Origin of the sequence: Paenibacillus sp. GM1FR (genome assembly GCF_002803315.1) — a bacterium.
Lineage (GTDB): Bacteria > Bacillota > Bacilli > Paenibacillales > Paenibacillaceae > Paenibacillus > Paenibacillus amylolyticus.
The window spans coordinates 1-57,671 of the sequence record NZ_MKZL01000005.1; the positions used below are offsets into that span (position 1 = coordinate 1).

Consider the following 57,671-nt stretch of genomic DNA (forward strand, 5'->3'; position numbering starts at 1 on the left):
GTTCCACCTCAGGTTCAGATACCTGCTCTGGTTCTTGTTCCACCTCAGGTTCGGATAGCTGCTCCTGCTCGGGTTCCACCTCAGGTTCAGATACCTGTTCTGCTTCTTGTTCCACCTCAAGTTCAGATACCTGTTCTGCTTCTTGTTCCACCTCAAGTTCAGATACCTGTTCTGCTTCTTGTTCGACCTCAGGTTCAGATACCTGCTCTGGTTCTTGTTCCACCTCAGGTTCGGATACCTGTTCTGCTTCTTGTTCCACCTCAGGTTCGGATACCTGTTCTGCTTCTTGTTCCACCTCAGGTTCGGATACCTGTTCTGCTTCTTCTTCCACCTCAGGTTCAGATACCTGCTCTGATTCCTGCTCTACCTCAGGCTCGGATACCTGCTCTGCTTCTTGTTCGACCTCAAGTTCAGACAATTGTTCCTGCTGCTGAACATCTTCTTCTTCCGCTCCAGGTTCTTCATGTTGCTGAGCATCTTCTTGCTCTGCTTCAGTTTTATGTTGTTGTTGAAATTCTTCTTGCTCAGCTTCTAGTTCCTGCAGTTGTAATTCTTCCTGCTGAACTTCAGGCCCCTGTTGTTCGGCCACATTAATCTCTTCTTGCTTTTGAAGTTCAGCTGCCATATTTTCTAAATCTTCAAATCCGCTACCAAATAGACTCTCTGAAACTAAAGATTCATCTAAAGAGTCTTCTTTTAATTCAGTCTCCGAGATAGAATTTTGTCCGACCTGGTCTGTTTCAATGTTCCTAGAGATTTCTATTTCCTGTTGTTGTGCTGCTAAATGTTCTAAATCCTTATTTTCATTCTCTTCATCTTTTGCCGCATTTAAGGTTTCCTGATAATTTTCTAATCCTTGCTCCTTGTCAATTTGTTCAGAATGCAACTTATTATAAAGACTCTCAAGATTTTCTCTCTCTTGAATTTTATCTCGCAACTTATTTAATTGAACTTGCTTTTCTTCGGGAGTTTTGTTATCCCAACTTTTCTGGTACTTCTCCAATTGGCTTTGTTTTAATTTTGTAGCGTGTGATGAGTATTCAAGACCAGATCTTATTTGACCTAATGTATCTTTAACACTTTGTTTCAAGGTTGTACCTGTTGAAGCATCGAAAACCTTTGTATAATGGTTTAATCCGGATAATCCTAATTCTGTTCCTACATCTAATCCTATATGGATTTTACTTATCAGGTCTTCTAAACTGTATCTCGGCATTTTACTTGGATCAGAAAGAGCTTCCTTCATTCTTTCTGTTGATTTTATATGTGCTTCAGGAGATTTGCCAACAAGTAAGTTCGCCTTTTGATTCCTATATAAGTTGACCGTGCTACTTCTTACTTTTTGTGTCGCTTCGCTTGTCTTTTTGGATGCACCTGCTATTATGTCCTTTATATTCATTGATTTTTACGCTTCGGGTAAACGGTCAATGGCCATAAATCCATTACTGACCAGAAATATAATAGCTTCGGATAACATGACTACAATATCAACTTTAGGCATATCGATGACTTGGACAAGATTTTCAACAAGCGATTCTAATGAGAAAAGAGGATTTGCCAAACGCCAAACAGTAGCTGTGATTAATGGTAGTGATACAGGAGGAGCGCCAAGGAACTCTGTCAATTCATACTCTCCATCATTTTTTAATTCTATGTACCCTTTAGTAATAGCAATATGTTTTGTTCTAAAAGAATTTGAAAGTATGTCCCTCGATTCAAAGACAAGTCCTTGCTCCTTAAGAGCATCGATATGACCTTGAATAACGTGCAATTCCAGGTCCAGTAATACTGTGAATTTTTCAACGCTGTAAGATGCCATTTGTGCAACTTGCCACACTTTATAACGATGCTCTTCGAGCAGCAATCGTTGTTTCTCAAATTGCACCCCATAATGAACAAGGCCATCTTTATGCTGAAACTTTCCTAGCTCTTGACCAGCACCAATCATAATTGAACTCATGCTTGCACCTCCAGTTGGTCTGCATTTACATACTCTAGTCCCCATAGGGTAAGCTTGTATAATTTAAGACCATGTATATTAAACAGTGAGATCGCAGTTTCAAAATTAATTCCGCGTTGATCCATTAGGGTATCAATCACTTCAAGCAACATAACCTTCCCAGCAGCTGCATTCCACACATCGTATTGATCTTTGGTGAATACAAAGGTCTTATTTGCATTAGAATCCCCAATGAGATATTCCTCATTGATCAGACCATGTGCATATCCGTATCGTGTTACTTGTAGGTTTATCAAATTCTTATCTTTCATGTCGGAAAAAGACCATGGCATAATGAGATTTCTCTCGATGAGTCTACGAACAATTTTTGAAAAATCAAAATTCGGAATGTTTTTAACCTTTTGTAGAATGGCAGATTCCCAAGATGCTAGTGTTTCAAAGCGATGGATTTGCTCCCAAACGGTGTATTCAAATTGACTTAGTTCAAACTCCTGAAAACCATTTGCTACCACAAACATTTTAGATTCATTGTCCGCCGGAAACTCTCCGAGACCTCTGCCTACACGCACATAACTCAGGTCTTTATTAATCAAAATAAAATCACTCCTACTCTATTAATGTTGACATCCTTAAGATTTAGGTTTGGCTGGGTAGAAACGGAAAGGCTCTCCATTAAATGGTGATATAATACATTGTCCAATCTTTAAATCTGTAAGATCCCAGTCTTCAATAACATTTCCATCTACGAGATGTTCTTGTATACCTTTGTTTGCATTAGATGAGGAATAAGCAATCATCCGTTGGTTTTTCCCGTGACGATTTGTGATATAGGAGCGGCTTGGTTCATCGAAGAGTCGGAATGCAAATACCGTACCAAATCCACTCAAAATACTATCTGCCAATGACTCTGAATATACATGTTTCACTTGTCCGATGTTTTGAATACCTGCGATGATTCGAACACCCAGGGAACGTCCGAAATTCAGTGCGTTATCCATATAGTTTAGCTTTGGAATAAGTGGAAATTCATCAAGAATGAAATATACATTTCCACGACACTGTTCCTCTTTAGTACCGAGTATATTTTTCATAGCAATATCTAAGATCATCGTATAGATTGGTTTTAATACATTTGAACTTGCAATATCGTACTCAAGGAAGATGGCTCTACCATCACGTTCTTGTATTGATTTAGTGAGAGAAAAGTCTCCTGCTTCTCTAAAAGCACCATTAAACACACCAAAAAGGTTCTGATACAAATGCATCAAGAAAGATTGGTTGGTGTTTGGATTATTCTCTTTACTTATGTAACTACGAACCCATGATAAATCTTGATGATTTAACAGCAAATTTCGAATAGAAACATCGCTTGCCTTCTTTACCCATTGAATCAGGGTTTCATGATCCTCGGTTCCCCCTTCTTTTTCCATTCCCCTTACTTTTGCGCTTAAAATAGCAGCCAATAAGTCTCGAGCTCCTGTCGCAAAGATGGGTGCTGACGATCGCTCAATATCGTCTTTAAATAAAGAAGAAGCGATCTCCCAGATGACTTCATCTCGTTTCTCTACCGGTGTCGCGATAATATCTTGAAAGATGTTCCATCGTACCCTACCTTCTACATTATCACTTTCGTTAGTGAGAACGTAATCTCCTGTTCGATAGAACTTTTTCAAATAATCCCCTTTGGCATCAAAGAAGATAAACACATCGTCACTTGTTGCCCCGCTACGTAGTGCACGAACAACATGATCCATGGAAACTGTCTTTCCGCTTCCGATCGAACCTACAAAGAGAAGATGACGTTGAAGAAGTAAAGGATGCAGCATAACTCCTGTTCGGTCTACTCCTGGTATTCCATAATTGGCCTGAGGCTCATCTATCCATTTTACTTCATTAGGTGTTAGTGTATGAAGTTGCTGACCATTAACAATATTATTTTTCAGAAGACTCAAGGTTTTCCTCCTCAGAAAAAAAGAGTCCATTAGAAAACATTGGCTCTTTTTTCCTCAATCTATGTATTTGTTAACTCGTTTTTGCACCACATTCTGGACAAAAAACAGCGTTTATTCCATAAGCAGTGCCACATTTGCACTGGTTTGTTAGTGAATCTGAAGGATCCTTATCTTCCGTTTTATTCATTTGTTGTTGTAGATTACGAGATGCTGTAACAGTCGTTTCTTTAACTTTGTTTGCAGTTTGTATCACTGTATTGAGAGAAGACGACAGTTGCTCACTTACTGGAATGGTCAGTATGCTTCCTTCTGTCATGGGTATATCTTTCCATTTTTCAATCGCCATATCTCCCATTACTTGTACATCCTGAATCAGAGCTCCTAATTCACGCAGCATTTGTTCAGTATGACGGCCTGGTGCAGCAGCGGTGATTGTCATGAGTGCCTGGTTATTTGTTACGCGCGAGAATAACGTGCTTGCTTCAACTGCTACGCTGAGTGCGGAAGAAGATTGTGCTCCAAAAATATTGATGTGCATCAACACGCCTTTAGATTTCAAGCCAAAGTACACCATTATGGAACCAATAATGAGTAAAATCCACGAGATTAATGTAGAATTATTCATTGTCATAATCAAGCCAAGAAGTCCAATAATAGCTCCAAAGATAAGCATTTTGAAACTACGATGACGAACTAGGCCTGCCATGACACCGGTAATTGTATCGATTTTAGCATCTCGGATGATGAGTCCAGTACCCGCAACAGATTCTGAGTTACCAGTAAAGATAACTCTCCGATTCGTTACAATTACATACCCTTCTCCTTTAGGAACATATAAAGCTGAGGCTTCATATTCCCGGATGACAATCTCGTTCTCAGCCAACGTAATACCGCGAACCATATTCATTTCTATTCCTCCATTATTAGGTCTACTAACTAGTATTCTTCTTTTTTGTTTTCACTCTAAAGTGGCTCTCGTAATATGCCGCACTCGTTACATGTGTAGATATATGTAATTGGTATTGAAGTGTGATGCTCCATATAGCATATCGGACTTACTGTTATTAACAGTGTTATTTCAACCGTAAATGGTAACTTGATTCTATCTTTGGCCTATCGTTACATTATCAAATTAAAACAATCCTTCTGTATCAACATAAAACGAAAATGATGTTGGTATGCTATGTGATTCAAAGAAAAAATATATGTTTTTAGTTCCTTTCGAAACACTTGATATTTGCATATTGCCCGTCACTTCACTTTTACTATCTACTGGATCATCTAAGAATTTTTTAGAGGCTAGACTCCAGTTATCATTGATTGGTGTGAAAAAACTTGATGCACTAGTCGTGTACATCTTTCTACCTTTAACATTATCATCTGCTCTAACTTGCGAGAGATCAACATCAACTCTCTTATTGCTATTATTTTTCACTGTAATATTTAATTGTACTTTACCATCAATTTTACTTAGAGAATTTAAAGTGATAGTTACGCCCTCACGTGTAACAGTAAGCGGCAGCTTTTCAAACTTATTGATTTGAATAACACTTCCAGAAGAAACAGAAAACCCAACCTCTTGACCTAATTCCTTTAATGGCATGTATACGCGATTATTAATCGTAACTGCTTGACCTTCGAATAACGCCTCTGAACCATTAACTAGTATTTTGCTATTTTTCACAGGTACAGCTTTTAAATAATTATCCGCTGCATAAGAAACTCCTGAGAAAAATATCGCACCACACAGGAACGCAGATATTATTTTTACTCTTTGTTTCATTATTCAATCCTCCAACCTAACATTTTCCATTATTATATCAGCACAATAAAAATAGGTCTATATATTTATAAAATAACAAATATAACTAGTCTTAAAGAACCATATAATTAATTGGTTTAATATAATATTTCTCTATTTTATGTGAAATTGTAACATTCATTTGTAAACCTGCATTAGGTTATGGTTATTAATTACTTTCATTTGATATACAACTGTACCAAACATAGAACACCGTAGGTATAAGCAAATTCACTTATGAAGGATTGTAAAGCTAAGCACGACAGCTCCTCTAAAAAGGATTCGTGAGCGGTTCTCCAACCCAAGGCATTTTCGTGGTCTGTGGTTGATTAAGCGCAATGTAGTCTCCAAGGCTTCATCCGTCATTTATGCGCAATCTGTCACCTTGGGGAAAACTCTCGCAAGAGGCCATTGGCATTCTCATTCGAGCCGCGTTGCCAGGGAAAATACGGATCTGCGAAATACACCTGTAGCCCATGAGCGACTTCCAGGCTGGCGTAGCAGGCAAATCCTTGCCACGATCTGCAGGAGCGGTTTGAAATGCACCGTCAGGGTACAGCGAAGCTGCTACCAAAAGCAATCTCTATGGACAAACCTATATGGTTAGGCATGGGAATGGCGGTATATAGGCGGGTCCTACGTTCGATGAACGTAGCTAACTAAACTGCCCTTGCTTTTCCCACAGCAGGAGACAATCGTATCGGTCTCCCAATGCCAAAGGTTTCGCGGGATCGAACTTCTTTCGGACGCTGAGAGATGGTCATACCCAAAGCGAACTTGACACGTGTCTCGGCAGTCTTCTGCCGTTTACCTGTATGACTAGCACAGTAAGGTATGCCTTTCACCAAAGGTCTGTATACTGCCTACGAACGATCGTTTTAAGCAGACTACAGACTGTCCTTCTTGACGAAGACATTCTACAATTTGCTCAGGAGGCCATGTAACCCGGAGTTTTTCTTTGATGAGGATAAACTGCTGTAGTGACCATTTTCTGGAGGGGATGGAGGTCATACGTCGCTGAACATAGCTTCTCCTGAGATCGCTGCGCACGTTAGGAATTCCGCGTTTCGTTTCCAACGGAGTTCTCGACAAATGGTGGCATGATAATACCAGTAACATGGGCGATGGCCTGGCACTTTTCTCCTGTTGGTGGAGGATTTTCAGCTTTCTGCGTTCCATTATACTAATATGTGTGTAGTCCTGGTGGTTTCACCTTGTATGAATGTGGTGTAGGAAGCTTCATTCTACACGTTATTTCAGAAACTAAGTTCATTACTAAATTCCAAATAAAGTATTGAATCTTCATAGAATATAAAAAGCCGTTGATTGTTGTTATCAACGGCACTCCAACTATTATTTAGTTACCTTGTATTTAATCAGTTTATATTGGTGGTCGCTAATCACAGTGCGATAGACCACATTTTCGGACGAGTCATATGCAAAGTTACTCTTATGCACATCATCTAAAACAAAGTATTTACTAAGTATAATGTCTCCATTATCTTTCATTAAGGTATACCTCTCTCCCCATTTGTCATCAATGGTCCCAAAGCTAGTATACTCAATATAGCTATCGTTTCGATAGGATCTCATTAAACCATTAAAATTAAGCTCTCCTTCATACGTACGAGAAAACAGCTTTTTGAAGTTATGATCATATAAAGTGATAATGTGTTCAGATTTGTTATCAATTAATAGTTTACTTCCGGTTGAATGCATAGAAATATTCGTGTTTCTATCAAGCACGGTGTCCCATTTGAGTTTACCATTAACTCCATAGGCCATTAATTTCTGTCCACCATATGAATTGGATCTTGCATATTCTACAATTAGTGTACCGCCATTTAGTTGATGATAACCCGCAACGTAGAAACCACCAAACTTTTTGGAGTTAATCGTAAATAACGGCTTTTTCAAAGAGGTTACATCTTTAAAAACCTCGATTTTATTCTCACCTACAAAATGGAGTACATAACCAGAAGTCAGTACTTCAGTTTTATAACCTAACACAGTCTCGCTTGTCGTTATTCCTTTGGAATTTAGTGTGATAAAACGGGACTGATTTTTAAGACTATCCGTTTGTTGTAGAACAATACCGTTTTTATACGGATAGATATTTGAGAAACTTAAATCCTTCTTCTCATATATACGTTTTCCTTTCGCATCCAAACTAAGAATATTAAACGTTTTCCCGTGATTCGTAGAATATTGATAGAATATACTTCCGCTCTCGTTATAGAACCAAGCGTGATTCAAAGGGTAAAAATTCTTCACTTTATTTTTAATGTCGTACGCCCAGGCAATTTTCCCTGTCTTATTATTTATCGTGTATAGGCCAAAGTTATTACCAGACAAAGTGCCCGGGTTTAGCATGACAAGCTCAGCAGCACGGTTAATATTGTCTTGAGGATTGTAACCTAGATCAAAGCTCAGATAATTAAATTCTTTAGGAAGAGTATGTACCCATTCCTGCTGTAGCCCTCCGTGCTCCTCTAAGCTTAATTCGGTGAATTCTGCGTACATCTGATTTGTACTGGCTAAATACAATGTAAAAACTACGAAAATTGCTATCAACCTTTTAGATATCTTTCCTTTCAATACTGGCACAGCCCTTCTCTTATTTATGTTTGCTTCTATGTACACGACGAAATATTAATATGATTAACAGTAAAGTTCCTGAATCGATTTTGTTTCTCTTAAAGTATCTACCTATGCAATTTAAATTGGATGCAAACGATCCCTCTATTATAGGTGTCTTTTGCTCTAGGTTTAGTTGGATTTTCTCCCATTTTGATTAATCTATACCGTAGACAAATCACTGTGACCAAGGATATAAATGCAACAAGCGTTAATTTTGTTTTGCAAGCGAGCTAAAGTAAATTTTGCGCAAAAGAGTATGAAGACAAACAAGCAAATAACATCCGTACACTGTATCTAGTCAGACAGCTGGTGTTATACATCAATATCAAATGTCATTCCATCTTCATCAATCTGTTTGCTTCCTCCACCAAACCCCCATCCATTTGACTCAATAAATGCTATAAATTTATCAAGAAATTCATCATTATCAACATCGCCCTGATTGGCAAAAACTGTACCGTTAACTTCTATTCCTTTTTTCATACTCTATCCTCCTTCCCAACGGTTATATTGTCACAACTTTTAAAGTAATATCCACTCGTTCAAAGTTAAGATATTTAAAGGTTCTATCAGTTTTACTCCCTAAAGATAATTCTCAGTAGGTCGTTTCGAATGATCCTGATATCGACAAGGTTGTAAGACTGTGAGCGCATCATAAGTTAAAGATGAGGTTACGGAAACCTCCTTTAAATTTGAAGTAATCGTATGTAAGGTGACCTGCGATCAATAACTATGTTATTTTAAATGTCGATCATAGGCACCTGCAAAAGTAATTCCTACAATTTTAACTAGATCGTAATGCTTGAACTCCTCCTTTGAATCAATCAATCCATTAACCACATTTGTTGCTCTTTGTATAAGTTCTTCCTCACTGAGTTTCTCATTGGAACCAATACGAACATTTTTATTAATATAATCATCTTTCTCATCTTTACAAGTGTAGAGGTTCACCACGACATTATATGCAAATCTCTGATTATTACTAAACTTTTTCACGTCATCTGTCATTGGATAATACTTCATTTTTTCCTCCTTGGAATACATTGTAATGTAGGCTTATTTTTTAATTTTTATAATATAGTTTTTCTAATTCAAGTCTTTTCTTCTAGTTAATCCGTATCATATCCGTATACAATAGCCTCAGATTATTGGGCAACTCAAAATCATGATGGAAATGACCAAAGTACCAATGCTTATAATTGGCTTTTTGCTCTATTCCCTGAAAGTATGGATGCATCTCGTCCAAATCCATGTGAAGGTCACAACAGTTTGCAATGTACTTTAAGGCAGTTGTTGAGCATGTGTGAGTTATAATGTAGTCTACTTTCCAGTCAACTTTATCTAAGTTTCTTAATCCTTCTTCGTATTCCGCTTGCGAAGGCATTTCACGGCTCCACCACGATTTACCCTCTTTTCGATACTCTTTATCATGAGAAGCAGCTCCCCCAAACGTAAAAAACGTTTGACCTTCAATATTAAAAACTTGTCCTCGCATCAAGTGGATCACGCTTTTGTTTATCCTATGTACTTCACCCCCATTCCAGCTTTCAACAGGGTACTGCTCTAGCAAATCAAAATTTTCATGATTTCCATCTACAAAAAGAGTGGTGAACGGCTTGGTTTTGTCTAGCCACTTAAGCCAGTACCGATCCTCATTACTATCATCCCATAACAATCCAAAGTCTCCAGCAATGATGACATAGTCATCTTTTGTCATGTGTTTCTGTTGTGGGAAGTTCCGGCTATTTAGTCGCTTATTGATGCTAATGGTTCCATGGATGTCTCCCGTAATATAGATCATAAACTCACTCCGATTAATTCAGGTTATTGAGTAGTTCCACCATCTCATTACATTATAAAGTTAAAATCCCAGAACGTCATTATTTTACAGATTAAAAGGAAATAATTTTGTATTTACTCCAAGCATCATAAATAAAATACAAATGCCTATACTAATACACTGTCAACTTGTGTACCCACTATATTTCTTTTGAGACCATGACCTGGCATTAATTCGCCCCAAGAAAAATGATTAATTCCAACTTTCCTGAGGGTGAAGTTGAACTAGTAACTTTAATTCTTTAAATGCAAAAAAAGCCACTATACTAGCGGCTTTATATGTTAATTATTTTTTTGTACTTCTAAAAACTCTTTCAGACAGCAGGACAAGAAATAGATCTGATTATTATCATTTTTCAAGTTTTTCAACTTCTTGTTCTGTTAATCACGTGGCTTTTGCAATGGTTGTGATATCCAAATCCATTTCAAGCATATTTTTGGCCACTTTCTTTACTCCAGCCATTTTTGCACTTTCCAGCATAGAAGCCTCATCATGCAGATATTTCTGTCTAGCCTCATACAATCGTCTAGCTTCCGAAGCATGACTTAAATATTGCAAAGTGTCCCTCACCCTTCAGAAACAAAATCCAATTAAGTCAGAACACCTTCAGATCTGAGTACATTTGGGTCTTCGATTAGTTAAATCGCGTATCATCAAGATCAAAAACATTCACCCTGTGGAATACGCTCACTTTCCTGTTTACATATGATTAGTTGTTTTCTACCTACATGCTGTATTCAGATACCAATACTGTTTACATCTAATTTTTTGCTCCATTTTTTGATTTCAGAATCTCGCTGTAAATAATAACTAATTCCCTTCGTTCTCGCATGAGTTGAGCACTTTTTTTGAAATATCCATCATTTTGAATACTTATGCTTAATCATTCTTATTCACGGTTTCCCAAGTTCTTGTCAAACCTTGAACTATACGATCAATTACGTTTTGGCTAGAGAAATATCCATTATGGCTAAGCGGATTCCAGTAACTTTTCCAATTGCCTACGTTCATCTGTATGTCTTCACTAACCACTTTTTCATAGGCTGGATGGACGGGTTTCAGCGGATAACCAAGGATGTCATCATTGTCAAAAAAATTCACCCATTCTCCCGTAAAATCAGGTTGAGAACTTGCAAATGTAGGACTAGGAACTTGAATAGGTTTATCAAAATCTTTATAACGTAAACTCCATAAAGGCAGTGTTGTTCCACAGGAATAAAATAAGCTTAAAGTGTCTCCACGTTCAAGCGCTGAATCAGCATTGATTATTTTTGGCTTCCACTGTGCTGAATTCTGTCTATCGTAAAAATAATTACTTGCGATCACGGTACCTAGGCTGTGAGATATTACACAAAGAGGAGCATCATAACCTGCCTCCTCAGATAACTCATGAAGAGCCGTACTGATCGTATTATGTACTGCCATGTAATTATGATCATTAACTTCCAGGGGTTGGTATGCCACAGCATCGGCCAAATAGTGAAACATAATATGTCTTAGCTTTTCAAAATGTAAGTCATGACCATGGAATAACTTACACTTTAATTCTTCTTCTCTCCCCTCAAATATCTGTGCCCAATAAACGGGTTTTATGATGAGTGGCTCTTGAGTGATCTCCAAAGTATTATATTGTTTAAACGAATCTTTTAAGGAATGTATAAAAGGCTCTGCAAAGTTTTCCTTTTGCATGCCCAGTCCATGGATAATTAATACAGCTATAGGCTTAGTCATTGTACCCCTCCAAATCAGAATATTTTTCGATATTAATATCCAATTAATTTTCTGATTTTATACACTGCTTTACAAACAATGGTTTATAAGTAGACGGTTCAGATGGGACCTCGCCAAATGAATGAGCATTAGACACACTTTTTATAAAGCTGTAGTTGTTAAATATAGGTAAGTGATGGATGTGTATTAGAAGCATTTATTAAATTATCAAGTACTGAATTAAAAAGAAAAAATGATTGCATATCCATGCTTTGGATTGAGTTCTATTACTACGAATTGAAGAATGTGTCTCAGTAGGGCTGATCCAGTTTCTACATAATGAATTAATAAAATCACTTCAATGGATACAATGATTACTGTTGAATAAAAATATGATGAGTAGTGAAACAATATTGTGGTAGAACTTGATTTCTGCAAAGCTTGGTTGTGTAGTATTCAGCCTTTAGATATTTTTATATAAGCAATGCAAACAGTATTTTATCTTAAGAAGGAGGGTTACAATGGAGAAAGTAATCGAGTGCGGTGTTATCATCAAAGGTGAGTTCCACAGGATTTCAATCCACCAGCTTCCTACCGATATTATTGAGCAAGATTATCCATGGGTCGGGCATGAAAGAAGATCTACTAAAGTGTCTTTCAGTGAATATGGAGATGGACAACTAATATCCTTTACAAAAGAATGGAAAATTGGTGAAATCAATAAAATTGGAGTCTTGCCCAATGAATGTATAGTCAGTTCTATAAATGGTGAACATCAACCTACAATAGAACAGACTTAAAGTCTTCATAATGGATACTGGTTAAAAAAATGACACGCCTTTTTGTTAAGGCGTGTCATTTTTCAATTTTGAGATGACAGTTATACTTTTAGAGAATCCTAAATTAAACAACTTCATACTCGTTGTACAAATTAGTTTTACCTTTAGCAAAGAAATCTCTATTGTTTAATATGTTTTCTTCTTATAAATTTCTCACAATTATGATCGATGCAGTGTAATATTTCACTCCATATCGCTACGCTTCACAGTAACTCCGTCATCAAAGATGATTTGGTCCATCTGAAAATCAACTGTGATCTTCTCGAGTGGTGTATCCCGTAGCTCGCTATCCTCATCCATAAATTGATTCACTTCAAAGCTACCATCATAAGAAGCGGATGAACCAGCTTTGATTGCTTTATCGTATTTTACGTTAAGTGATTTGATCTCATTTCCAAACATGTCTTTGAAACTGATGACGCCTTGAAATCCTTTGGCTGTTTTGTCAGAAATATTATTCAAATCAAGTGTCATGTTAATGATGTCTCTGAAAATCCATTTATCCGAGTCTGCGTAGGTCACACTTTTCTTAATTAAGCCAACTTTTATGGACTCATTCAAAAGTTTAAGCTGAACTTGTTTTTCCTTTTCCGCTTCTTCTTGTTTACGTTTAATCTCTTCTTGTCTCTTTTTTTCTTCTTCCGCTATTCTTAGCTGTCTCTCTTTTTCACCAGTTATGATTTGACTAACGGTTTTAGCAGAAAGATCTGCACTTTCACTATTTGCGTTCTCAATTGCTTTGCTGTAATAATCTTTTTCCTCTTGTGTAAGTTGAGTGCTATTCTTCACATCTTGTGAGACGGTTTCTGAATAAAGTTCTTCCGTTATTGGCTTACCACAGGCAGATAAAACAACGACCATCAAACTAATTATAATAGATAATGCTATATTTCTTCTTTTTAATTCCTTCACTTCTACACAACCCTTCAAAAGTTTCAAAAACTGATAAAGATACTTAAGCCAGATAAAATTATCTGCATAAATGTATCTGAACCATTGTTGAGATAGTTGACTTACTTATCTTTCACAACCAATACCGTCTCCATCACGATCAAGTTTACGACTGTATCCAGGCTCCCCTTCATAGATCGGGTCAGCTCCTGCGGCTCTGACAGCATCACAGTTTTTATAGTACACATTCGTTACAATTGATTCGTTTTTAACTTCGTTGTTCTTTTCAACACTTGGTGCTTGCGTGACAACAACCGGCTCTTCAATCGCAGGCTTAGGTTCAACAAAGCCGCTGTCTTGGACATAGTTTTCTATACTCCAGATCCCCTTTGCTTTTACACGTGCTTGTTTCTGGATTTCTTCAAATTGATCTACATATTTCGTATTCGGTGGATATATGTAAGCAACACGAGCTAACCCATATTCGAGTAGTTGCTCATTTAACATTTTATTGTCTATCCATACATATGCTAACAATCTCCCGTATTTATCGCGTTCCGAAACATCTAATTCAAGTTCCATATTCCCTTTGGCAACCTGCTTCTTTACAAAGTTGGATGCGTCTTTAGCAAAAGGCTGCTCTTCCTTCTCTGGATGAACGGATTCCGGTGTATCAATAAGTAGTAAACGAACTTTTTCTTCTTTGCCTTCTACCGTAACTTTTAACGTGTCGCCGTCCGTTACTTCAACTAAAGTAGCAGGAAACCTATTATGATTATTTTGGGTTCCTTGAGTTTGTTTTCCTTTGGAATCTGAGCTCTGGGATGTCTCTATAACATCTGCTGTATTGCTTTTTGTCTCAGAATTAGATGAGCTGTCCTCTTTAGTATCAACCACAGCGATCGGCTCTGTTTTGTTTGCTGTATCAGAAGAAAGTGATCCTACAAACAAAATTAGAAATACTCCTGCAAACGCTCCTAAGACATAAGTCAGTGTTTGCTTACTTCCCTTGGTTTGACTCTTTTTAAATTGCTTATATGCCCAGTATCCTAGAGCACCAGCGACAAGAAGATAGAAAAACTTAGTGATTACAGCAATTATGAATGCTATAACAATAATGTATAAAATTATTCTTCCCATTTCATCCTCCTTAGTAAATTTGTACCGAAATGGATTATAACATAATTAGGTAATTGGGAATATGTTTATCTAGGTCTGAAGATACAAAAATCCGAAAAGATTAGTGGTATATATAAAATCAATATCTTTTTGGGATTGCATTAATACAAAAGTAACTACGCTATCTCCTCAATCGAAACTCCTCAAAAGAAAAATAACGAAACTGTCTTATACTAATTTGTAAATGCAAAGATAAAAATGCATTTCATAGGATTATGTTGGTGGTATGATTCCAACATTTTACCTGTTGCATTTTTTACTTTGGATAAACATCAGCTCTAAATTGTTTTCACTTCAATTGCGACCAGATCTACATGGACTGAAAATCACCATGAACAGCTTGTTCCAGTGCTGTATTATAATCCTCAACATTTTAATTCAGAATGATCGGAGTTAGCCGCTGCAATCATAAGAGTGAAGTAAAACGTATGGAGTTTCATTATGTGCCGATTGTATGTCTGTTATGGGAATGGTAAATAGCTATAAATAAATGATTTCCTTTTTATAGTCTCTCATTGCTAATATTTTGTTTTACTTTTACAACCTACAATTTATCATCTTAACGATTTTGCATCTTTACCATGTGTTGAAAGTTGATGGTTTAAACATTTTTAAGAGATAATTATAATTAAATTGCAAATATGACGACTTACAAATGGTATATTCAATAATTTTTATTGATAATAATGTATTTGATTCTCATAAAGTGATATAATAAGTGTATGAAGTTAAGGAAGCGTGGTGTATTGAATTTGAATTGTGAAGTAAAAATTTTATCTGTAGAGATGCAGAATATAAAAAATGTTCGTTACGGTAAAGTTGATTTAGATCTAAACAACGACAATATTTTGGATGCACAAGTAGTGGGCTTTTATGGTCAAAATGGTTCAGGGAAAACTGCTGTAGTTGAGGCATTGTCACTTCTGAAGAGTTTACTTAATGGTCAGAAACTTCCAGGTAAGAATCAAAGGTTAATTTATGAGGGTGAAAAAACACTCTCTTTGGAGTTTGAATTCATACTACAACAAGATACGAATTGCTACAAAGCTAAATACAAAGTTAGTTTGGAGTATAGAGAAGATACAATGGTTGTTCAGATGGAAAGTGTGAGCACAAAGGAAAAATCGTACCGTAAAATGTTCCATTACGAAAATGATGAAAGAAAGCCTATTGAATTAAGACGTAAACCAAAACAAGAATTTGAGATCCTTTTAAATGGTATCAAGTTACTATCTGATCAAGTAGAAGGTTCATTATTTTTTGGGAAGATGGTTAGAAGTCAAGCCGATAAACTTTTTGATGGTCCCGAGTTAGTAATTTATCGAGCCTTAAGGAATCAGCTTTCTAAAAATCTATTAGTAATAAAGAACTTGCAAGAAGGCGTGTTCCCATCTTATTTATTTAATGACTTAAGTTCACAATCAATGGAAAACAGCACCTATGATATTAATGATCCGGTATCCTTATCCAAAGAGCATTACAAATATCTCGCAGATGTCATTGAAAGAAACAATGTTGTTGTGAGTGCAATTATTCCAGGATTGAAAGTACAGCTTAAAAATATGGGAGCCACAACCCTAACTAATGGAGAAGAAGGAGTACGAGCAGAATTTATTTCAATTAAAGGGAATAAAATTTTACCATTAAAGGTTGAATCGGCCGGAACTCTTAAGTTATTTGCTGTGACAACTTCTCTAATATCTGCTTTTCACAATCCTTCAGCAATAGTTGTCGTAGATGAGTTTGATGCAGGAGTTTTTGAATACCTGCTTGGTGAACTTATCGAAATATTCCAAAATCATAGTAAAGGTCAACTTATATTTACTTCTCATAACTTGAGAGTTCTAGAAAAGCTCTCCCCACAGAATGTTTGGTTCACTACAGTTAATGAGAACAGAAGATATATTAAATTAAGTGGTATTCAGAAAAACAATAATATGCGGAACGTTTATTTACGCGCTATTTTAGTAGGCGGTCAATCTGAATTCTTGTATGAAGAAACCAATCCAATAAATATTGTGCGTTCTTTTATAGAGGCAGGGTTACAGGATGGCGAATAAAAGGAAGAAGGCTTTATTTGTTATAGTGGAAGGCGAATCTGACAGTCTTTTCTTCTTTGAAGAGTTACAAAGGATCTGTAGAGATGAACACATCCATATCAAAGCTTATCATGGTGACATTTTTACAGACCTTAACCAACAGAATATCCCCATTAGGGACCGAGTACGGACGTTCTTCAAAGATCGATTAGATAATTTAAGAATTTCTGATTTTCTAGGCATCATACATTTTACTGACACAGATGGTGCTTATGCTAATGATGAGTATGTCATTGTGGATCAGCAGCAACAAGACAAGATAAGGTATCATAATCGAGGGATCTATGTAAACTCGGATGATCAACAGCTGAAAATGCAATTGCGTAATAAACTAAAATTAGAACATACGTCTAATGCCCGGAAATTAATGAACATTACTTACAAAAGTACAGAAATTCCATATCGATTGTTTTACCTTTCTCAAAATTTAGAGCATCTGGTTTTTGATGCGTTGAATGTTCCAGATAATGAAAAAGTAAAAAAGATAGTCGGAGCTATGAGCAAACAATCAGGGCAAGTGAACGTAGAAAGTTTGCTGAAGCAACACCATCCAGCACTTTCAAATATCACTGATAAGTACCGTGATTCTTGGGATTTTATTTTTCAAGGGGATAATTCTTTACAAAGATATACTAATGCGGCGTTAATGTATGATTATCTTGAGGAATTATTAGCAGCAAAGAAATAGCAGTTACCACATCTTGGGCAAGAGTTGAAACAACCATTACCTTACTTTTGAAAGGCAATGGTTGTTTTTGTTTTTTAATATCCTTGCAAGATGGCCACTCTACTTTCTTTCAATTTTAAATGGGAATCAAAATAAGAAATATAATGATTTTTCTTCATTCGTTGTTTGAAGAAGTTTAAACTATAAATGCGTTTTATTGTACAGTCTTCGACACAATACGACACAAATGATCTTGAGTAAAAGGTATTATTCTCTTGTGGTTAAGAACGGTATTACCTTCAATTTTAATGGTGACCGTGTGGTTCCGAGACATTTTTAAATCTCTAGTCAAATGTAGAATATCGTTCAACAAAACAACTTGATCCTTAGATATCTAAACAATTTTTCAAATATCTTCTTACTAAAATCAGATTTGATTCTTAAGAAGTACAGATGCTATTCGTTGAAGGTAATCATGAGTAGAGTTATGCAGTGATCTAAAGCTAGTCAGGTAATTCAGTATAGGAGGTAAGTCTGTGGAACAACAAAGATATAAGGTTATAATTGCAGAAGACGACATACATCAAGTGTCTTTGTTGAGAAAGTACTTAGAGGAAATGGATTTATTCGTCGTCTCCTGTGTATCATCCGGGATACGTTTAATAGAGGAAACCAAATTACATAAACCGGATATTATCTTGTTAGATATAGGACTAAAAAAAATGGACGGTATAACTGCCTTTAAAGAAGTACTGCAATCGGGTGTTCATCCACAAATCATTTTCGTTACAGGCTCTATCAGTCCTAAACATCTATTAGCAGGATTTGAGTTTGAATCCGTTGATTATATAACAAAGCCCGTGAACGAAAATCGATTTAAGAGAGCGATTAACAAAGCTAAAGAACTGATATATGCAAAAAAGCTAATTGATGCTGAAGTAGCAGAAGCTATAAACTGGGTTGTATTAAAGCAGAATTACCGTGATGTAACTGTCGCAGAGAATCAGATCATCTTTGTTGAGAAGGATAAACAGTATCGTAATAGATACATTGTTCACCTCAAAGATGGAACAACTGTTGAGACGAGTACACACCTTAAAGAGATTAAGGAAATGTGTTCGCCAAACTTAGTATATTCGCACAGAAGCTATCTCATTAACATACTGTATATCACGGCTATACAACCTGATGGTATGTTTACAAAAAATTATAACGTTTCATTAGACTATACTTCTGAAAAAGTCCCTTTAACTAAAAAAAACTATATGGATGCTAGTGATCTATTCTTGAAATTTCGTACACAAAGTACTTAGCGTCGCCGGTGGTTTACTTGTGTTTTGAACTCGATTTCTCCATCTACTTCACCATTTTCAAGGAGCTCGTATGTAATTGTGATGCTTCCATAATCAATTGCTGGATGTCCAGTGATCTGATCCTCTAAAAGTAATAACAGTGTTAGCAGTTTGCTACGGTTCATCCCCTCGCCTGCTAAACCCTGCTTGGGACCCCTGAGTCCAATTTTTGTAGTGTGATAGTTAATTGCTAGTTCTCCATCTCTCACAAAGAATTCCATCGTGCCACTGGGGAGCTTGGAAAGTGTTCTTGGGAAATAGTCGGAAATAATGCAGAGCTTAATTTGATCATAGAGATTTTCGTTATTTTTTCGCACTAGTGGGTTTTCTCTTTCTAAATATGAATCGTTGGACATATACATCTTGCATGCACCTCTCATTGACGTAATCCTAAAGAACTATTAGGGACATGACTAATATACCAATCCATGTAGGACTATTAAAGTATATTTGTTCGAAATGTTCAAAGTTATGTCTCAAATGTTCTCTTTAGGTTAATAAGGAATAAATTGAATACCGCCCCTATAGGTGGTTCTTATGGAGTACTCGTTGTACATTATTCATCTACAATCAAACAAGTTTGGATCGTCATTATTGTTTGGTTATTTGACTACCACAACAACAAATCCAAGGTGTGAACGTATAGAGTACCCCATAAAAACAACAAAAAACACCAAAGGTACGTCAATCGAGAATTCTCGATCGGCTAAACCTCTGGTGCTTCCAGAACCGTGTATTCAATTAACCATAGTATACTTGAATCGTACTAGAATGAATAGAGTTATTTTTTCAACGAATAGGTAGGTCCTTTTCCTCATACAAAGAAAGCCTCCACTATCTCGAGAGTTGTCAGCTTAATTCAGGGTGCTTTTGGGGAAATCTTTTATTTTGATTACGAACTATATTCTGGTATAATATAGATAATAAAATATCAAACGTGGAAGCACCACGGTAATCCAAAGGGATTGCTGTGGGCTTTTTTTGTTTTGGGAGGGAAATTCAGATGGCTGTGAGGATCAAAATGGCTACTCTTTTTAGCATTATGGCAACGACACTTCTAATATCAGTGAACCTTTTCAGCGGGTATATTGTAGGTAATGATCGGTTTACAGTTGAGATTTTATCTTATGAGATCCTAAAGTATACTGCATGCTTTATTTTAAACTCCAGCGTAAATTATATGGTTGCAGGACCTATTATGAAGCCGCTATTACAGGTCATTAAAAAATTTGATACAGCTTCAGTCAGAAATTCTGTAGATAGAGCTCATCCTAAAGGGGATGAATTTAGTATTTTGGAAAATGGATTTAACCAATTGACAGCAACATTAAAACTTCAAAATCATCAAATTAATGCGATGAATCATGAACTGATCCGAAAAAATGAGAATATGAGCACACTCTTTAAAGATACAATTAGCGCTCTTTCTAAACTGGTTTATGCTCGAGATCCTTATACAGCTTCTCATTCAACAAATGTCAGCCGATACGCAAAGGCACTTTCTGAAAAATTACGGCTTAATGAAAGTGAAAGTTATTATTTAGAGATTGGTGCGCTTCTTCATGATATCGGAAAAGTAGGAGTGCCTGAGAACATCCTCTCTAAAACAGAAAAGCTTACGGAATCTGAATTTGCTGTTATTCGTAAGCATCCCGAATATGGATTTCATATTATTAATGAGATTGAAGAGCTCCGAACTATAGGTGTTAGTGAGATCGTTCTCTATCATCATGAACGAATGGACGGAAGGGGCTATCCGAGAGGATTATCCGGATATGAGATTCCTCTGCCGGCACGAATTGTTTCCATATGCGATGCTTTCGATGCAATGACAACCAGTCGGTCCTATAGGCCTGCCTTAGATGTAAACTACGCTATAGAGCAACTTCGAAATAACGCTGGTCATCAATTTGATCCCTATATCGTTGAGATTTTCATTCAATGTCTTGAAGAAGATCCAAGCCTTTTCAGAGTTATGGAACAACACGAAAAAATGCTCGCAAGTGTATAACTTGTGAGCATTTTAATATAAAATCGTAAAACCTCCAAACGGGATATGTATGCTTGAGAGAATACCATACCCTTGTGGTTATCATGAGGAAGAACGTAGGATTACAGAATGAAAATATACATATACGAGTTGAGACAGCATATTGAATTTACTTCATTCAATGACATTACCTCCGCTCACGTCAACCACGGATATGCTCGTACTAAACGACTCCCAATCTCTTATAACACATTTTCCGAAAAATTTTCGTAGCTTTGTTAATGCCGACCGATTAGAGTCTAGGGTATTTTTAAGAATCCCCCTATATATGGGTAGGACACTTTTTCTGATTTGGGGACATGACTATATAATTTTCTGCAAAAAAATAAACAGGAACTAACGTTGTTATTTATAGGAATATTAAACGTACAAACGGTGCCTGTTCCGGATTAACAGGCTGCCTCTCAATCGCGTTATAAGCACCGGACCAACCGTTGGCGCGGTAAAGTCCGGATAAACTACGAACTGCATAGGGATCCATGTCAGCGTTCAGCCCCACTAACTCAGTACATTACGTTTCCATGGCGTACGTCATCGTTCTCGGGCTGTTAGGTTCATCGAAGGTGTTCGAGCTTGAGGTTCAGGTCGCTACGATCCTTCGTCCATAGCATGATATCGAGAAGGAACTGGAGACCGTTTATCTGCATCAATTCCGTGATAATCGTTTCTATAAGTAAGCGGACGTCCATGCCTTCTACTTCATTGGCAATAATTAGCCCGCTGGAGTCTCCGTCGATATAAAGGTGATCCATGTTCGGAGCCTTGTGTACCTGGCGCAACCAAAGGTCGCCAGAATCCATAATGAAAATGTGGCGGCCATTCAATACATAGCCTTCATACAATACGTACTGGAGATCCTCATCAAATGGGCCAAGTACCATCGAAGCTAGTTCGAGTTCAACTTTCGCTGTCATTAGGCGATCAATTCCTTCACGATAAGTACAAGACAGTAAACGAATATGAGCATATGGTTAAAGTTTCGCTTATATGAATTGTTATATTCCCAGTTGTTACGCGTAGTTGGCATATTTGTAGTTGCAATCATTTATACTTTCCTCCTCCGATAATAAATCAGACTCCTTCGGTTGTACGCGGATTCAATCCGAGAATCCCCCGAAATGCTCCCGATAGAATAACTCGCTGCTTTCCGGACGACAAGTGCGTTACGATGAAGTTGCCTCCTGGGGAATAAGCTTTTGGAGTAATTCAACCGCGATCATTTCGCGGATGTTATGGGTGAAACTAATGTCACCGACCTTTTGATCGAAGATTTCTCCGTAAGTCGTGAGGTACTTTACTCCAACAAAGCTAACGCGCTCCATAACAGCGATATTATAGTCAGGGTGAATGTTAATAGCGTAATGCTCATCTAAAAGTGTGACACCGTACTCAATACGGATGAATCCATCAAAGTCGTCTACCTTCTCGATTACAGTAATGTTCGAAATAATTTCTTTCCTCCATGCGGATAAATCGTGGACCAATACGATGTTACTGTGAATAGTTTCGAAAAAAATATTATCAGGAGTTTAACACTTTATGTTTAACGCCTAACGATAAAGGTTGTTTAATTATATATCGGCAGGCGTTAATCGTCAAGTGATTATTTTAAATTGTTTATCGATAGGGTATGATGGGAGGTGAAAGGTGGAATTGGCAATGTCGATTCAAATTAAATTAGGGGAAACAATAGACGCGGCAAATGTAAGCAGAAATGCCCTCGCGCGGGAGGCTAAAGTTAGACCTAACCTCATCTATGACTTGTGTGACGGCAAAACAAAACGGGTTGACTTGAATACTCTCAGTATTATAATAGATACTCTACGTGCGATGACGGGAAAAGACTACAGTCTTATGGACGTAATGGAATACATACCGGAAGACAACAAAGAGAGCCGTTAAACATTACGGCTCTTTTTACGTAGTTTAAACTTTGGAATCAGTGCGTTAGAGATTCGGTAAGAAGAATGTACACGGACGAGTTTGCCGCGCTATATGTACCAGGATCTCACGGTATGCAGAAAACCGCGAACCATACAGGCCGTGATACACAACCCTGGAATGCCGTTTCATGGGTTGATAACGTTCATCGTTTTGGGGTGTTAACCTACCGAAATACTTGCGCAATTCACAATCTGCTCCGTTAAGGCTAACGTTACAGGCTTGCGTGCGTCATCTGTTACCGAATGCGCTCCCCTCACCAACTTAACAATCCTTATCAGGCACAGCTGCATCTTTAAGAGTGCATAAATATGTCTCTCTAATATGCGTAATTTCTATTCTCTCATTCAGGGGCTTTCTGCAAACTGCATGGAAAGCTTGGTTGTTCCTCGGTGCCGCGCTCTTCTTTCGCTTCATATTACAGTCATGAAATTGAGATCGATCACAGTTAACTTCGATACATCCTCTCCATTCGTGTAAAAACCACCTTCCAATATGTAGCTACTCATAGACGTCATATCCATCTTCGTGGCTCAAGTGCAAAAAAAGTGTACAAAATGGAGATAGTGATGATACATTAATTTCGTTTTGCAAAAGTTCGTGATGGACCCTCTCCACTTGAACTGAGGTGAGATACTATATTCTCAATTTCAACATCAGACACATAAGCAGAAACCAATCTTCTTTTAGCCCCATCCTTAGGAAGATAGAGCATGTCTCCTCTCCCAAGCAAATCTTCGGCTCCCGACTCATCCAGAATAACCTTAGAATCATAATGATTGGCAACAGCGAATGCAACTCTTACGGGTAAATTTGCTTTAATCACAGGCGATAAAACTTGTTTGGAGGGGCGCTGTGTGGCTATGATCATATGAATACCAGCTGCACGGGCAAGTTGGGCAATTCGCTGAATACATTCCTCTACATCCGCTCCTGTTGTCATCATCAAATCCGCAAGCTCATCTATGACTAAAACGATATAGGGTAGGCGAGGAGCGCTAGGATCTACAGATTGTACCCTATCGTAATACGATTCAATATTACGCACACCGTAGTGGCTTAAAATTTCATATCGCTTTTCCATCTCTACAACAAGTTTTTTCAATGCGATTCCTGCTCTTTTCACATCCGTTACGATCGGGCCAAACAAATGCGGGATGTTTGCGTAGACCGAGAGTTCGACCATTTTGGGATCAATGAACAAAAATTTAAGCTTATCCGGACCCAGACTGTATAAAAGACTTATGATCATAGCGTTGATAAATACGGATTTGCCTGCTCCTGTAGCTCCTGCGATCAGTAGATGCGGCATGCTGGCTAAATCTGCATAAACCGGTTCCCCCGACATGTCCATACCAATAGGGAAGTTTAGAGCAGTTCGCGTAGCTAAAAATTCTTTATTCTCAAGAAGTGGTCTTAAATGAACGGTATACGGTAGTTTACTGGGTACTTCAATACCAATTACGTTTGTGCCCGGGATAGGGAGATAAAGCGTAATCTCTTCAGCCTTCAGAGCCATTTTCAAATTCATCTTGAGTCGCTTAAAATGGGATATATTCAGCCCTTCTGCTGGTACCAATTCATATCTCGTTACACGAGGTCCATAGGTGACACGAATAACTTTGGCAGGTAACTTCAAATTAGCTGTTTCTCTTTCAAGCTCAGCGAAGGCACTTTTTGAATCCTGGTTTGAAGGTGGTATGACTGTTGAAGATTTAAGTAAGGTGACAGGTAACTTCAACACATCGGTGCTTGGGTAATTCCAACACAGTTTACCTGCCTGGTCAAACTGTAATATAGCATCAAAGACGGTATCGCTTTTATTCGATTCTTTGGACTTATGAACAAATCCCCGTATTAAACCACTCGATCCCTTTTCCAGAATACGTAGGATAGTTTCCTTTTCAATGACTTTACCTTTGATTGTTTTGCTAATTTTGAAATCACATCCCGTGTTCTCCCATGCGCTACAGCCATATAAAACTCCTTTATCGATGACAGGCTGGCCACATTTTTTGCAAGATCCCAAGTTTTGATCAGCGGTCACATTTCGTTTCGGCCGCCGATGTGCTTCAGTTATAGGTGGTGCCTTAGCTGGGCTACTGGAAATAGAAGAAGTAATCTGTTTTGAAACATCTGGACATTCAGTAGAATTCCCCTTAATTTCTATAACTTCATCATGCATTGAGAGCTTTTGATGTCTTGGATCCCCCTTAATATGTGTAGTATCAGCCTGCCCCAACGACGATATGGATTGTACAGGTGAGCTAGATACTGGAGGTTGTGAAATGGGAATGCCGTTATTAGTCGTTGCTGAGTTCGGCTTAACTGCTTCGGGCATGTCCATAGAATGAACAGAGTTCACAGCATCATTAACGAGCTTAGTAGCCAATTTCTTGGCCTGATCAATAAAGCTAGTATGTGTAAATCTCCCCTGACCAATTTCACTTAATGTTTGTTCCCACTTGGCAGTTGTTTCGGCTGAGGATAAAGCAGATTGGCCGATAGCTTGAATAAGCGTTCGTCCTTTCACAGTGGGATACACCAAGTTTTTCTTGATTTCAATATAACTCTGATCCTTTAATCGGCTTATAATACTTGCTCTAGTCGCTTCTGTTCCAAGACCATGCGTTTTGCGCATGATGCTTTCTAGCTCTTTATTTCCTAACTGATTCCCGGCAGACTTCATCATTGAGATGAGGTTACCTTCTGTTAAACGCTTAGGAGCAGAAGTCCAGGCTTCTTTAGCAAAACAATCGGTGGTGTAACCAACTTGTCCCTCCACTACACTAGGAAGCAGATCTAGGCTTTTTTCGCTCTCGTCAGGGTCATCTGTATTCATAACGAGACGCCAGCCGTCTCGAATGGTTCTCTTCCCTTTGGTTAGGAACGAAAATTGATCTCCCACATACGTGATGATCGTGGTATGTTCGAGAATAGCACTATCATAATGAGCTGCAATTACTGATTTGACAACCAAGTCATAGATCAGTCTTTCATTATGGCTTAATCTGCTTAAATCTGGAGCTGTATCGGTCGGTATGATCGCGTAGTGGTCTGATACTTTCGAAGCATCCACATATCTTTTATTATTCATAATAGAGGGAACCGGTTTAGGGATTAAAGGAGTATAAGGCCCTAGTTTACCTATGTTCTCAAGAATGCGGGGTAACTCCTTTGCTTCTTCCGTCGTAATCCGATTACTATCCGTACGTGGGTAGCTCTGATATCCCTTATCGTATAGCGTTTGACAGGCATCTAAGACATCTTTCGGACTTAGTTTGAAAAGTTTATTGGCAAGGGTTTGTAATGCGGAAAGACTAAACAGATAAGGGGGCAAAGTCTCTTTAGTCTCCACAGATATCTCATCGATATCTGCCGTTTTTCCTGAACACCAAGCGGCCAATTTCTCAGCTTTACCCTGATCCATAAGTCGGTCTTGATTGCCTGTAAACCATTTCCCCCTATACTCCATACCGCTAAAGCTGAAGTTTGCAATGACTTCCCAATAGGGCGTGGATACAAAACTCTTTATTTCCCTTTCGCGTTCAACAATAAGTGCTAGAACCGGTGTTTGAACACGCCCTGTTGAGAAGCTCTCTCCTTTTTCAACTTTGACTCCTTTCTCTCGAAGCAGTATGGAGTATGCTCTTGATGTATTTATCCCCACAAGCCAATCTGCACATGACCGAGCATATGCTTCATAAAACAAATTTTTCTTTTCTGATCCGGGTAGAAGTTTCTGAAATGCTGCAAAAACCGCTTCTTTCGTTAACGAAGAAGTCCAAAGTCTTTTCACGGGTTTTTTACAACCACTAAGTTGATATATCAGAGTAAAGATAGCTTCACCTTCACGGCCTGGATCACAGGCATTTATAATTTCGTTAAAGCTCTTGTTTTGAATCAATTTCTTCAAGTGGGCGAACAATTTTTCTTTCCCTTTTGCAGGCTTCAATTGAAAGGGTCCTGGTAGTATGGGTAGATGCTCCATTCTCCACTTTTCAAACGTTGGATCATAATCCTCTGGTTCTTTTAAAGTAACTAAGTGTCCTGCTGCCCATGAGAAGTAAGCTCCCTTGGGGAATGTCGGACAGGGCAGTACCTCGATGTAGCCCCAACCTTCCCCTTTGGTTGGAAAAGGAGCCGCTAGTCGTTGGGCTTGGTCTTTTTTTTCAGCTATGATAAGTTTCATGTAAACCTCCTATAACGAGCAAAAAGCACGCTTCCCCATAGGGAGAAGCGTGCTTCGCTTTGTGAGTATTCAATTGATTTCATTATACCGTAATCTTACACCGAGGTCACCCTGTATGCTGTCCAGAAGCGTGCTAAATATGTTCTTATTCTGTGGTCTCTACTTACATGTGAACAAGCCATCTGGATCAGAACCCAACTGATTAACCTTTCCCACGGATAGTTAATCTACTACTTTATGAATGAACAATGTAGCCTTAATGAAAGAAAGGGCCCCTTACTCTTGGTCGCTCCCACGAAGTTCGGTGTATTTTTTGTTTGAGCCATATGCCTTATCTACTGGATACTTCTCTGCATTTTTCTTCAGCTTTTCTATTAATGCTTTCTTCGGATCAATATTAAGTTCGTTGCACATGAGTAACACATAATATAGAACATCAGCCAATTCATCTTGAAGTTTGTCTTTGCTTTTCGCAATGGCTTCTTCGTTACTTTTCCATTGAAATATTTCAAGCAACTCACTCGCTTCGAGATTCAAAGAAATGGCCAGATCCTTGGGATTATGAAATTGTCCCCAGTCCCGCTCATCTCTAAATGCAGTAATCTTTTGTATTAATTCCTCCACAATGAACCACCTCTATACAGTCATTCGACAAACAACGGCAAAGTCCTTGCTTACGTCCTCTTGATACACCGAAGCGTAAGCATCACATAGGAAGCAGGCGCAATCAGCGTCAATGCTCTACTCGTTTTCAGACTCATCCTTGTAATTAGGTGTTCTTGTGTGAAGAGGCTTAAAACTGCTCATAAACCGTCATTAGAGGCAAAAGGAAAAAGCACCTTCTTTGAGGTGCTTTCCGTCATACCGGCAAGTAATCTAGATCTCTTGAAGAAATCGCTTATGTTCTTCTAAATGTTCTTCGTACTTCACATGATCCAGAAAAGTTATACATTGGTCCATCAGTTCTTCAGGCGTGTGCTTCAACTTTTTGGCATACATAAATGCTGATTTAGCCAGTTTTTGAATCACTGGTGTAACATCTGCTCCGTTTAGCTCAAGTTCCGGGGATTTACCCGTATACGCCAATAAAGATGTAGGCATAAAAGAAGCTGAAGTCGTAACTGAACATAGTGCCATATCATGAACATAATGATCATTCATATTAGCGATAAAATAAAACAGATATGGTTTGTTCTTCACTAGTTTTTGGATCCAAGATTTTAACTCGGGCACATTGTACATTCTTCTGGCTTCATGTTCATACCCGTCAAATAAGATGACCACAGAGCTGTGACCTTTTTGTTTTTTCTTTTCAACGTTCACTAGTACATTTAAGTACGTTTGAATATGTCCTTGTAAAACATGATCTTTAGTTACAACTAGACGTGTTACTTTCAGTTCTCTTTCTGTTTGCGCTTCGCCACTAAGCTTGAATGGAACGCCACTATCTTTAAACAGTTGTAGTGCGAAATTTAAAGATTGCACCCGTAATTCCTCCTGTTGAGATGACCCTACCAAAGCCCATCTGATTTAGATGCAGCTTTGAGTCTATTTAATATGCAATTCGTTCCGGCATTAACTGTTACGATCAGGAAACAAATTTAGTATAAAACGTGTATAGTGTTGTAACTGTCGTACGAAGTGTAGCGTAGTCTCGGCTTCACTTGCGATAGACTCTAACCCGTGACTCGTAATTTGATAAATATAGGTGCTACGCCGATCTGTCGTCCATTTTCCTGTTACATATCCTTGGTCTACTTCCATTTCTCGAAGTACCTCGTAATAATAGCCTTGTGCAGGCTGCCATTCGTATCTTTCTTTAAAAAGTAACCACACTTTCTTTCCACTTTCTTGGCGATGTTCGTCTTCAGTTAGAATCTTTAAAAATAAGTACCGGATTAAATGTCGCACGTTAATTAATCGGTTAAACATTTTTCGTTGCTGCGTATTCAGTTGAATGGGTTCGGATTTACCCGTACCCGAGATATGAAAATCAAAGTGATCGGCCATACTTTTTAAACTCTTCATGGAATCCATACATGATTCTTTAAAACTATCTATCTTCGCATAACCGTCTGCGGTAATAGCGTAGTATTTTTTATTGTTCTTGTTCTCCGTCCGAATCGATGTTATCCATCCGAAAGACTCCATCTGATTTACTACATTGTAGAAATAGGATCTCGCTCGGCCTCGTTGTATATTACTTAATTCCGCGCGGACCACCTCAAAGATATCTGAAGGAGATGCCGACTGATTGTGAAGTTCACGAAAGATGAGCAAGTACATGATATCTCTCTCACTGAGCCCTAAGCGTTCTGGACCGAGTTTAATCTCCTCTTTCACTGGCATTAGACTCCCTCACTTTCCGGATCCTTTAGTTTGATTACGAACGTGACAAAGATTGTTTATGACGTAGTGTCTTTGTGTCTTGACGAATGCCCATGTATTTCGAAAGGAACGTATATACCACGAAAAAGCTAATTCCATAGGTGAGGATCCACACCCCACCTATTGCAATCAGATGAGGAACTAAAAGAGTGCCGCACAATACTAGTGAAACTACAGCGCCTCTTACCATAGGTCCTGTCATCGTAGGTTTTTCAACTTCATCATGTGGTAGTTTACAATCCATAAGACCTTGCATCCGAGAGGATTCAGCTTTCCACACGTAATAAGAAATTATAATTTGAGATATTCCAATCGTACCAAAGATACGGTAAACACTTGGAGGTATCGGCCCTTGAATATGATTGGCCACAAAAAACATGCTAAGAATAAACGAACAAATTCCGATTTTTATGAGGAACTGCATGTGGACTTCTCCTCTGTATACTGAAATTAAAAATGCATATCGCAAGTTGAAAATGCATGTTCTATCATTTGGATCAAGACGGTGCTCTTACGTTTATAAACGCAATTAGAGGACTTCTTCATCTCCGACCGTTTTTGTGCCTGCTTTGTTACCCTTTAACCTTATAAATTATTGTATGGAGCCAAGGTGTCGTTGTCCCTGAGTAGAAAGAACTGAATCTATTCGACTATCGTTACTGGACGGCCGAATTGTTTAAATGCTTGATCCTCACTATACAGATCCATCTTATACCCCGTTAATTTTGCTGCGAGACGTGCATTTAGCCCCTTCAAACCAATCGCAAGTGTGAGCTGGTTATTGGGCACAATCACACGTGCTGTCGGATCTTCTTCATCGTCAAAAATGTGGACCTCAAGCACTTTAGCAGGTGCTAAGGAATTTGCAACATACTCTTCCATCTGTTTGGACCATTTAATGATATCTAATTTCTCGCCGCCGAGTTCACTGGTAATGGATTGAATAGTCTGCCCTTTTACGCCTACACATACCGCAACTTCATCCACATCTGGATCTAGTGCAGTAACTGCAATCTTCGAACGGATCCCCGCTTCTCTGGAGATGGATTTGATGGCGACCTTTCCTTCTTGTATTTCTGGGATCTTTGTTTCAAACAACTTCTTCAGATGTCCTGGGTGTACACGCGACAGAATGACCAAAGTTCCCTTAGATGTTTGTTCAACGCGAGAGATATACGCTGATAGTGTATCCCCAAGCTTAAACTTTTCATTTGGCATCAAGTCACTGATAGGTAGGACAGCCTCGGTATGGTCTAGTAAAACATATAAGTTAGATGAGTCCATGCCCTGGACCTTTCCAGTGATGATCTCTTCTTCCTTACCAGCGTACGCATCAAACACGAGAGCTCGTTCAGCTTCTTTAATTCTCATCATAACCACCTGTTTGGCCGTTTGAGCAGCCAACCGTCCAAAGTCTTTCGGAGTAACTTCAATTTCAATAAACTCGTCAAGCTGGACCTCTGGGTTGATCTGCCGAGCTTGGTCGATCAATATCTCGACTCGTTCATCAATAATATCATCTACAACCATTTTCTTTGATAACACTTTCATTGCACCAGACGTACGATTAATATCAACACGCACATTCGTTGCCGTATTGAACTTCTTTTTGTAACTTGATACGAGCGCATCCTCAAGACCCTCTAACAAAACTTCTTTTGAAATCCCTTTTTGCTTTTCAATCTCCGTTAATGCTACTAAAAAATCCTTATTCATTTTCATTCTCCTTTTGTTTTCTGATTTTTACTAACCAAGCTAAATCCGCCCTCTGTATGCGTATCGTTCTCCCTATCGTGCTATAGATACTTTCGACACAATCGTATTACTAGAAAAAGCTTCGATCTCGAGACAGAGATAAATTCTTTACCGCACAAGTACCTTTCGATGGAAACGCAAATCTAAGCGTATATGTATCTGTTTCTAAATAAAATGATGAACGTTTAGTAGATGCTAGGAGCAACGATCGTCAACACATATGGAGAGGGAGGCAGGGCAACTGACCATCAACTGTAAAACTCATCCATATATACATTATATCGTACTACTCGGTCACAGGAAAGCACTTCGTCTTCTCGCATACGTTCTTACTTCTCGCCTTTTCCTTCCCCTTTATACGAGATCTTCAACCCTGAGACACATAAACACCGATCTATGATCTACTTTCAATTCTGAAACCTAGATACGTATCTATATCTTTTCTTTAGGGCCAGAGTGAGTGCGCGCCGCGCGCAAAGGGGGTTCCAGGTTCAATAAAAGTAGCAGATTTTTAGTTACAAATCTAAACCCTCGTTAAAAGGGGGGCAATACAACAGGCAGGCTAAATAGTCAAACAAAAAATGAGCGGCGAGAACGCAGCAGGACTAGGATGTATTAAAAGAGGTTTAGTCCTATGAGCGAGTTGTACGTTTATACGTGTTTTATGGATTTGTATAGACCTCCTTTGGTTTCGTTGGATGGACCTAGGTCACCCTATTATCAGAGAGGTATAGCCTATCAACACAACAAAAAAAGGCACCTGCCCTTTCCGAATTCTACATGATCACCAAATAAAAGTGATACAGATCGCCCTTGAAGGACGTAGAATTGGAATGTGGCGTGTGCCTGTTCCTTAAAGATCCATGTTACTAATGTATGAGTAGAGTATATCACAAAGCGGACGGAGATTTAAAGAGAAACGTGTTGATCACAGAAACAAGTCCCGTCAACTCTTTAGATTCATATGGATCACACAACGTCAATGTTACTTTCAAATGGCCATGTAATGACTCAAAGCGCAGCGCCAATCACTTGCCATTCCTGCTCATCGATAATCCGATTTAATTTCAAATCAATTTTGGACATCTATGCATTGTACGTTTCTCAGTGCTTAGGAAGTATCATCCATGAAGAATAAACCCCTGTTCGGTTCCAGACCCTCAGTTATAGTTGGTCATAATTCTAACATTCAGGTATTGCTCTAAATAAGGGCAGCTGCTGAAACTTCCCTGGGATCTAAATCCTTTCACAATTATTTCAACTCCTTGTAGCTATATAGTCCTTGGGTAAACATATTTTCCGTATTTCCAGTTTTAAAAGTGTTCAGGTGATTGTTAGCAGAATTAGAGAACCAAACTACATCTACCCATCCCACATACAACACACCTTTCTTGATACCATTTACTTTGTCAGATTCAAATAATGGATCAAATCGGAAGTATTTCTCCTATCTCTATTACCTTTTTCCAAATACCTTTTTGCCAAATCAATGTTCAAATTTGCAATATACTTAGCTTTGGCTTCCTTCATTCCAAGCATATATATTCCATCTTCAAATGGAAGAAGCATGAGGAATTTATAATATTTTTCTGATATTACTTCAATCATTTCACTCCTACTGATCAATTCAATCACCTCTTCTATGTATCTATTGATAACATACGGATAAATCTGATTTTTGGGGTTGCGGTTAATTCCCCTTTAACTAAGGAAAAGTGAATAATGTCACTTCACCTTAGTTTAGTCTATATCTATCTTTTTCTACGAAAGCCTTTTGTACTCTTTTTCTTTTTATATTGTTTCAGTCTCACTTGATCTGGCTTATTTAAGCTCTCATCTAATAATATTTTCTGAAGCATTTCTGGCTTTGACGCCGCTTCCTTTACCTCAGAGGTTTTTTCTGGCTTTGACACCTCTTCCTTTATCTCAGAGGTTTTTTCTGGCTTTGACTCCTCTTCCTTTATCTCAGAGGTTTTTTCTGGCTTTGACTCCTCTTCCTTTACCTCAGAGGTCTTTTCTGGCTTTGACTCCTCTTCCTTTACCTCAGAGGTCTTTTCTGGCTTTGACACCTCTTCCTTTACCTCAGAGGTTTTTTCTGGCTTTGACGTTAGAGATGTACGTGAGCTTTCTCTTGCATATAAAGCTTTCTGATAGTCAATTGAGTTAGAATCTTTGTTATTGTTTTCAGGAGATGGAGTATCGATATTTTGATAGATATTTCTTTTACTGTTACTCCAAATCAGCGTCCAGTCTACATCACAAAACTCTCTAACAAATGCCATAATGTTTTTAGACGCTTTCAGCTTTCCTTCGAAAGCAGCGTCATTAGGGAAGATAAGACTATATCCCTCTTCAGATATACTCTTGCCCTTTAGTCCTCTTTCAAATAAAAGAAAATCTAGAAATTGTGGCATACTAATGTACCAGTCTGGATTGTTGTATGCCCTATCAATTATTCCGATCAGGCTTGTAGAAAAATCTGGGGCGGGTACTTCTCCAAATTCAACTATTCGTTTGTTGGGTAAGTACTGGTTTGGAATTACATCTTTTATCATCTCGTTTGCAAGATCTGAAAAATTTCTAAGTAGACCATTGATATAATTAGGCTCAACAGCACCATATGTTAATTTCGAATTTATATGTTGTTCACGTGCTTTCTCTGGGTATCCTAATGTATCAGAACATATCCAAAGTATTTGTGTAGCAAGATTAACAGTAAGATCACATATTAGAAAAGACCAAAACAAACTTGTGTCATCTGAATTATTTAAACTATACTTATACTCTCTAGCTGCAATCTTTAGCCATTCCATTGACAGGTTAGTTGCAATGTAATGATCTTCATCTAACCAGAGTGAACGGTTAATATTCCATGCTTTAAGTGCTAATTGATCACTTCTTATATGATTCCTAATATTGTTAATGAAGTCTCCATAAAAATGGAAATCTGCAAGACCGTAATTATTATTTGGCTTAGTGTAAGTATCAAGGATTTCGTTCGTTAGAACGATTACCCCACCATCAGAAGCGAATTTTATGATATCCCAAGAAGCTCGTGGAAGAGATACATAAGTTTTTGATGAATTTATAAATTCTCCTAATCCTTTTGACCAAAAGATGCGTTCATAAGGTTTCGCTGCCTTCTTGTTCTTACAATCGCAGATAATTTTAGTCCCATTAAATGGATGTGTAAAACTGATTCCTAACACATCAATATCAGTAGCCTCCAGCCCTACTCCATAGTTGAGAGGTATACCTCTTCTACTAACATAACCCTGCCCCTGGAACATTCCTGAAACCTTATATTCTAATTGGAATCCTTTTTCAATATTTGAAGACATATGCTATCTTCCACCTGTCCGTATCGAATTTAGAATTTTTTCCTGTAACGCTTTCACAGGAGCTGTTGAATTAGACATAATTTGTTGCTTCCTGACTTCAGGAATAATGTACTGAGAAGGTTGAGCATTCAAAATCGAACTTGAATTTTCTTCCGCTTCCAGAATTACTTTATTTAATGATATCATTTGTTTAGCTAATTTCCCCACTTCACTCTGTCTTAACTTCATAAAATAAGTATTATTTATACGAGACGAACGCCGGGTCTCAATAACACCATCTTTTTCTAGAAGTTGATAGTCTTGTCCAATAGCTGTGCATGGGCCAACCCATTCTCCCCTTACTAATTTGTTAACAATGTTCATCATCATACTTTGTGTACTAATATTTCCTCTGGAGTAAGTTGAACTCTTCTCTCCAAACCTTAAACAACTAAGTAAAACCTTAGCTTTGTGAAAGACATCCTCTTGTAGAGTGAATCCCCCTACCCCATGCCCTTTTATTTGTGGAGTCGTAAAAAAAACAGCTCTACCATATTCAGAAGAAACGGTTATCCCATCTAAAAGTCCAATTCCCTCCATCATTATTACAATCTCTCGGGGAATATATTCAGGTATATTTTCACTGAGAAAACCCTGTGAGTCATTTACAAGACTCTGAACTTCAAGAACCATAGACCTTTCAGTTTCACTTAGATTTTTCATAGCCTTGATTGTCTTCTGCGGATCACCAGCAAAAGAGTATTCGTTGTAAAGAACCTTTTCAGTGTGTTCCCCATTTTCTTTTACTAGGCTAAAAACTTTTTGTAAAGAGAGAGTATTTCGAACTGTCTCCTCATCAAAATCAGATGCTAAGATACCTACCAATTCCTCTTCTAATCTCGGTAATTCGTAGGTTGAATGTAATGCTTTTAAACTTGCCTCTTCTTCTTTACCAGGATTTAGACTCTCATAAATGTCTGAAGCAACTTCCAGAGCTGTGGTCCCGGAAAAGCAGTAAATTTCAACCTCTTGGGCTCTCTCAAGACTATCTGTAATGAAATCTACTTTACCTTGTCTTTTTAACAATCTTAAGTATGTATCTACCGCATCAGGACCTATATGTGATAATCGTGCAAAAGTCTTCACAGCTTCACGTCCAATTATTTCCTGTTTGTCTGCAACTAACCTAGATAAAAGCGTCGCTGCTTTGCCAGCCTGTTCAGTTGCTTCATAAAATGAAAGTTCTTGAGTATCATTCTTAATATTACAAATGTGCTTAGTTGTATTTACTAACCATGTACCTTTAGTTAATTTATCCACCTTTATGCTCCCCTTTAATTTTTCATGGTATTTTCAACTAAAACTATATAACTATTATATAAGGATAGTCATTAAAATAAAATAACTATAAGCTCAATTCGAGTAAGAGTATAGCACCAAAACGTCCCCACCTACCACTTGAATATTATATAATACAATGAGCAACTAAATCTTGCTACGATCTGTTATGTCATGACTAAATAAACGCATTTTACTACCTCTTCTTGCTGCTGTTGCTGTTTTATCACTGTATTCATATGGGACATATTGAAAAAGTCAGAACTATATTCGGTTCTGACTTTTTCACACTGGTTGTATCTTCGAATTAATTTTCCTGTGTTAGATAACTTAAAGAAGTATTTGCTGTGCCCCTTATACTCGAATCACTTGAAATCTGCGTAGAACATGGCTCTAAAATCTCTAGCATTTCCTCTACATGCTTCAAACATCTCCTACGTTACCTTTAACCATTGATAGGAATGTGATATCTATTACTTCTTAATCTCACCTATCCCTGAATAGTTCATCTTATTGTTTAGCCTTAAATCTCTAATGCATATACTTCACATTCATGAGATACACCATCTGTGACGTTTTTCCAATAAGGAAGAACTTTGAGATTTTTTTTCAATCAATTCTGTCTAAAGTTGGTCCAACTCTACTCATATCACTATTCACATAAATCATGGATTGATTTATCCAAGATTCACGAAAAACATCGTCATTCCAAAGGCCTAACCAAAACTCCTTTTGCACTCGTATCACTTGTTGATACATGAGCATAACCATCTTTGACATACTCAGGTTGACTTCTCCTAAGCGCAGATTGACATGATTGTTTCAACAATTGTAAAGCTGGATTTGCTTGATATGTGCGCTGTCTTGCTTCCTTATGATAAACTGCGTTACACTCTTTGCAATAGTTGTTCTTAACATCTTTGCTCTGAGCTGATTTATTAAGATTTTCAAGTGATTGATGCTGTTTGCATTTGCTACACTTCTTTTTATTTTTATCTTATAATTATCCTTTCTTCATCCAAAAACTGCTGTCATTCCTTTTACCTATAGCATCTGTAAAATCTACTGTTCCTCTGAATTGTGTCTTTCCATAAGTGGATGCTTGAACAATAATGTCACCCATTGTTGATTGCAGTGATATGTTCGCCGCAGCTTGTGACAAGCCTCCTCGTTTCTCACCTCTGTAATAGAAATCCAGTGAAGAGAAATTACCACTATCAATGCTTACTCCATTCTTCTCTCCCCAGAGGTTGTAAGAAATAAATCCATTACGTGACAAATCTATCCTGTCTGCATTTGCCCCTGTGTACGTATTGTTCCATCAGTTATAGTTGAACCATCAATAGTACCCGAAAACATTCCATTAACCGCTGCAACTTTCCGTCCAGACTCACCTTGAACTTAACGTTTTCAAAAGCACTGTGTCCAAAATAAATACCTCTATTGTCTGCCTTGAAGATGTTGTTTCCTGATCCTATAGCTATCGTACCGCCATATATATTAGGAGAAAGAATTTGCGTTGCATTAATATATGTTGACTGATTGTAGTCTGGTAATCTAGGAATGAAAGGCTGGTTTGCAACCTGGTCCCATGAGCTACTTGCATATGGCCCCATTTTTACGTTTCTACTTAGATACATGATAGAACCCCTGTTATACACGTATATACCATTAGGAGTCACAACATGAAGAATCGTATCTCCGCCAACATTTTTGTTAAGTCTATTTATGTGTTTGAACAAATTAAACACTGTTTCAACAATGTTGTTTTGATCCATCTGATTGTTCTGGAAGAATGACAATACTTCCTCTCTGTCTTCTCCTCTGACTGTAACCATTGATACACTTATTCTTCGCATCTTCTCTTTATGACAATACTCGATAGTTCCAGTTACATTTTTAGATGCGGCATAATAACCTGAGAGAGGAGAAAACTCAGGATTCTTCACTAAATACATTGGATTTTCTTTTTCAAATTGATATTGATCATCTTTACTAACTTCTTCAACAATTAATGCAATCTCATCAATGCTTGTTTGATCATTCACTTTTCCAGAAACTTTTACTTTTCCTCTTAAAATTTCACAATAGTCTTGAGCCCCAGATGAAAACATTGAAATATATTGAGTAAGTTCAGTTTCCTTTATATGGTTATCCCAAACCATTCGCTATTTTTGGTAATTATTCCATACCTGCAATAATAGATAATTTACTGAATGGATTATTTATTGCAATACATAAGCTCATGAACGTCTACTCCCTTCATGGTTATCAATGTATTCCTTATATTTCTGAATCTTTTCTTTGGACATCGGATAGCAATCATTTTCATGACACTTCAGATTTACTACAACTTCCACAATTTTGATTCGTTTGGTAAGCCTCGTGACTTGTAACTCTCTCTTTCATTTAATTCAATTAAAAACCTCCTATGTTTTGAAAATCGAGAAGACAAAAAACAGAGACACTGAGGTCTCTGTTTTTAACATGAATTTTGTAAAGAGATCTTCCTAGTACTAATATCTTCCTCATTACAATTAGCACTCGAAAGTGTTTCATATGTCAAATATTGTAATCAATCTTGTTTTTATTAGGAATTTTAGGTCTTGTATAAAAGTTCGTTATAACCTTTGTCACAGAACCACTCATCCTCTGCCATTCCAGCGTAAAATGCGGACTGCCAAGAATTCGGATTATTTTTAATCCTGCTTTTTGCCTGTTTCTTCAGTTCTTCTTTAAGTTCATCTACTTCTAAATCGTCCCAAAATGCAGCTTGACCTGCAATTTCGTCTATTGCATGAATACAGTAGAGGGTATTCAATTCATAAAATTTGAAATGGTACTCTAATCTTGTAGATTTTTGATCACTCCAATCTGGTGGAGAATGAATAAAGAACTTAATATTAGCTGGCTCTCTACCTGATATTGAAGCGAATAGAAAGCGCTCTGACCCTAAATCATCAAAATATGGGTGGAGAGTCTCTTCTGCACTCGAAGTGGCAATTGCGTCTAATTTTTTCTTGTTACATTCTGGACAAGAAGGTATTAAGTTATCTGGAGTTACCACTAGAGAAGGATATACCGCTTTAGGTAACACATGATCCAATTGTGAAACTTTGCGCTGGCCACATAAAGGACATGTGAAGTTAAAAGGAGATGACATTAGTTTGTCATAGTAAACTCTCCCTCTTGATTTTTTTGAAGCCATCCTACCAGTGTAAATATCTTTCATTTCATCTATAGTCACTTTGTTATTTTCACAGAGGTGATCCTGAAACGTATAAAGTTGACTAATAGTAGCTAAATTCGCAAATCGATCTGATGCCTCTAATACATCATCAAGACAAAGTTCTAATCTCTTTTTTAATTCTTTGTTTCTAACTTGTCCTATACAAGTCGAAAAAACATCTTCTACTAGAAGTTCTGGTCTGATTAAGTTTCTCATTCAGCTTTTTCCCCTGATTTAATAAGTACTCTTAGAATAGCACGCGCTTCCAAACCTAGATTCTCATCAAAGTGCGCTAAAGCTTCTTCATAATCATTATATTTGTTAGCAGCTTCCTTTAAAATATTATGAAATCCTGAATCTGTTACTTCAAATGAAAAAACTTCTTTAGTCAATGTGTTAATATTCTCCCCAAAAGTTTCTATTTCAGGTCTGTTAAAAGAAAGTTCACTGCCCATGCGGTTATACATCCAAGCGCAATCTTTTGGTACCTCCTGTAGGACAACTGGTGAATGAGTAGCTACAATCCCAACACCATTTCTTTTGAGTAGCAAATAAGATAGAATTCTTGTCAACGTGGATAACAAAGGAGGATGCAAATGGGTTTCCGGTTCATCTAGTAGAATTAGAGTACGTTCTTCTAGTTTTTCAACTAGCTTTGAAATAGTAAGTAAGACTATATTGTGCCCCGAACTAAACTTTTTACATATTGGGTTAGCCTTTTCTTCGAAATCTCTCTTGAGCTTTTGCATATCTGAAGTAGGTATACTCTTTTTTTCATTTCGTGCCTTTTCCATAAATTCAATCTCTTCTTTTGAATAGTCTAACAACTCTGCAATACCGGATTCCATAAAAATCGGATCACTATTTAACATTTTTACAGCTTGTTTAAAACGCTCTTTTTTTGATGGCAGTCTATTGCCGACATCTCTTAATAACCACATACTGTTTATAAATTCTTCACGCAATAGTTCTGTACTTTTTGATTCAATGATTGACTGTTTTTTGGAGCCTTTAGGAGATTCTAATCTTCGTTTAAGACCAATATAAGTGTATCCAGGTAGAACCTTACTTCCACGCCGACTTTGTAAGAATTCACTTTCATCGAATGGACTAAAGGATACATAGATAACATTATCAAAAATCTTGTTACCTTCAGTTACACGATCTTGATGAAATCCAAATTTCCTTTGATCATTGTTTTCCGATTTGTTATTAATGAGAGAATTTATCATTCCATTCAACAGATGAGTCTTCCCCACTCCATTTCTTCCAATTATTGCATGAATATTACTTGGTGGATGAGAGTTAGGATTGACCTTGAACGATATTTGGTAACTCTCTGTTGACTCTTTTGTGGGTTTAGCCATAACATAGTTAAATGAGTAGCGAGACAAAGATGAGTCTCCTTGTGCTAAAGAATGAAATTTATTCTTCACTTTAACTTCACTTATATCTCTCAACACTGCTTGAGTTGTAACTCTTTCCCACCGGACTTCAACGAATTTTTTTAAATCGAGTGCAATGTCATTTAAACAATTTAGTAACTCATCTCTGAAAGAATCACCCAGACGGTTTAGATTATCGTAATATGATGTCTCATTCCCTAGAGAATAAAAGTCTTCACTTAGTTTTTCAAAAGATTCAGGGAGAGCAACACGATCTTGATTCGGTTTCATTCCAATTTGTCCAAATTTCAAAGGCCCTATGTAATTGACTTCTCCTAGATCATCCTTATAGTACATTTGGTGAAGAACACGAAATTCAAACCAATCATTCCAATTGTCCATTACTAAATATACAGTTCCATTATCTTCTTTACCTAGATCAGAATTGACAGGCATTAATTTAAATATCACAATGATCTCACTACCTTCACCTTAATATTAGATTATCATCGGCAATTTTCAAAATGACTTCATCCGTGCTAGTTTAAGTTTAACACTTGAATGATTGCCTCTGTTTACTCTCAATAAGTATATATGTTAATTTAAAATTGTGGAACTTTTATCTTCTATCCGAGAGCACCACTGTTCAAAATAAAGCAATAATTAAGTAACTTACTCGGAGAGTTCAAGCTAAGTTAAGTCCATTTAGTTCATGCACCCACATTTTTCGTCTAGCAGAAGCATGTGGGTGCTTCATTTATTTAAAAATATTTAATAAGCCCACCTATTATAAATGAATCATTGGTATTCTCTCTAATTACCTTATTTATTCGTTCTCTCCTAAATTGAAGACATTTATATACTTGCTATAGGTTCATTAGTGGACTAGTTGTCTTAGCCAATTCTAGTATCTCTTCATATTGAATAGATTGAGATGATAGCGGTTAGTAATAATAGTTCTCATGGCCTAATAACCTACAAGACTGTAAACATCTTATTCCAACTTAATTGCTTTTGGGCAAATAGTGTCTCAGTGTATGAGGGCTACAACTTATATGTTCTCGAATCTTTGCTTCGTTTCCAGCTTTCTTCATCATCACTTCAATCGCTGTAACCGTTAGCATCTTGCCATTTTGAGATAAGGAGAAATTTGAATCAGTCATGGATTTATCCTTAAAATAAGCCTCTTTTATTTTTTCTTACTTGATGATGTACTTCTTAAGGAAAGGTGAGATGTATAAATTCCTTTCTTTGTTTCCTTTACAATGTATTTCGATAACGCTTTCGCTGAGTCAAGAGAGCCAAGTGAACATAGTTACAAGTTTCTTATTCCTAATTCTACAAACAACATTAGAACCAACTTATTACGCATGCTTAAATAAAAATCACCTTTAAAGGCGTTGATCAGACGTTTCACTTCATCGTCATTGAAAGTTTTTATAAGAACTTTAGGTTCTCTCATCCATTTTAGACCTAACACTGAATTCCTTTTTTCAGCAATATTGCCTTGGTCCACTATGAATTTGAAAAAAGAACGGATATTCTTTTGTATTCCATTGATGTAGGACTCCGATAGTCCTTTCATTTTCAAGTTCATAAGGTATGCCTTGATATGAGAGGTGTTAACTTCTTCTATTTCAATAACTGAATATTCGTTACATAAGTAATTCAGAAATGCCCCTTTGTTATTTTTATATCCTTTTATAGTGAGGATACTATAGTTCTTAATTTCTAAATCAAAAAGAAACTCCTTGTATGGATATTTCCATACAAAAAGTGAGTTTAAATACATTACCCTTTCGTACCTAGTGTAGGAAAACGTATATCATCGTATAAATCACCAGAAAAAAACAAGTATACCCTCGCTGAGTGATAATTTTGATTAATTTTAATTTTTTGCCATACACTTACAAGGTCAGAATGGCTCTAAAACGCCGAGACAGGAGCATTTGCACGTAGTCTTATACGAACTCTACTTTGTGGTACACGTATGTATTACCAAGCTAATCAGTTTAAAGACGTGTCCTAAAGAATGAGCTATGCCTTATTATCGTTCGTTAGTTTAATCTATTGGAATATCTATCTAAGTAGTCAACTGCTGAATCTGATTTACTATGCACTATTTCTTAAAATAGAAGAATAGAAGAAAAGACTTCCTACAAGGAAGCCTTAGAAGAGCGTCTATTAATGTAATTGGGTTCTATCTACCGTTTGAAAGTAAGGAATAAAATTAATAGGTTCATTCCAATCCCCTATTTTAAATCCAATAGATAGTTTATTTTCGGTTGCAGTCTCGCGTTTTTCTGGTCTAAATGATAAGCCCACGACTTTAAACACATTAGGACCTTTATTTAAATAACGTTCGGGTTCTTTCATGAAAAAATTCCTTTCTGTTCATGATTTTATAATTGAGAAATCATTATTATTTTTACAGTTTTCCTAGAACTATATGAATCTTTCTTATATGTAATACAAATATATTTACCTCAGTGTCTCATGATAGACTCATTAATTATGTGCTTTTATATATTTGTATTTTATTCTAGGTATTCAGAAAAGACAACCCTATAAAAAGGGTTAACTTAGCTCTTTTGTCTAGGCCTTACTTTGTATTATTCACTACATACTGCAGTAAACAACTTTACTTCGTAAAGTTCCTAGACAAATAATAAACGTTATCTCTGGATTTTTTTCTGTACTCAAATGCTTCATAATCTGAAGCTACTTTCTCAATGAAAATCTTCTAGGAACTCACCTTCCTTATGAAGACTCCATTCTATCAACTACTGACTGATTTTTAGAAGTTCCTTTAAATACTTTTGCATATTGGGATTTGTTGCATATACGTAACAACCATTTATGCCACGTGACAGTAAGACATAATAGATTTTCTGGATATAGGATTTTAATTCTTCGTTATTTTCGTCAGTACCTTTGATTGGAAGACCATTTCGATCCTTATACTTTTCTGGATAGACTATAATTCTAACTTTTTCAAAATCATAGCTTCCATCTTCTTCACCCGTATAATTACAATCAATTTCCTCTCCAAAGATCACGCCTACATAATTTAGATCTGCACCTTGAGTTGTGTGAATACAGCCTATTTCTTCAACACTATTTTCTTGATTAATCCAACCTATTGTTCTAGAGTTCCAGTTAAATGTGTCACCTGTAATAGGATCACTTATATCATATAAATTATTATCCTTTTGTGTTGCCCATTCCCAAGAATAGCCCGCAATCACTCGACATAGTTTATGAGTCTGATTTAGTTTCTTTATCCCCTTGTGTAATTCCGAAATGGAATCCATCACTCTAAAGTCATAACCTTTTAGTAATCCTTTTTCATAAACAGGGACATCTGAAGCCATTTGCAGATATTTTCTCAACCATGCTAAATATTGATCCCCTGACTTCAACCGGAACTGTTTACGTAGTACATGTCTACGATAATCTGTTGTCTTTTCTTTAAAACAGTCGGAATCTATATCAGCTGGACGAATAGTTTGATACTGATCATACACAATGGTTAGATGATGAGCGTAGTTTGATATCAGATCTAATTCGGTTGTAAACCCATCCGAAGTGATTAGATGTTTTAAATCTCTCGCTTGCTTCCCAAAATACTGTTTTAGCCGATGTGCTTCATCTACAAAAACATACTTATATTTTGTATCCCTACCTTTAGCCTTCTTAATAAAGTGTGAAGGAGATAACACTGTAATTCCATGTAAACCAACTTTTCGAACTAAATCTTTATATAAGCCTAATGAATGGTTTTGTGGAATGATGAGTGCGATGTCTTCCCGTTCTAATCCTTCACGGTCCTTACCCGTTGTTTGATCATATACGAGTGTATATAGAAGATTCGTTAAAACTACTGTTTTACCTGTACCTGGATCTCCAGCAATCAGATGTCTACTTTTAGATGTACTTAGCACTGTATCTAAGATGTCACGGCTAATATCAATTTGATTGGCTTTGAGTTTCTTAAAAGGTGAGTATTTATAGATAAACTTATTATGTATCTCTTTTAATGGTTCACTTGCTATTCCTTCATGAATTAGTTTTTCCCATATGGTTACGAACATATCGTTTACATCTTCAATCCCATTATACGAGTGAATATTCTGGCCTTTAATCTTATTCAGTAAGTTGAACTGGGCATCTGCTAGCAAGTAATCAATTAAGAGTGTTTCGATGTGTTTAATGGAGCTCTCATTAAAGAGAGCACTTTTAATAATCGTAATGTCAGTAAATGTTTTACTACAATCTTTTAAATGTGTAGAAAAACGACCATATACGTCTGTAGATTTTCCTACATAGAGATTTTTCTTGTCTCTTTGGATATACACAACTGGAACTGAGTCTATATCAAAGTCTTTAACATCAAAATGTTCAAATTCCTTTCGTGTTTTCTTAAGCATTTCAAATGAATACAGTTTCCCTGCGAGTATCATAACTAACACGTCACTTTCATTATTATATTCAAGACATTTATCTCTCCAACATTCAACTCGGTGCTTCTATAATCAGTAGTATATATCTCTCTTCTTTGCCTACTTCTCGATACCATACATTTGACATAGTTCATCTAAATTTATCTCAATACCAATAGCCTTTAATTTCTCATGTCGATCGTCAAATAGTTTTCTTAATATGTTCTCTTTATCTTCGTCTGTTCCATGATGGATCTGACGATGACACGTTGGACATAATGCTAGAAGTTGGGATGCTCGATCCAAACTAACATTAAAATTCCTTTGATATTTCATTGGTACAAGATGATGAACCTCCAGATATCTTTCTCCTGTAACTTTCGAAGTAAACGAAACATGTGTTTCATCGAAGGCACACTTGAATTTAGATAAACGAAGCGCCTTAGCGGCAACTTGAGCATCTCTTGGCCAGCGTTCTTTTTTGGTCTGATCAATAACAGGTTCTGGTTTTGGAAGTGGAGTATCCTCCGTCTCTATATCCTCCATACTATTCTTTTCGGCTTTCTTTACCTTTTCATCAAGTATCGATTGCACTCTATTTTGGAAGTCTTCTTCTTGTTGCTGCTCTTCTTCTAAAAATTGACCATCATCACTTAACAATAGGTAATCATTAAATTGCTCAAGCGTTCTTTCACCGATCATATATTCAATCTCTTTATATGTAATCAATAATTCCTTAAGGTCACTGATAAGTTCCTTTGAACTAGGTAAGTTATCGGCACTATAAAAACGTCCAAAAATATGACCCTTTTCATAGCCCTCTGCTAGCCACCCTTGTCCTCCTAACGTAATGGCTTCTGCAGTCATATGATCTGGAGTAAAGTTCAACTTCTTTTGAATTATATTTGCAGTCGTCCGGATTTTTTTCCGTCCCAGTTTGGTCTGATACTTTTCCTTAAAATATGTCCAGCCTTGGTTTAAGGAAATATACACACCGCTCATATCTGCTTTAAACAAATAAACAATGTAATAACCTTTTGTAGCTGTGGTGGTAATATCTCTATTAAAAATTGAAATCCACGGTATTTCGGCCCATCGTCCGTTTCCAACGGAGCCCTTGATATAGAGATGATCTTGATTTAAATTTGCTTCATTAATAATGATATCTTTAAATATACTGCGTACGTGGTTACCCATCTTATGGTTCTCAAAAAATGACAATCTTGCTTCCTGGTAATGATCGAGTATGTATTGTATCGCCTCTCTAATGTGTAGCTCACCTGTTCTTTCGTTAGTGTTTTCTGTTTCTAATCGATTTTCAATAAGCTCTGACACATGAATCACCTCAGTCACGTTGTTATGATTATTATCATACCAGGTTGTTCCATAAAATTGAAACATGTGCTTTCCTAAATGAATAGATAGAAATTTGCTCGATATTGAAAACTCTTTACAAGCTATTTCAATGAATTCAAATCTACTAACTACCATGTATTACGATTAAAATTTTGAGTTAAAACAAAAAGAGATTGCCCAAGAGTTTAAAAAAATTCAAGGGAAATCTCTTATTAGATCTTATTTATGAAGGGTTTAATATAAACTCTATTGCCCTATTCGTTGGCAGCTACGTCCAATATATTTGCTGCTTTTAATGTATAGGACATTACCCGGTTCTTGCCTGCTGCTTTTGCCTCATACATAGCTTCATCTGCCTGTTTGATTAAAAGGTCGGCTGGTACACTTGGGTCATACATTCGATAGCCGATGCTAGCTGTAGTGATTGTTTCCTTTTCGATACGGGATCTCATTCGTTCCGTGATCTCTTCCATATCAACGTCGAGACTTTGAATGAGTAAAACCATCTCCTCTCCACCATAGCGTCCAGCCACACCTATGCCCTGAACCTCTTCCTTGAAAATAGTTGCCACTTGCTTAAGTACTTCATCTCCTACTTTATGTCCTTTGGTATCATTCAATCTTTTAAAGTTATCAATATCACAGAATATAACATTCACTGGAATACTACGATCCACACAGCCATTGATATACTTAGTAAAATACCTTCTATTAAATAGCCCAGTGAGTGAATCAGTAATCGCGGAAACGTACGAGCTTTGCATTATGATCAATGAATGTTCAATCAGGTTGACCAATAAAAGAGTAAACGAACTAACTTCAAAAATAATATTGAGCATGTAAAAAGATCCATGTAACGATGGCACGATACTTATAGCCATGGAGATCAGTAGAGAAGCTAGAAATAATCCAGAAGCCATATAAATAGATTTACCTCTTCCTAACTTTTCCCCATATAAAATCATCATCGTTACGATCGATAAAATGGCTATCATATGTCCAAGTATAGGAGCAAACAAACCGGTGAGAATCACTACAATGGTTGGAACTATAAAAATGAGTTGAAGTTTAAGGTTTTCTTTGTTATGTATCCGGTAGAAGCCATAAAGAAATATAATGAACGTACTTTTTACTATGATGTTAAAGAAAGAAGAGATTGCATATGATTCTATTCCTATAGTGGTTGCAACTAAACTGAAGATCAGGATTATCCCATTGAACGCAAGATAACCTAGCGTGATTTTAGATAAGAACATGTATGATTTTCTTTTCCGCTTTTCAAGTAATTGCCTCGATAAAACCCAAGACAATATTAATATTGGAAAAAGTAGAAGTGATGCAATGAAGCTCCCTTGAATACCCACAAAAAAATCAAAAATACTCATAAGTCTTGCACATCCTTTTTATTGATAGAAATTATCAAACCAGTCACGATGTAATTTCGTTGGGTTCTTGAAATATTGAACCCACATATATAACCATTCGTTTTTGCCTTCTTTGCTTGATCTCCATTTCTGTCTCTGTGCTATTACAAATGGAATAAACACGGGTGCCCATAGAATGCTTCCACTTAAAATAAAATACAACATTCCCTTTGGCGTATTCAAGATCGGATCCCAAGCAGGATGCTGAGTATCCAAACCCTTTGCTTTGGCCCAGCAGAAGAGAATGACATAAAGGACAAACCCACATACGACATAAAAAGCAGGTATTACAAATTGAAGATTAAATACGAACAAAAGCAGTATCACAGATAAAAGCAATAATACTTTGTTGTGCTTCCTCATAGTTCACCTCCTACATTGTTAAAGAAATAAAAAAACGCGAACTATCCCTAAGGACGTTCGCGTACTTCGCGTTAGCATATTTAATTGTTCTCATTATACAACAACCTCTCTTGTTGCTCAATCATTCTCTGTTTATTCTTAGTGAAAGAGGTCGCCATTTATGCACTAATGATTTGGTATCTGGTTAAATCTCAACGTTGTCAGTAGGGTACATGATCCTTTTTCAACATCCGATTATAAGCCATGTTAACTAAAGCACACTGGACAATTACGGTAGAGTTCAATCAATTCACATCAAGTGCTTTTCGCAGAGCCATATCGGCTTTATCCAAACTATCGTTGGCATTTTCAATAGCATTTTTTATTTTGGCAAGGTTCAATATATCCTTCCAGTTACTTTTGATATCTTTGGTTACCTCTTTAAGAACATCTGTAGCATCGGTTTTCAGATTTGTTAACCCATCCACATCCGAAAAATTGCGTAGAGACATTCGATTTGCAAAAGATGAGATCTTCTCAGCCATTGCTCTATTTGATAGAGTTGAGGACAATTGGTCAATCACTTCCGATTCCTTTGCAGCTTCTTTTAGATGGAATAGATAATCTTTGATAGGTTGGTATGCATTATTCGTTTTTTCCATCAGTAGTATAGCATCCATATATGTGAGCTTTTCATTTGGATTGGAACGAAGCGCGTAAATGCCAAAATCACTTAGTGTTTTACCCTGCTCCATACTGTCTACATGCATTACACGTTTTAGTATGGATGCTGCATCTACAGTTGTTACTGGCTCATCCGGATTGACTACTTCATCCTTTAATACTAAACCTACATGTATTGAATATTGGAGAATCTCTTTAAACTGCTCATCCTGACTTAACTCATAGAATGACTTTGCCAGAAGCACGGCTTTAATTTCAGGGAAGAGAACAATCAGGAGGCTCTTTAACAGTTGCTCTTTGGTGATTAGCTGCTCTGGATGAAACTCTCCTTGGAGAATCCCTAATTCTTTGCTCTTGCTTTTAACGTAATTTTTCACGGGATCAATGGATAAATTAGAAGCTTCAGTTTGAACCCACATCCCTTTATGTTCTTCTTTAGCCTTAGATTCAAGTTGTTCAAATAGACCTTCCCAGCGTGTATTAGGTTCAATCGCCATAGACCGAGCAAATCCGTTGGAGACGAGAGCTGCATTGAAGAATATGCCATCTTCTAGGTATACATAAGCAAGTACTCTACCATAGGGATCATCTGTCTGGTCCCGAGATACATAAACTGTTTTACCTATCAGTTGATCTTTAGTGTATTTTGAAGCTTCTGGGCCATAAAATTGGATAGGCCCATTTAGGACCTCTGGGGTATCAACACCAATTAAACGAAACACAGCTTGCTTGCCGGCACTTGTCCCATCTGTATATTGCCCGACAAAAGTATCGCCATCTTTTACACGTGTGACCTTAATCTTTTCCAGTGGAGTAGAGTTGATGGTCACGGTTTGATTTTTACTCAACCATCCGACCGTGGTACCCATACTCTCACTAATAAAACGAAGGGGCACATAGGTAACATTATCAATCATGACGGGGGCTTGACTCAGTTTTAATGAGTCCCCATTGACTGTGGCCTCTTTCTTCCCAATGACCAGATATACGCTTCGTTCTCCCTTTGTAGCTTCAATGGAGTAATTATCTTTGTTCCATTCAATAGCTGCACCTAACCTCTCAAATATCGTCCTCATAGGAACTAATGTATTTCCATTTATCATTTTTGGATAAACATCAAAATGTAGTTTTTCTCCATCTACATACACTGATATTTCCTTCTCCACAGCTGCGGCGCTCATTTGTAATGGTGAGGATAACGTAGTTATCGCAACGATAGAACTAATCATTAGTTTTTTGAACATCTTTTTTCCTCCTAAGCAAAAAAAAGAACGCACAACTCCTAGGAGTTTGCGCGTTCTTCGTCGCTTTCATATATTTGATTACGCTTATTATATACAAAATAATGTAAGCTGATCAAGCATATATCAGTTGTATAATAACCGTGCACAGTGTATCTCTCATGGTATGATTCTATATCATCACAAATACTTATTATCCAATAATCGATGGGATCGTCTCCGAAGATTCAATTAACTCAATTTTTGAATAAGTGTTGTCTGATCTAATTTTTCTATAATAGACTCCAGATCAATTGTTACATCTACCATATTTCTAAGATGAAATGCTGCTTTATTATGGCCTAATATGGCAAGTACTAGTGTTCCATTTTTCTTCGCTCGTTTAATAGCAGGTACGAAATCTGCATCTCCAGAAAAAACAACAACATAATCGTACTTATATACAGAGAATTGATAAAGATCCAAACAGATCAATACATCAACCCCTTTTTCAATATAGATATCCTTCTGGATATCACATGTACCGCGATACACATTAATCCCATCATGTTCTAGCGCTTGCAAGAACTTATGCCTTTTATTATATCTAATCTCATCCGCATGCTTAGGTGGTAGAGCTCCATAGAAATTAAAATCCGTAGACATCTTCAATCCATAGTTAGATTTCAAATATTCTTCAACTACTTCATAGAATTTTCGCCACGAACGAATGCCTTTGATTCCTAATTCAAGTAACTGATAAATAGCATTGCTTTCATCAATGAGAATTGCACTTTTGAGACGTATCCCTACTGGTCTCATGATCTTCAACCTACGGACTTTCTATTCTTAGAGATTCTAAGAAGATCCATGAGTGGCAAACCTAGACACTCCGATATCTGAAGTAAATGCTCTTCTTTTGGAAATCGCACATCTCGTTCCCAGGCTGAAATTGTGGTTTTATCTACGCCCATTTTTAAGGCCAACTGTTGCTGAGAGTACCTTTTTGATAGCCTTTTAAGTTTAATGTCTGCTGCAATGGTTGTGATTGGTTTAATTTTCTGTACGTTCATAACATTCACCTCTGGTTCATTTGTTTAGCTGGATAATTTGTTGGGTTAGAAACCTAACCACCTCAAACTCTTGCTCCTTCATTTAATCGTTGAGTTGCGCCCGCATAAAGTACAGTTCACACAAAAAAGCACCGCTAGACGTCTTCAATCGACGTAGCGGTGCTTCCACTTATTTAATATTTGATTACCGTAAGTATATCATAGCCGTTTGGATAATATAAGGATCAATTAACAAATGAATAACTGGAAGTATCGATAAAAAGCTCTCCAGTGTATTTCCTGCTCCTTGTCTGAGCAAGATAGGTATATAAGTGCCTTTCTCAATGAGGGGTTTACTAGCTTGCCTCAATTTAAATTGAAAGCTACATATATGTTACTTGGATGTAGGGGTCAAGATATTGATGTTTTAAGTTTATGTTCTGATCTGGAAGTTAGTTTCATATCTTTTAGGTGATGGAGTTATTTTAAAACATATTAAAACCATTTCAAAACACCATCAATTAATACCTTATCTTAATGCATTTATTTAACACCATAGATTAAAACCTTTAGTTAATACCTTTTTATAGGCCCAAAAAAACGAATGAAACCCTTGATATATAAGGCTTCTAACATAAGCTTCATTTTCGAAAGAATAGACTAAAAGCTGAATACACTCTGCTGTAAGCTATGTCCACGAACCAACAAAACTTATCAACGTTTAGCCTAAAGTAATCCCTACTCTAATAAACGATATACCATTTGAAGAATTCATAATCAACAACGAGTATCACTTTATCAAAGATGATAAACACGTTATCCACAGGTATTTTATACAGTTAGTATTTAATTAGATGAAATATTTAGGATTGATTACTCTCTCGAAAGAAAACTCCTTAATGATTGTAAATATTATTCATTTTATCTCATGACAAATAGCAGTCACTCTACGGTTTGTAGAAGTCACTGCATCAAAATTTAGATGAATTAGGATTCAAAACAACTTAAAGAAGCCTAACTTTGTTTTCAAATTAGACCAATTAAACTACATTATTTTTTTGTTTTGAGATGAATTTTTCGATCTCAAGTTTGATCTCTAGAATAGGTGCGGGTAAGGTTTTTATCTGATAATAACGTTGAGCGAACCATTCAGGGTTTTGTCTAAAGCGACTAAGCCAGCAGTTATGTAGCAGACGAAGCTTATCCCAAATCTCGCGTTGTTGTTCCTCTGCTGTGACAATCAGATCTTGATTCAACTCTGAGAGTGCATCATTAACAAAAAGCTGAGTTTCTGCCATGTGTTTCTTCTGGTGTACTACTTCAAGGTCCATGGATAGCTGTACTGCATACTTCAGCTCGGCTGATTCCATCACAGACCGAAAGTAGGCACTGATCTCATCTAATTCATTCTTATCATCATTAACAATATACTCAGAGTCTTCTCGGTATATCATATTGAAGAAGGTTTGAGAGCGCATCTTATTTAGCTGAATATTAAACAGAGCTGTGTCAAAGATCTCAGTGGCATATTCATAGCCAAATTTAGCATAGTAGTCTTCCATGACTTTTGCGATCTGCCACACTGCTTTGCGTGATAGAAAGTCACAACAAAAACGATGCTTTTTAAGCTGTTTAAAGACCCACAGCTCAGCACCCTCAGAATAGACTTCCCCCATATCGATCCATTTTTGATGAACATGGAGTACTTGATAGTTTTCTGTATGTATTTTAATTTTCAGATACTTGGAAGCTTGGATAAGAATGTTTTTCGCTTCCTTAGGCGTTCGAATATTAAGAAGCCCAGTTGGACCATAAAGATCATTAATATAACCCCAGCGAAAGTTTCCGGGGATGTAGATCAATTCTTTACCGACATAATGGAGAACAAACCGTTGAACATTGCGATCTTCAGATAGGAACTCATCGCAATTGAAAAATGCAAAGTTCTTCGCATAGAGGTTTTCTTGGGAAGGCTCTGCTTGATCTCGAACAAAGACGTATCGATTAAAGAACAGGTTTCCAGAATCATTGTAGTGAACAATGCCCTCAAACTCTAACTTATTAAGAAGGATTCGGATACGGTATGTGGAGGTGCCCATACGTTTTGCAAGTGCTGTTATGGGAAGCGGAACTTCCCCACCATATGCACAAATTGTACCGAGCAGCAATTTAAGTTTGAATAACAAACGAGTATCATTGTGGAGTGTCCGTGCATCAAATAGATCAGGATGGTGTTTCATAGTGTGCCGCTCCTTAAATCCAACCGGAAAATGGTATGGGAAATAAGAGGTTTTGGCTTTTTTTTCTGAAAAAGACATGCTATAATTGAGGCATATCCATTTAAGAAGCAAGACCAAGACCCGATTTCTCGAATTCTATCTAAATGCCAGGTCGCCAAACTTAGCCATTTAGTAGAACTTTGTGGTTGGGTTCTTTTTTTATGCTGATTTTTATTTCGACAGTTAATTTCGAGTAATTCGTTTATGTATTAATAGATCATCTAAGCTTTAAGCAATTATAGCACTGAAAAAATTGATGGTAAATAGAGGTAAGTTCAGCGGAGATTTGGAGGATTTATGAAATATCCCTTGGAGTATAAGGTCTAACAATAGAGCGGAGATTTGGAGAATTATTTCTGAACCCCTACTCAAACAGTGTTTTTTGGGAATAATAGATAAAAAAAAATATTTTCTTATCTATACAGCGGAAATTTGGAGAAGTTTATCTTACTATTTAACACCATTAGCGATTTATATATTGAATTATCCAAGTTCAGCGGAGATTTGGGGAATTATTCACTGTTTTATACTTCAAAAACTAGTTTTTTTCCCCCAACTGTCTTTAAAATAAAGATAGAAATGCAAACTTCGCTTATATTGAGCGGAGATTTAGGTAAGAAACCTTTCTCCAGCGGAGATATGGGGATTTTTTTAGGATCGAGCGGAGATTTGGAGTAATTTTTGTACCATTTTAAAAAATTCCCCCAAGTTTTGAGCGGAGATTTGGGGGAAATAAAAATAGAGTTAGTTATCTAACTCTATTTAGTGAATATTAGAAGGGTAAGGTCAGTTGCTCTGGCTCATTCATAAAATGATTGATTTGTTGATTCCCTAGCAAATCCTCAGCTTCGTAAGGTTTGACCGGGAGAAAAGTAATGTGAAAAACATCTTTCTTTCGTACATAAGACTCAACGGTGACTCCATGGTTAACAAAGTCATTTAAACACTCTTCAATAAATGAGAGATTGATATCTTTCCTTTTACTGCGAAACTGTATTTTGTGGATAAAGTATGTGTAATCGAATTCAGCAGTATATCCTTGCTGGCGTAAGTAACAAAGAAATCTTTCCTTCTGCAAAGGGAAGATTAAATGCTCCGACATCCGATTTTCGAAATGAATTAACTTATCACTGTACGCACGAACGACCTGGCCCATCATGTAATTTTGGTGAATATCCTCTGCGATAGTGATCTCTGCCATTTCCCCGTCACCGAATTCAGTAATATGCAATCGATCGAAAATACCAAATACGAGTGTTTCATTATCCGAGATAACATTAAATTTAACGTTAGCGAGTTTAGTCAAACGGCTCTTTACGGAAAGATAGTTACTTTTATTATCAGAACCATGAGTTCTTCTCACTAAATCCCCGATCGTTACGTATATTTTGCGCTCTTCGAAAAATAGTTTACGATCTCGCATAGAGAGTACAGCTCTAAACAATTTTGAATCTGTTTCATCGATGGCACGTAAAATTTGGTCTTCATTAATGATTTCTTGATTCACAAGTGTCAGTAATGAATAATTCTCATCAGGTTGATATTCACTGATATAATGTAACTTGTTATCGATGATTACACTTTTCTTGGTTAATTTCATACGTGACCATCCTGGATTTACAGCGGCATGATCCGTATATACCAGGGGTTGATCAATGATAATTTTGTTGATGTTCCCGTCGAAATTTTTTATAAGTATGTCTGCGATGATTACAATCGTATCTGATTTAATTGCCTTTTTTATTTGTAAAGGCGTCTTGTCTTTAATATATAGGTAATCAATGAGTCTTGACGTTTTGTCATTTGCCCATGTTTTGACTTCTTGGACTCGTTTTGCATTTAACTCCTCTAGCGTATTAACTTCATAAATTTTTATGAATTGCTCCATGCCATACATCTCAATGAGTTCATTGGCAAGGTCAAGTTCCTTGACGACTTCAACGCGCTTGTTTTTTACTTTAGATATATTTGAAAGCTCTTGAAGAGACTTGAGCCATCGTTTCTTTGTTTTTTGAAGTTCTTTAAATGTATTCCTTCTTACCTCATGTATGTTGGCAGGTGTGAGCTCAGAAGAAATGATGTCATGCAGGAAATCCCTGATGTTTCCTTCATTAAGTTTATTATAGAGCTCTTCACATCTAAGGCCTAACTCATCAACAACTTGATTGATAAAATATTGCGGTATATGCTCTTCCATCAAAGCTACTCACCTCCAGCACTATCATAACATAGAAACTCTTGGATTATATATTGGAATAAAAATCAATATAGGTCCCAGTTTTTTGGTTCCAAAATACGATTCGATGTAGTCAAAGAGCCTCACAGACACTCAATGTTTGAATATAATAGCTATTCACACTTTGGGTCCTTTCAGAAAAGTAGTTTCTTTGAACTTACCGCTGTAACTGTCACTAATTTTCATCATATCGATCCATAAAAAATCAATATAAATCCTAAGGGAACCAAAGCTGAAAGACACCTTCTATTGTAGTTGCGAGAAGAGATTGGAGTTATGGAAGTACTAATCAAAAAGTAAAAGAAAACGGTATAACGTCTTATTTCTAATTGATTGCTCCACCTATATTTGTACAATCACTTTCAATTTTTTATGTTACTAATAATATATAATTTTAGATGAATTAACCCATATAGAAACTCTTTTTAGGAGAACAAATAAATCATACTGACATGGCTATAGGAAGAGAATATATTGGACACTTCATATATGTCTTGCACGTTTTATTGCCTTTAGTCCAGATAACTGAGAGTTTAGAAATAAGAGGCGACCAACAAATTGGTCGCCCCTCCTACAAATTTTGCTATGTAACCGCATGTAAATCCTCTTTAGTGCGACTTCAAATGGTATTGCATTATGGTGTGTGAATCGTATATCAAACTCAAATACCTTAACCTGGTTTTGTTTTCTGAGTAGTGAACACTCCTAACAAAACAATCTACTTCATTCTTAGAATAGTTGCATCTACTAGGGTATTGGATGTCTCCAAAGCAACGTTACTTATTAACCTCATCATTAGCCTCAATATTCTTGAAAACTTCTTCAATCTCAGCCTTCCGAACAATACTACTTGTTGTTTGGTACTCTTCATAGAGTTCAGTATAGTGATTTAATCGTTCTAGCTGAGCCTTCTCTATTTCAGACAACGACTCTTCGTTATATTGCTGATATTGTGTTTCCAACTCAGTATACTTCAATTGCAATTCTTCTTTTTCAACAATACTATCCGTTAGATAATATAGTCGAAGTATCTTTGCCATTAGTGTTTTTGTTTCAATTAGTTTGTTAACAGATGAGCTATTTTCCATGTGAATCCCTCCTATATTAATATCATATCACAGACTAATTTCTCCCACAAAAACAAAAAAAGCCTAAGCAAATTTGCTTAGGCTTCTTCTCAATTAGTAAACGGTCCTACCTTCAGTAATGCTCGATAGACGCATGGTTTCTGACTCGATGTCTTTTTTTTTTTTCGTGCAATATAGTGTACTGCCATAACTAAATGCTCAAGTTCACTTTTATGTATAAACAATTTTTGCAATCGTTCTTCACATTCAGCCTTAATGACTATATTCGTAGAATTTATATATAGATAGTATGTTCTGTATATTAATTCTTTAAGTTCATCTATTTCTCTCGTAATTGATTTAGTTTCATTCATTATATGCACACCTCGGAAAAGTTATTGGTGAGACGTATTGGGCGTATGTACCTTAATGCACACACGCCATAAAGAAACCATTCACTTCTTCTCATCTTTGCCACCAACAAGTTTTTGGTATTCCTCATCAATGGCTTTTAAGTCAGTATCTGTTGCTTTGCTTAGAGCATTTTTTGCCAAATACGTTAAACCGTTAAACCCTGCAAGCACAGAGGTACCGACAATTTTAGCATAACCAACTGGTTCAAAGAAGGAGAATGCTGCAAGTGCTGCTGCTCCACCGATGAAAAAATCAACTAGCAGGCCAGGAACAAAAAAACGTTTTTTACCCACCTTTTTAACGTAGGGTAGTAAAGTACCACCTTCCATTTTAGACGCAACAGCCAGATTCGTCATACCTCCGACGAGAAAAGCAATTAATAATTCCATTAGAATCTCTCCTTTATAATTGGATAAATAAAAAAACCACCAAAATGTAGTGTGATTTACACTCATCCTGGTGGGATACATTTAAAAATCTCAACAAAAAAAGGCCAGAACAACAACCGATTCTAAAATTAAGACACAAGTAAAAAACTCGAGTCAATAGATCCAATAGATCTTTAGAATGCGGATAGTCGCCTGACCTTCCGAAAGTTTAAGATATAAGTAAATGATATACCTCTAT

49 protein-coding genes and 1 pseudogene are annotated in these 57,671 nt (G+C 36.9%); 6 read left to right on the plus strand and 44 right to left on the minus strand.

Translation table 11 applies throughout. The features are described from left to right. From PAEAM_RS31570 to PAEAM_RS03155, 13 genes and pseudogenes are all read right to left on the minus strand, one after another. A partial coding sequence (locus tag PAEAM_RS31570; RefSeq protein ID WP_207765551.1) for a putative sodium/potassium/calcium exchanger occupies positions 1-1,399 on the minus strand: 1,399 nt, incomplete at its 3' end. 6 nt (positions 1,400-1,405) lie between these two features. Beyond that, a complete protein-coding gene (locus PAEAM_RS03105) occupies positions 1,406-1,960 on the minus strand; it encodes a hypothetical protein (protein ID WP_100526606.1) in 555 nt (184 codons plus the stop codon). Beyond that, positions 1,957-2,553 (minus strand): hypothetical protein, encoded by a 597-nt coding sequence (locus tag PAEAM_RS03110; protein WP_100526607.1) that lies wholly within the window; start codon positions 2,551-2,553, stop codon positions 1,957-1,959. Before PAEAM_RS03110 ends, PAEAM_RS03105 begins: the two co-directional genes overlap by 4 nt. A gap of 36 nt (positions 2,554-2,589) precedes the next feature. Continuing rightward, positions 2,590-3,912, minus strand: coding sequence for a type IV secretory system conjugative DNA transfer family protein (locus PAEAM_RS03115; protein ID WP_100526608.1), 1,323 nt, complete (start codon positions 3,910-3,912; stop codon positions 2,590-2,592). Between the two features lie 70 nt (positions 3,913-3,982). Beyond that, complete coding sequence (locus tag PAEAM_RS03120; protein WP_100526609.1) at positions 3,983-4,819, minus strand: zinc ribbon domain-containing protein; 837 nt, start codon at positions 4,817-4,819, stop codon at positions 3,983-3,985. 225 nt (positions 4,820-5,044) lie between these two features. Beyond that, positions 5,045-5,695, minus strand: coding sequence for a hypothetical protein (locus PAEAM_RS03125; RefSeq protein WP_100526610.1), 651 nt, complete (start codon positions 5,693-5,695; stop codon positions 5,045-5,047). A 401-nt stretch (positions 5,696-6,096) separates the two neighbouring features. After that, positions 6,097-6,195, minus strand: a pseudogene (locus PAEAM_RS32670) (IS30 family transposase); the annotation flags it as partial. An 871-nt stretch (positions 6,196-7,066) separates the two neighbouring features. Beyond that, positions 7,067-8,320: a hypothetical protein gene (locus PAEAM_RS03135; RefSeq protein WP_100526611.1), complete on the minus strand. Its 1,254-nt coding sequence runs from the start codon at positions 8,318-8,320 to the stop codon at positions 7,067-7,069. A gap of 345 nt (positions 8,321-8,665) precedes the next feature. Continuing rightward, positions 8,666-8,836, minus strand: coding sequence for a YggL 50S ribosome-binding family protein (locus PAEAM_RS31665; RefSeq protein WP_165789814.1), 171 nt, complete (start codon positions 8,834-8,836; stop codon positions 8,666-8,668). A gap of 252 nt (positions 8,837-9,088) precedes the next feature. Then, positions 9,089-9,376: a hypothetical protein gene (locus PAEAM_RS03140; RefSeq protein ID WP_100526612.1), complete on the minus strand. Its 288-nt coding sequence runs from the start codon at positions 9,374-9,376 to the stop codon at positions 9,089-9,091. 82 nt (positions 9,377-9,458) lie between these two features. Beyond that, positions 9,459-10,154: a metallophosphoesterase family protein gene (locus tag PAEAM_RS03145; RefSeq protein ID WP_100526613.1), complete on the minus strand. Its 696-nt coding sequence runs from the start codon at positions 10,152-10,154 to the stop codon at positions 9,459-9,461. 423 nt (positions 10,155-10,577) lie between these two features. Then, positions 10,578-10,751: a hypothetical protein gene (locus tag PAEAM_RS03150; protein WP_243391253.1), complete on the minus strand. Its 174-nt coding sequence runs from the start codon at positions 10,749-10,751 to the stop codon at positions 10,578-10,580. A gap of 321 nt (positions 10,752-11,072) precedes the next feature. Then, positions 11,073-11,924 (minus strand): chemotaxis protein, encoded by an 852-nt coding sequence (locus PAEAM_RS03155; RefSeq protein WP_100526615.1) that lies wholly within the window; start codon positions 11,922-11,924, stop codon positions 11,073-11,075. A gap of 500 nt (positions 11,925-12,424) precedes the next feature. Between PAEAM_RS03155 and PAEAM_RS03160 the strand changes: the two genes are divergently transcribed. Further along, entirely contained in the window at positions 12,425-12,703 is a 279-nt protein-coding gene (locus PAEAM_RS03160) for a hypothetical protein (RefSeq protein WP_100526616.1), read from the plus strand. Positions 12,704-12,925: 222 nt separating this feature from the next. On the opposite strand, the gene PAEAM_RS03165 is transcribed toward PAEAM_RS03160, so the two are convergent. Together PAEAM_RS03165 and PAEAM_RS03170 are read right to left on the minus strand one after the other, a co-directional pair. Continuing rightward, positions 12,926-13,654 carry a hypothetical protein gene (locus tag PAEAM_RS03165; RefSeq protein WP_100526617.1) on the minus strand — a complete coding sequence of 243 codons (729 nt, stop codon included), beginning with the start codon at positions 13,652-13,654 and terminating at the stop codon, positions 12,926-12,928. Positions 13,655-13,759: 105 nt separating this feature from the next. Next, on the minus strand, positions 13,760-14,773 hold the full coding sequence (locus PAEAM_RS03170; protein WP_100526679.1) for a thermonuclease family protein: 1,014 nt from the start codon (positions 14,771-14,773) through the stop codon (positions 13,760-13,762). A 791-nt stretch (positions 14,774-15,564) separates the two neighbouring features. Here PAEAM_RS03170 and PAEAM_RS03175 point away from each other — a divergent pair. From PAEAM_RS03175 to PAEAM_RS03185, 3 genes are all read left to right on the plus strand, one after another. Beyond that, complete coding sequence (locus tag PAEAM_RS03175) at positions 15,565-16,872, plus strand: AAA family ATPase (protein ID WP_165789815.1); 1,308 nt, start codon at positions 15,565-15,567, stop codon at positions 16,870-16,872. Continuing rightward, entirely contained in the window at positions 16,862-17,599 is a 738-nt protein-coding gene (locus tag PAEAM_RS03180) for a hypothetical protein (protein WP_100526619.1), read from the plus strand. The genes PAEAM_RS03175 and PAEAM_RS03180 overlap by 11 nt, the downstream gene beginning before the upstream one ends. A 515-nt stretch (positions 17,600-18,114) precedes the next feature. Further along, complete coding sequence (locus tag PAEAM_RS03185; protein ID WP_100526620.1) at positions 18,115-18,891, plus strand: LytR/AlgR family response regulator transcription factor; 777 nt, start codon at positions 18,115-18,117, stop codon at positions 18,889-18,891. Here the strand turns inward: PAEAM_RS03185 and PAEAM_RS03190 are convergent. Then, positions 18,888-19,292 (minus strand): hypothetical protein, encoded by a 405-nt coding sequence (locus PAEAM_RS03190; RefSeq protein WP_100526621.1) that lies wholly within the window; start codon positions 19,290-19,292, stop codon positions 18,888-18,890. The two genes, PAEAM_RS03185 and PAEAM_RS03190, sit on opposite strands and share 4 nt — an antisense overlap. Positions 19,293-19,933: 641 nt before the next feature. Between PAEAM_RS03190 and PAEAM_RS03195 the strand changes: the two genes are divergently transcribed. Then, positions 19,934-20,941: an HD-GYP domain-containing protein gene (locus tag PAEAM_RS03195; RefSeq protein ID WP_100526622.1), complete on the plus strand. Its 1,008-nt coding sequence runs from the start codon at positions 19,934-19,936 to the stop codon at positions 20,939-20,941. A 593-nt stretch (positions 20,942-21,534) separates the two neighbouring features. On the opposite strand, the gene PAEAM_RS03200 is transcribed toward PAEAM_RS03195, so the two are convergent. Together PAEAM_RS03200 and PAEAM_RS32450 are read right to left on the minus strand one after the other, a co-directional pair. Beyond that, positions 21,535-21,894, minus strand: a complete 360-nt coding sequence (locus PAEAM_RS03200) for a hypothetical protein (protein ID WP_100526623.1) — start codon at positions 21,892-21,894, stop codon at positions 21,535-21,537. Then, positions 21,894-22,025, minus strand: a complete 132-nt coding sequence (locus tag PAEAM_RS32450; RefSeq protein ID WP_279303083.1) for a hypothetical protein — start codon at positions 22,023-22,025, stop codon at positions 21,894-21,896. Before PAEAM_RS32450 ends, PAEAM_RS03200 begins: the two co-directional genes overlap by 1 nt. A gap of 602 nt (positions 22,026-22,627) precedes the next feature. Here PAEAM_RS32450 and PAEAM_RS03210 point away from each other — a divergent pair. After that, a complete protein-coding gene (locus PAEAM_RS03210; RefSeq protein WP_223200032.1) occupies positions 22,628-22,882 on the plus strand; it encodes a helix-turn-helix transcriptional regulator in 255 nt (84 codons plus the stop codon). Between the two features lie 616 nt (positions 22,883-23,498). Here PAEAM_RS03210 and PAEAM_RS03215 read toward each other — a convergent pair. The 26 genes from PAEAM_RS03215 to PAEAM_RS03345 form a co-directional block, all read right to left on the minus strand. Then, positions 23,499-27,113: a DNA topoisomerase 3 gene (locus PAEAM_RS03215; protein WP_100526625.1), complete on the minus strand. Its 3,615-nt coding sequence runs from the start codon at positions 27,111-27,113 to the stop codon at positions 23,499-23,501. A 276-nt stretch (positions 27,114-27,389) separates the two neighbouring features. Then, positions 27,390-27,737, minus strand: coding sequence for a nucleotide pyrophosphohydrolase (locus tag PAEAM_RS03220; RefSeq protein WP_100526626.1), 348 nt, complete (start codon positions 27,735-27,737; stop codon positions 27,390-27,392). Between the two features lie 252 nt (positions 27,738-27,989). Next, on the minus strand, positions 27,990-28,598 hold the full coding sequence (locus tag PAEAM_RS03225) for a hypothetical protein (RefSeq protein WP_100526627.1): 609 nt from the start codon (positions 28,596-28,598) through the stop codon (positions 27,990-27,992). A gap of 90 nt (positions 28,599-28,688) precedes the next feature. Then, on the minus strand, positions 28,689-29,462 hold the full coding sequence (locus tag PAEAM_RS03230; protein ID WP_100526628.1) for a helix-turn-helix transcriptional regulator: 774 nt from the start codon (positions 29,460-29,462) through the stop codon (positions 28,689-28,691). Positions 29,463-30,143: 681 nt separating this feature from the next. Beyond that, positions 30,144-31,217 (minus strand): transcription termination factor NusA, encoded by a 1,074-nt coding sequence (gene nusA, locus PAEAM_RS03240; RefSeq protein WP_100526630.1) that lies wholly within the window; start codon positions 31,215-31,217, stop codon positions 30,144-30,146. A gap of 1,440 nt (positions 31,218-32,657) precedes the next feature. Then, the gene (locus PAEAM_RS03245) at positions 32,658-32,864 is read right to left on the minus strand and encodes a hypothetical protein (RefSeq protein WP_133120408.1); all 207 of its coding nucleotides are present in this window, start codon (positions 32,862-32,864) and stop codon (positions 32,658-32,660) included. 143 nt (positions 32,865-33,007) lie between these two features. Further along, positions 33,008-34,597, minus strand: a complete 1,590-nt coding sequence (locus PAEAM_RS03250) for a hypothetical protein (RefSeq protein ID WP_100526632.1) — start codon at positions 34,595-34,597, stop codon at positions 33,008-33,010. A gap of 3 nt (positions 34,598-34,600) precedes the next feature. Further along, entirely contained in the window at positions 34,601-35,896 is a 1,296-nt protein-coding gene (locus PAEAM_RS03255; RefSeq protein ID WP_100526633.1) for a hypothetical protein, read from the minus strand. A gap of 627 nt (positions 35,897-36,523) precedes the next feature. Beyond that, the gene (locus tag PAEAM_RS31670) at positions 36,524-36,673 is read right to left on the minus strand and encodes a hypothetical protein (protein WP_165789816.1); all 150 of its coding nucleotides are present in this window, start codon (positions 36,671-36,673) and stop codon (positions 36,524-36,526) included. Between the two features lie 244 nt (positions 36,674-36,917). Continuing rightward, complete coding sequence (locus PAEAM_RS03260) at positions 36,918-37,193, minus strand: hypothetical protein (protein WP_100526634.1); 276 nt, start codon at positions 37,191-37,193, stop codon at positions 36,918-36,920. 46 nt (positions 37,194-37,239) lie between these two features. Continuing rightward, positions 37,240-38,079 carry a hypothetical protein gene (locus tag PAEAM_RS03265; RefSeq protein WP_100526635.1) on the minus strand — a complete coding sequence of 280 codons (840 nt, stop codon included), beginning with the start codon at positions 38,077-38,079 and terminating at the stop codon, positions 37,240-37,242. A gap of 434 nt (positions 38,080-38,513) precedes the next feature. Continuing rightward, positions 38,514-39,359, minus strand: coding sequence for an HNH endonuclease (locus PAEAM_RS03270; protein WP_100526636.1), 846 nt, complete (start codon positions 39,357-39,359; stop codon positions 38,514-38,516). Beyond that, positions 39,356-40,999, minus strand: a complete 1,644-nt coding sequence (locus PAEAM_RS03275) for an AAA family ATPase (RefSeq protein WP_100526637.1) — start codon at positions 40,997-40,999, stop codon at positions 39,356-39,358. Before PAEAM_RS03275 ends, PAEAM_RS03270 begins: the two co-directional genes overlap by 4 nt. A gap of 844 nt (positions 41,000-41,843) precedes the next feature. Further along, a complete protein-coding gene (locus PAEAM_RS03280; RefSeq protein ID WP_100526638.1) occupies positions 41,844-42,320 on the minus strand; it encodes a tyrosine-type recombinase/integrase in 477 nt (158 codons plus the stop codon). Between the two features lie 392 nt (positions 42,321-42,712). After that, a complete protein-coding gene (locus tag PAEAM_RS03285; RefSeq protein ID WP_100526639.1) occupies positions 42,713-42,904 on the minus strand; it encodes a hypothetical protein in 192 nt (63 codons plus the stop codon). A 407-nt stretch (positions 42,905-43,311) separates the two neighbouring features. After that, complete coding sequence (locus tag PAEAM_RS03290; protein ID WP_100526640.1) at positions 43,312-44,991, minus strand: DNA/RNA helicase domain-containing protein; 1,680 nt, start codon at positions 44,989-44,991, stop codon at positions 43,312-43,314. A gap of 99 nt (positions 44,992-45,090) precedes the next feature. After that, positions 45,091-46,323, minus strand: coding sequence for an MrcB family domain-containing protein (locus PAEAM_RS03295; protein ID WP_243391255.1), 1,233 nt, complete (start codon positions 46,321-46,323; stop codon positions 45,091-45,093). Between the two features lie 257 nt (positions 46,324-46,580). Further along, on the minus strand, positions 46,581-47,711 hold the full coding sequence (locus tag PAEAM_RS03300; RefSeq protein WP_100526642.1) for a GGDEF domain-containing protein: 1,131 nt from the start codon (positions 47,709-47,711) through the stop codon (positions 46,581-46,583). An 18-nt stretch (positions 47,712-47,729) separates the two neighbouring features. After that, on the minus strand, positions 47,730-47,933 hold the full coding sequence (locus tag PAEAM_RS31675) for a hypothetical protein (RefSeq protein ID WP_165789817.1): 204 nt from the start codon (positions 47,931-47,933) through the stop codon (positions 47,730-47,732). Between the two features lie 464 nt (positions 47,934-48,397). Next, entirely contained in the window at positions 48,398-50,020 is a 1,623-nt protein-coding gene (locus tag PAEAM_RS03310) for a stalk domain-containing protein (protein WP_100526643.1), read from the minus strand. A 228-nt stretch (positions 50,021-50,248) separates the two neighbouring features. Continuing rightward, positions 50,249-50,818, minus strand: a complete 570-nt coding sequence (locus tag PAEAM_RS03315; RefSeq protein WP_133120409.1) for an NYN domain-containing protein — start codon at positions 50,816-50,818, stop codon at positions 50,249-50,251. Positions 50,819-50,823: 5 nt separating this feature from the next. Next, a complete protein-coding gene (locus tag PAEAM_RS03320) occupies positions 50,824-51,069 on the minus strand; it encodes a helix-turn-helix domain-containing protein (protein ID WP_100526645.1) in 246 nt (81 codons plus the stop codon). Positions 51,070-52,088: 1,019 nt separating this feature from the next. Then, a complete protein-coding gene (locus PAEAM_RS03325; protein WP_243391256.1) occupies positions 52,089-53,366 on the minus strand; it encodes a hypothetical protein in 1,278 nt (425 codons plus the stop codon). Positions 53,367-54,099: 733 nt separating this feature from the next. Beyond that, positions 54,100-55,524 carry a hypothetical protein gene (locus tag PAEAM_RS03330; RefSeq protein ID WP_223200063.1) on the minus strand — a complete coding sequence of 475 codons (1,425 nt, stop codon included), beginning with the start codon at positions 55,522-55,524 and terminating at the stop codon, positions 54,100-54,102. Positions 55,525-56,339: 815 nt separating this feature from the next. Then, positions 56,340-56,651: a hypothetical protein gene (locus PAEAM_RS03335; protein ID WP_100526647.1), complete on the minus strand. Its 312-nt coding sequence runs from the start codon at positions 56,649-56,651 to the stop codon at positions 56,340-56,342. A 434-nt stretch (positions 56,652-57,085) separates the two neighbouring features. Then, positions 57,086-57,433 (minus strand): DUF4257 domain-containing protein, encoded by a 348-nt coding sequence (locus PAEAM_RS03345; RefSeq protein WP_165789818.1) that lies wholly within the window; start codon positions 57,431-57,433, stop codon positions 57,086-57,088. Positions 57,434-57,671: the final 238 nt, after the last annotated feature.

Bases quoted from the DNA above. Each gene is read 5' to 3' on its own strand.
- PAEAM_RS03105 (WP_100526606.1), bottom strand. From the start codon at position 1,960: ATGAGTTCAATTATGATTGGTGCTGGTCAAGAGCTAGGAAAGTTTCAG.
- PAEAM_RS03120 (WP_100526609.1), bottom strand. From the start codon at position 4,819: ATGAATATGGTTCGCGGTATTACGTTGGCTGAGAACGAGATTGTCATC.
- PAEAM_RS03125 (WP_100526610.1), bottom strand. From the start codon at position 5,695: ATGAAACAAAGAGTAAAAATAATATCTGCGTTCCTGTGTGGTGCGATA.
- PAEAM_RS31665 (WP_165789814.1), bottom strand. From the start codon at position 8,836: ATGAAAAAAGGAATAGAAGTTAACGGTACAGTTTTTGCCAATCAGGGC.
- PAEAM_RS03140 (WP_100526612.1), bottom strand. From the start codon at position 9,376: ATGAAGTATTATCCAATGACAGATGACGTGAAAAAGTTTAGTAATAAT.
- PAEAM_RS03145 (WP_100526613.1), bottom strand. From the start codon at position 10,154: ATGATCTATATTACGGGAGACATCCATGGAACCATTAGCATCAATAAG.
- PAEAM_RS03155 (WP_100526615.1), bottom strand. From the start codon at position 11,924: ATGACTAAGCCTATAGCTGTATTAATTATCCATGGACTGGGCATGCAA.
- PAEAM_RS03160 (WP_100526616.1), top strand. From the start codon at position 12,425: ATGGAGAAAGTAATCGAGTGCGGTGTTATCATCAAAGGTGAGTTCCAC.
- PAEAM_RS03170 (WP_100526679.1), bottom strand. From the start codon at position 14,773: ATGGGAAGAATAATTTTATACATTATTGTTATAGCATTCATAATTGCT.
- PAEAM_RS03180 (WP_100526619.1), top strand. From the start codon at position 16,862: ATGGCGAATAAAAGGAAGAAGGCTTTATTTGTTATAGTGGAAGGCGAA.
- PAEAM_RS03190 (WP_100526621.1), bottom strand. From the start codon at position 19,292: ATGTATATGTCCAACGATTCATATTTAGAAAGAGAAAACCCACTAGTG.
- PAEAM_RS03195 (WP_100526622.1), top strand. From the start codon at position 19,934: ATGGCTGTGAGGATCAAAATGGCTACTCTTTTTAGCATTATGGCAACG.
- PAEAM_RS03200 (WP_100526623.1), bottom strand. From the start codon at position 21,894: ATGACAGCGAAAGTTGAACTCGAACTAGCTTCGATGGTACTTGGCCCA.
- PAEAM_RS32450 (WP_279303083.1), bottom strand. From the start codon at position 22,025: ATGATTGCAACTACAAATATGCCAACTACGCGTAACAACTGGGAATAT.
- PAEAM_RS03215 (WP_100526625.1), bottom strand. From the start codon at position 27,113: ATGAAACTTATCATAGCTGAAAAAAAAGACCAAGCCCAACGACTAGCG.
- PAEAM_RS03230 (WP_100526628.1), bottom strand. From the start codon at position 29,462: ATGCCAGTGAAAGAGGAGATTAAACTCGGTCCAGAACGCTTAGGGCTC.
- nusA (WP_100526630.1), bottom strand. From the start codon at position 31,217: ATGAATAAGGATTTTTTAGTAGCATTAACGGAGATTGAAAAGCAAAAA.
- PAEAM_RS03245 (WP_133120408.1), bottom strand. From the start codon at position 32,864: ATGATTGAAGTAATATCAGAAAAATATTATAAATTCCTCATGCTTCTT.
- PAEAM_RS03250 (WP_100526632.1), bottom strand. From the start codon at position 34,597: ATGTCTTCAAATATTGAAAAAGGATTCCAATTAGAATATAAGGTTTCA.
- PAEAM_RS31670 (WP_165789816.1), bottom strand. From the start codon at position 36,673: ATGTATCAACAAGTGATACGAGTGCAAAAGGAGTTTTGGTTAGGCCTT.
- PAEAM_RS03265 (WP_100526635.1), bottom strand. From the start codon at position 38,079: ATGGTTTGGGATAACCATATAAAGGAAACTGAACTTACTCAATATATT.
- PAEAM_RS03270 (WP_100526636.1), bottom strand. From the start codon at position 39,359: ATGAGAAACTTAATCAGACCAGAACTTCTAGTAGAAGATGTTTTTTCG.
- PAEAM_RS03280 (WP_100526638.1), bottom strand. From the start codon at position 42,320: ATGTATTTAAACTCACTTTTTGTATGGAAATATCCATACAAGGAGTTT.
- PAEAM_RS03285 (WP_100526639.1), bottom strand. From the start codon at position 42,904: ATGAAAGAACCCGAACGTTATTTAAATAAAGGTCCTAATGTGTTTAAA.
- PAEAM_RS03290 (WP_100526640.1), bottom strand. From the start codon at position 44,991: ATGATACTCGCAGGGAAACTGTATTCATTTGAAATGCTTAAGAAAACA.
- PAEAM_RS03300 (WP_100526642.1), bottom strand. From the start codon at position 47,711: ATGAGTATTTTTGATTTTTTTGTGGGTATTCAAGGGAGCTTCATTGCA.
- PAEAM_RS03310 (WP_100526643.1), bottom strand. From the start codon at position 50,020: ATGTTCAAAAAACTAATGATTAGTTCTATCGTTGCGATAACTACGTTA.
- PAEAM_RS03315 (WP_133120409.1), bottom strand. From the start codon at position 50,818: ATGAGACCAGTAGGGATACGTCTCAAAAGTGCAATTCTCATTGATGAA.
- PAEAM_RS03320 (WP_100526645.1), bottom strand. From the start codon at position 51,069: ATGAACGTACAGAAAATTAAACCAATCACAACCATTGCAGCAGACATT.
- PAEAM_RS03325 (WP_243391256.1), bottom strand. From the start codon at position 53,366: ATGTCTTTTTCAGAAAAAAAAGCCAAAACCTCTTATTTCCCATACCAT.
- PAEAM_RS03330 (WP_223200063.1), bottom strand. From the start codon at position 55,524: ATGGAAGAGCATATACCGCAATATTTTATCAATCAAGTTGTTGATGAG.
- PAEAM_RS03335 (WP_100526647.1), bottom strand. From the start codon at position 56,651: ATGGAAAATAGCTCATCTGTTAACAAACTAATTGAAACAAAAACACTA.
- PAEAM_RS03345 (WP_165789818.1), bottom strand. From the start codon at position 57,433: ATGGAATTATTAATTGCTTTTCTCGTCGGAGGTATGACGAATCTGGCT.